Here is a 57,671-nt window from a genome sequence, read left to right on the forward strand (position 1 = left end):
CATGGATAGAATCACGACGCAATAAACTTGCACGCTTCTCAAGGTCGCCATCACGGCCACCACGCACAACAATTGCACGTAAACGTAAATCAGCGTGAGAGCCGCCGCGCTCGATAAGCAGGCGCGCTAATAAACGTCCAATACGACCAAAACCATATAATACAACATCACGCGGTTCTGGGCCTGTGCCTTTATTTAATAAGTCAGCAAGCTCGCCATTTAAATACTCTTCGATAGAGCGGCCTTCACCTGCATTTTTGTAAATGTATGCATAAGCTAACTTACCTAAATCGATACGACCAGGTGCAAGCTCCATTTTGCTGATAGCTTCAAGGAAAGGGAAGCTTTCACGAAGACGCAATTTTGTCTCTTCAAAACGTGCTACTGTTTTATGTGCTTTGATTACGTCAATTGTGCTTGTGTTAACAAGTGGACGGCCATAAACAGCAATTTCAACACCTAAGTTACGGTATAAGCGACCAATAATAGGTTGCATATTTTCAGCGTAGTCTTGGCGTTCTTGCCAGCTATTTTGATATTCTTGCTCGTGAGATAAGGTCATTTTTTCTGCCTAATAAACAATTTTTTGAACGGATAGCCCTATTGGGCACCGCCATTCTAATTTAATCTGCAATTATTCTCCACTCTTAGCCATACATTTCCTTTTGTTTTCGTAACGGGAACAATGAAAAGACAGAAAAATGTCTTATTTTTTCCCTTTATTGAAGAAAATATGCGTATACCTTATTTCTAATATCAGACTAAACTAGGTAAATAGTAGTAAAAGGGCAGCCCTTCTATCAAAGTTACTCGCGTTAAACGCATTGGGGCTGTTTCGAAAGGAGCAAAAGTGGTATGTTGTGCGCGATTAAATATTACGTAGGATAAACAATGGCTAATAAGTGGATGCTAGCCATCGTTAGCGCTTCTTTATTAACATTATTAAGTGGATGTGAAGAACCGTTGACATTGGCAAAGGTGTGTGAGGAAACCCCTGGTTTTTGCAATGATTTGAACAAAGATAGTCATTGTAAAGAGGAAAGAGCATCTGTGATCATCGGTCGTTATGTTGAGTACAAAGATCCAACAGACGAAAATAAATACCAACTTTTAAAGCAGTTCGAAAGTTATAATTCATGTGTTTCCCTTGCAGCACAAATTGAACATATCAAACTAAAAGAAAAGACGACGTCTCGCGTTGAAGGCCACCTTACTAGCCTTAAAGAAATGAACCGCATATATCAAGATACCAAACAAACCTCTCACCCAGGTTTGCTTTATTATCATTGGTCTCGAAACAATAGCCAGTATGCAATGAATAAATTGCTGCGCCAAGAAGATGAGCCTTATGTGCGCCAAAGCCAAGAGATCCAAATGTTTTTGGCAACTTACTATGCCAAATTCGATGATGACAAAACTATCGACTTTCTCTATCGCGTACTGGAACTAAATCAAGCTGGTGAAACACCCGATTTAGAGGTGTATAAAGCCCTTGTGAGTATTTTTTATAAACAGAAAAAATATAAACATGCATATACATTCGCGCGTATAGCACAGCTATCGGGATTTGAAGAGATTGATATTATTGACATCGAACATGAGCTGACATCACGGGGGAGAAGTATAGGTGTACTTAATCAGCTTGCATCAAAAACCCGCGAAGAAATAGAAACAGGTCAATTTCTATCTCCTCGAGGTTAACAAAAAGCTTTTACTAAACTTTTTTGTTTAGTTCAGCGGTCACTTGAGCTAGCCCAACTTGCGAAATGCGCGAAACAATTTCTTTTTGTTTTGCGCTAAGCAAAGAGATGCCTTCAGCTACTAAGTCATAAACCTTCCATTTACCGTCTTTGCCTTTACGAAACTTAAAATGTAAGTCGATATCTGGTCCTGAGTTTTCTTTAATTACAGCTTTGACTGTCGCATATTTGCTGTCTTGTGGTACAGGGGCTTTCTCGAAAACAACTTCTTGCCCCTTATACTGCATCAGTGCACTTGCATATGTCACTTCTAGGTAATGTGTCACTGCATTAATAAATTCTATGGCCTCTTGACGTTTAAGCCCTTTGATGTGTTTTCCAAGTAACTTTCTTGATACAAAACGCGTATCTATATGCGGCATTAATTGTGCCTTGACGATACCGCGCATTTCCTGTGATGTTGCCTTGCCTCCTGCATTGACCTTTTTAATGTCCGCAAAGAGCCCCTCTCCAACTTGATTTATCAATTGATAAGGCGTCTCATTGGCCATAGCCATCGTTGAGCAAACAAGTAATAATAAAAAGCTGATGACTTTTTTCAATTTATATTCCTCTAAAAATGTTCTCGCCCCACATGGCTCAAATGTGAAAGCATGTTTAATTATTCAACCACCGCCTACAGACTTGAATATACGAAGCCATATATTACGGTTTTATGATCGCAAAAGTTGTCAAAAATTGTATGGGATTTTACAGAATGATACATTCTCCCAAACAGAATGGACCGGACGACTCCTAAATCCTATTCAGATTCGCATGCGAAGCTTTCCGCAACCTTACCGTTTATGTATTTTTTGATTGATTCAACTAATTGGAGGTCTAAATGGACGCGCCTCTGACAACTACCTTTGCTTTTTCCCCTTAGCAAAGTAAAAAGGCGCGTGACTATATAGTGTGAAACCTTAATACTTCCTTAACGCAGTTTGCACTAGTCCGTTACTGGATATCCATCGCTTGATTTCGCCCAAAGATAGCGGCTCACTGATGTTATAACCTTGTATGTATTTACAACCTTGCTTCGCTAAGTAATGTGTTGTTTCATCATTTTCTACGCCTTCGGCAACCACTGAGCAACCCAATCGCTTGGCAAGAAATAATGTGGTCTCAATAATGGCTCTGTCTTTATCTTGAGATAAGCACTGCGTGACAAAAGATTTATCAATTTTGATTTGCGATATAGGCAGCTCTTTAAGAATAGAAAATGAAGAAAAACCAGTACCAAAATCGTCAATGCTCACTGCGAACCCCATTTCAATGAGCTGCTCTATCAAGGCTTTAGTCTGCTCTACATCTGTCATTACCATGCTTTCCGTGAGCTCAAAAATAATACGACTGGGGTCAACATTTTTACTGCTTATCTGGCTATTCAAAACATTAATTAAGTTTTTCCCCAGTAAATCTTGGCAAGATAAATTAATATGAACCGTGAGTTGTTGATTTAGCTTCAATAACATACCCAAGTCACTGAACACGGTATTGATCACATAAGCACTCAAATACTTGATCATATTATTCTTTTCAGCGATCGGGATGAATCGTTCGGGCATGATAAAATTACCGTCCTCTGATGGCCACCTAACTAAGGCTTCTACGCCATGTACTTTCGACGTTTGGGTATCCACAATGGGTTGGTAAAACACCATTAAGTCACCACGAGCTAATGCCCCCTTAAAGTCGTTTAGCATATGAAACTCAGATACAACACCTTGATGTAAGGCTTTATCAAATAACACTAAACTTTGCTTACTTCTTTTGGCCGCGTACATGGCAATATCTGCACGCTTGAGTAACTCTGGGGCTGAAATATCTTCGCGGGGTATGCTCAATATTGCTCCTGAACTATAAATGACGTCTACTGCCGTTTGTTCAACTACTAATCCGTTGTGCAATGCACTTAAAATCGCATTATTTTGAGCAAATAACGCAGCCTCATTTCTTGCCTCACTCACAACAGCAAACTCATCTCCCCCAATTCTAAACAGTTCACTGCCTGGTAAAAGACTATTTGAAATCGCTTCTGAAAAACCGATGAGTAATTGGTCGCCAAAAAAATGCCCCATTGCATCATTGATCTGCTTTAAATTGTATAGGTCGAATATCACCACTGCGAAGTCAATTTTTTGCTGTTTTCTTTGTTCAATACACGCAAAACATTGAGGGCGATTTTGAAGCTTAGTAAGATGGTCATGCTGCGCATTATATTTTTCTAAATCTAAAGAGGCCTGTAGGCGTACTAGACTGCTTTTACCTAAGTGAACAACCACGATGACAAACAAACCGCCTAATGCGAGTATCATAGATAGCGCCAAAACAACTTGTGAGCGATCGACATTCAAATAAACGTATGCTGCGAAACTTGCATAACCAAAAGTGAATATGCAAATCAAAGACAGAAGTAACCACCACCCTTTAGATTGTGCAATACCACATATCTCTACCGCGGGCCTGACTGATAACAACAAAAAGATCAGTCCCATCAGTATTAAGCAAAGACTTAAGGTTTCCAAAAAAGCAGCCTATCAACAAAACCTGTCGTTATTATAGTTCAGTATTCATACTCTGCGTGGCAAACTGCACTGATTTAACAGAGAATTTACTCAGCATGTTTAAGGCGCATATACAGCCTGTCTTTAAGTGTTAAGCATCGAACTCTTAACTCCTTTAATGCCACTTCATCTTGAATTACCTGACTTTTTTCACACATCTCAATTTGTTGCTCAAGTGCATAATAATCAGCTAAAAGTCTTGCAAACTCTGCATCTGTTACCTTTCGCTCAATGATTTTAGCTTTAAACTCGGGTAACTCTTTTATCAAGCTGCAACTTTTCATACACATGTTTAGCCCCCGCTCAGTTCAATCTATTAAAAGATGTCATGTTTTTCCCTTGACTAACTTGGGTCCCCGCATCACTTATTACCCGTTTACAGGCCAATTCATTTCATATCGCGTCATGCCGTATCTAAAATACTATGCGCATGCATAAACGGGGCTTTGATCTATCGCAACATAGTAACCGCTTAACATATTGAAAATTAAAGTTAACCGATATTTTTAGAACGCTTGAAGATGAGTAATCTCGTGGCCTTTGTTTTGGCGACTTAATTCAACTAGCCGCTTGCGCGCAATTGTTGTAAAATACGCGCGTTTCTAAGCAAATCTATACTGTTATTTTGAGGAAAACCTGTGAGCGAACAAAAACAGTCTCTGAGCTACAAAGACGCAGGCGTTGATATTGATGCGGGTAACGCATTAGTTGAGCGCATTAAAGGCGTAGTGAAAAAAACACGTCGTCCAGAAGTTATGGGCGGCATCGGTGGTTTCGGTGCACTATGCGAACTTCCAACTGGTTACAAAGAGCCTGTGTTAGTTGCTGGTACTGACGGTGTGGGCACAAAACTTCGTTTAGCCATTGACCTTAAAAAACACGACACGGTAGGTATCGACCTTGTCGCAATGTGTGTAAATGACCTAATCGTACAAGGCGCAGAGCCGCTTTTCTTCCTAGACTATTATGCGACTGGCAAGCTAGATGTTGATACAGCTGCTGATGTAGTAAGCGGTATCGGTAAAGGTTGTGAGCTTTCTGGCTGTGCCTTAATCGGCGGCGAAACGGCTGAAATGCCAGGCATGTACGAGGGCGATGATTATGACATGGCAGGCTTTTGTACCGGTGTTGTTGAAAAGTCAAAGATCATCGATGGTACTAAAGTAAAAGCAGGCGACCAACTTATCGCGCTTGCTTCAAGCGGACCTCATTCAAACGGCTACTCTTTAATTCGCAAAGTGTTAGAAGTGTCTGGTGCTGATACAAACGAAGAATATGCGGGTAAACCCCTAGGCGAACATTTACTTGAGCCTACTCGCATCTACGTTAAGCCAATCCTTGAATTATTGAAAGATGTTGATGTACACGCACTATCACACATCACTGGTGGTGGTTTCTGGGAAAACATCCCGCGTGTCCTTCCTGAGTCTGCAAAAGCAGTTGTCAAAGGCGATAGCTGGGAATGGCCTGCTATTTTCAATTGGCTTCAAGAGAATGGCAATATCAGCACACATGAAATGTACCGCACATTCAACTGTGGTGTAGGCATGATATTAGTTGTGCCGGCTGATAAGCTAGCACAAAGCTTGGAAATTTTGACAGCTCAAGGCGAAAACGCTTGGCATATTGGTGAAATCCAAGATGCTGTTGAAGGTGAAGAGCAGGTTGAAATCTTAGGCGGTGCCCAGTAATGGCACCCTCTCGGATCGTTGTTTTGATCTCCGGCAGTGGCTCTAATTTACAAGCAATTATTGACCATTGCCAATCAGGTGATATTAATGGCGAAATCGTCAATGTCATCAGTAATAAAGCGGACGCTTTTGGTCTTGTTCGAGCTGAGCAAGCAGGGATCAATACACATGTTTTAAGCCACAAAGACTTTGATAGTCGAGAGGCTTATGACGAGCAACTAGCAAAATTAATTGACTCTTGTAATCCAGATTTAGTTGTATTGGCTGGATTTATGCGTATTCTAACTCCTGACTTAGTGCAAAAATTTAAAGGGAAAATGTTGAACATTCACCCATCTTTGTTGCCTAAGTATCAAGGGCTGAACACCCACCAAAGAGCAATTGACGCAAATGATGCGTACCATGGCGCTAGTGTTCACTTCGTAACAGAAGAACTAGACGGTGGTCCTGTGATTGTCCAAGCAAAAGTTGCTATTTTGCCAGAGGACACAGCAGAGACACTAGCGAAGCGGGTACATGAACAAGAACATGTCATTTATCCTTTGGTGGTCAAGTGGTTCAGTGAACACAGACTAACAATGGAAGCAGACTATGCAGTTTTTGATAAACAACCCCTTCCAGCGCAAGGCGTCGATTACAGCTAAAATTAAAATCCACAGCGCTTTGCTTTTTGGCTTAAGCGCTGTTTTCTCTTCTTCCCTTCATGCTTCTACGCTCACCGAATACACAGCCGAGTACAATGTACTTAGAAAAGGGAAAATTCATGGCACCGCAACCAGAGAGTTTCTACAAGTTGCAGAGAATACTTACGCACTGAGCTATGAGACTGATGTGAAGTGGATGATCTTCACAGAAAAACGTACTGAGCAAAGCCTGTTTAAGTTTGAAGATGGGCAAACAAAACCGCTGCACTATAGCTTAAGCCGAGAAGGTACAAGACCAGACAAAAGCTTTAAGATTAAGTTTGATAGAGAAAACAAACAGTTATTTTCCAAAGCGCAAGAATATCCGTTAAAAGTTGATTGGGATGAATCCCGACAAGATGTACTTTCTTACCAAAACCAACTTCGAAATGAGCTAAAGCAAGGAAAAACACAGTTTAGTTATCCGATCATCGACAAAAATGGAAATATACGTATGTATAATTTTAAAGTCGTTGGGGAAGAAACCATCACCTTACCAATCGGTAATGTCAAAACAGTCAAAGTTAAACGTCTATACGATAATAATAAACGCCATGCACTTGCTTGGTTTGCGCCAGAATATGATTACATGCTGGTACAAATGCTTAAAGGAAAAGATGGTGTTGAGCAGTTTCAAATTCAAATGACGGCACAAACAGTTAAAAAGTAAATAAAAACAGGTGCATAAGCACCTGTTTTACATCTTTTCCCCGAGCTTAAATAGCACCGATTCACCCGGCTCCATCTTGGTCCACTGCTCATCATTGGTCAATGGACGAGTCGCTATCACAGAAACGATGTCATTAGGTGTCGTTTCTTTTTGAAAGTCCACCACCATATCGGCATCAATCAAAGTCGCTTTACCAAACGGCGCTCTGCGCGTTATCCAATGCAAATTATTACTGCAGTACGCCAATACAAATACGCCATCAGTCAGCAACATATTAAATACGCCTTTCTCTCTAAGCTGATCGGCTAATTTTGCCGCATAGCGAAATACCGTTGCCATATTGGATGGCTTTTTTGGGTACTTTTCTCGGATCTTATCTAAGATCCAACAAAAAGCGAGTTCGCTGTCTGTATTGCCTACTGGTTTATAATATTCAGGCTTTAAGTCTTTATAATTAGACAACTGACCATTGTGTGCATAAGAGATTTCCCTACCCCACAACTCACGTGTAAAAGGATGTGTATTCTCCAAACACGTCCGGCCCCGGTTCCCCTGCCTTATATGACTTATCACCGACACACTCTTAATGGGATACGCTTTAACTAGCTTGGCAATTTCGGACTGGCAACTCGGCTCAGGATCTTTAAACGTTCTACACCCTTTGCCTTCATAAAAGGTGATCCCCCACCCATCTTTATGAGGACCTGTATTCCCCCCGCGCTCTAATAGCCCGGAAAAACTAAAACAAATATCTGTCGGCACGTTCGCTGACATCCCCAATAGCTCACACATTTTCTGGCCTTATCTAACACTATTTATGAGCTAACTTCTAACAACATGTTTGGCTGTAAAACACACCCTAGCCGCTAAATCAACTATATGGTTGCTCTTAAATAAAAAATCAAACTGAGGTGATTATGGCTAATTTTTTACTTTGAAACAATCTGAAGTGACGCTTAATTAGCTACACGCAATATAGAAAAGATCCTAATAGATGCATAGGATTAGAAATTATCCAGTTACTGGGGAAACACCACCAGACTTTGTCAATGGATGAGCGACTCATACAACATAAAACAGAAATGTTAGGTATGTATAAACGATACATACCTAACAACATTTATTCGACAGAGTCATATTCTCAATATGCTGGACTATTTTACCCACCGCACTTGTTGAATTCTTCAGACGCTTTGTCATACACAGTACAAAAGTCTTCACTGCCATTACTAGCTTTAATTTGCTGTCCGTCAAATAATGCGGTTATCACTTTTGACTCGGTAATGGTTAAGCGTTTATTGCGGCACGACTTGACGGCCATTTCTCCACATTCTGCTGCTGTAGCGGCTTCTTTAAATTTAGAGCAGCGCTGCTTGCCCTTACACTTTTTATAACTGATTTTTTCTTTACCCGGACATGCGGTTCTGAGGTACTTGATTTCACATGTTCCGGCCTTTACTTCCACTGGCATGGCACTTAAAACCAGTGATACAGCCCCAATTGCTAAAAGTAGTTTCATTTTCATCTCCTAAGTTTTAAATTGGCTCATCATCAGCCTAAGTGTTTCGGCCATTTCTGCCAGTTGCTGACTTGCCTGCTTATTTTCTTGTGCGTGATTTGAACTGAGGTTAGTGATGTCATGCATATGCTGCACGTTCTCAAATTGGCTTGCCGCAGCTAGGCTCTGCTGCTCAGAAGCCGCCGCTATCTGCTGGCTCATGTCTTTGATGGTTTCAACACTGGTTACTATCGAGCCTAGCGTGCCCTGCACAGCCTCGATACCACTGACACACGTATGCGTTTCACGTTGAGAGTTAGACATGGTATCCACTGCGCCCTTCGCACCATCTTGCAAGCCAGCAATGGCTTTCTCAATTTCTTCTGTGGCATCCTGTGAGCGACTCGCCAATGTTCTTACTTCATCTGCTACAACAGCAAAACCACGCCCCTGCTCCCCGGCCCTTGCAGCTTCTATGGCCGCGTTTAACGCCAATAAGTTAGTTTGCTCTGCAATGCTTCGGATCACTGCAAGCACCGTATTGATATTTTCTAGCTCATTACTGAGCTGATTAATAGCATTAGCTGAGGTCTCAATAGATGACTCAAGCCCTTTAATATTTTGCACATTCGTTACTAGCAAGCTTTCCCCTGATGCAGCCTCCGAGCTCGCTTGCTGCACTTGATCCAAAGTGCGATGTATGCTGTCGGTAACTGAGCTCACCGTTTCTTTCATTTCAGATATGGAGCTGCTCATTGCACTCATTTGCTCGCTCTGTTGCGTTGCACTGCTGCAACTTTGCTCTGCTATGATATTGGTTTGTTCGGCAGTCGATGCCAGCAATTGCGTGTTGCTGGTGACATCTCTAAGGGTTGACGCAAGCGTGGTGATCAACTTTTGTACATTCGTAGCAAGTTGGCCAAACTCGTCTTGTTTAAAGCCAGTCAGTTGCACCGTTAAATCACCTTGTGCAGCTTGATTAATTGAATCAATAATTGAATGTAATGGCTTGCGTACACTGTTAATCACAAAGTATGCAATCGTCACAGACAATACAATCGTGACCACCGTGAGTGCAGTGGTGACCTGTTGGCTTTCTGAAATCGAATTTTCAGCCGCTTGTTGCGCCTCTTCCGTCGACCCAACAATACGCGTATTGAGCTCCTTGAGCTGTGTTTGTAGTTTGTTCGCCGTAATAGAAGCTTCTTCAATTAGCGTTTTTAGGCGCTTTTTCTCATTTAATGTCTCTATCCTTGATTTAAGCGCGTTATCTGAACCCACAATCGCTTCTTTGAACTTTGAAAAGTTACTCTCCATATCAGCCAGCGATTGACTATTGGCCACATCAGGTGATTGCTTCAATGTTACTAACTGACCTTCCATTTCCGCTATCGACTCTTTGGCGACACTGGTTACATTCATGATTTCAAAGGTGATGCTCGAGACTAGCCCTGCATTCACTTCGTCAACAAGCGTTTCAACATTTTCTATGAGCGCATTTACCGTATCTGATACGCTTTGGTCATCAGATATGCCATCCAGATCGTACGCCAGACTAAGTGTTTCGTCACCCATATCCGCGAACTCACTGGCTAATTCTGATGTTTTCTCTTTTAACTTAAGTGCACTGATTGCATTAGAAAATGCTTGGTCTGCTCGTTGAAAAAAGAGTGAGTTTAGCTTTCTTGAATTATCAAAGGGTGTACTTAATGAAAGTTCTGCTTTCGTCAGCTCAGTCAGCTTACTCAGGGCACTTTCATTTATTTTTCTTTGCGTATCGTACTCAGTACGAATTGCGTTTACTGCACCAAGCGACGTTGCTTGGTCGAGTTGTGTAAGGGACAATCTGGATAACAAAACAGACTGCAACATATTATTGCCAGAGATCAGCGTAGGTACGCTTTGTTTAGAAACCTTCTGAACAGATCCACCGATAGTTATGTTCCCTGTCAGCGCTACTATGTAAATAATGCAAGCTAAAACTACAACTGCCGTAAACCCACTCATTACACGAGCCGAAACGGTTAATTGCATATTGTAATGATCATTTTATGTCTACGTAATTAAACTTATAGTCAACAATCTGCATATTGGCGAGTTTGACACTAAAATTGAACGAATCTGAACAATGCCATAGTTTTCACCGCATCGAATTGCCGAAATCACACATTTATATGGTTCAGCACTTGCAGTTGTAGCCTTCAGCGGGTAACGTGGCGCCGATTTAAACTTTTTAAGGTATGAGATTTTGATTTCTACAGCGAATATCACACAACAATTTGGCTCTAAGCCGCTTTTTGAAAATATCTCCGTCAAATTTGGCGAAGGTAATCGCTACGGCCTGATCGGTGCAAATGGCTGTGGTAAATCAACCTTCATGAAAATTCTTAGCGGTGAGTTAGAACCTACTGGCGGTAATGTAAGCTACGATCCACAAGAGCGTGTAGCCAAGCTTAATCAGGACCAATTTGCTTATGAAGAATATACAGTCATCGACACTGTTATCATGGGCTATAAAGAACTTTGGGAAGTAAAGCAAGAACGTGACAGAATTTACTCTCTCCCTGAAATGAGTGAAGAAGAAGGCATGATTGTTGCCGATCTTGAAGTTAAATTCGCTGAAATGGACGGCTATATGGCAGAGTCTAAAGCTGGCGAACTTCTCCTAGCTGTAGGTATCCCGACTGAACAACACTTTGGTTTGATGAGCGAAGTCGCCCCTGGATGGAAGCTTCGAGTACTACTTGCACAAGTCCTATTTGCCGACCCGCATATCATGTTACTAGACGAACCAACCAACAACTTGGATATCGACACAATCCGCTGGCTTGAGCATACCTTAAATGAGCGTAACTGCACGATGATCATCATCTCGCACGACAGGCACTTCTTAAACAGTGTGTGTACACATATGGCTGATTTAGACTACGGTGAGCTGCGTCTTTACCCAGGCAACTATGACGAATATATGACCGCAGCCTCACAAGCGAGAGAGCGATTACTGGCAGATAATGCGAAGAAAAAAGCACAAATTGCTGAATTACAAACCTTCGTCGCACGATTCTCTGCAAATGCTTCAAAAGCCAAACAAGCAACATCTCGTGCCAAGCAAATTGATAAAATTCAGCTAGAGCAAGTAAAGGCGTCAAGCCGTCAAAACCCATTTATTCGTTTTGAACAATCTAAAGAACTATTTAGAAATGCACTTGAGATTGAAAACTTATCTCAAGGCTTTGAAGAAGATTTATTCAGTGGCTTTAGCGGCATTTTTGAAGTCGGCGAAAGAATTGCCATCATTGGTGAAAACGGCGTTGGTAAAACGACATTACTAAATACATTGGCAGGTCAACTACAGCCTCGCGATGGAGCCTTTAAGTGGTCTGAAAATAGCAATATCGGTTATTATGCTCAAGATCATGCTGAAGACTTCGAAAAAGACATGGATCTGATGGAGTGGATGGGTCAATGGCGACAAGAAGGTGATGATGAGCAAGTATTACGCAGCTTCTTAGGCCGTATGCTGTTCTCTCAAGATAGCATCAAGAAATCAGTTAAAGTCCTGTCAGGTGGTGAGCAAGGCCGAATGCTACTTGGTAAGCTGATGATGCATAAACCAAATATCCTATTAATGGATGAGCCAACTAACCACATGGACATGGAATCCATTGAATCATTGAACACCGCACTTGAACAGTACAAAGGTACTTTGTTCTTCGTTTCTCATGACCGTGTATTCGTTGACTCTTTGGCAACACGTATCCTAGAAATCAAAGACAACAAGGTAACAGACTTTAAAGGCACTTATACTGAGTTCTTAAAGTTCAGAGGTATCGAAGATTAACCTCTTTTGCGCGGCGATTTCGCCGCGCATATACTTGCTAGGGCAAATTAGCTAAATTATCCAAAATCGCTGCCTTTATGTCACAAAAAAGTATCTTCGCATGTCGCACTTAGACCACAATTTAGAAAATACACGATACTGGTCTTAAGCTCAGGAATATATAAGTTATTTGAGATATAGCCATAATTTGTGCCACTATGGGGAGACACGGTGCAACCATGTATCTGGTGTTTGAACAAGCCTAATGTATACTTCTATTCCTCAGACTCCCTAACCAAACTTTACTGGTCAATCAATTTATCGCGCTCATTTTGTGATTACCACTCATCATCATGGAGAATATGAGACATTCACTTTGATAAATCCGTCACTGTGGAGGCCACTAGTGTTGATGCTGCGGTTACCTGACGCAGAATAGGCCAAGTATTCACGCATATACCATCTTGTAGTTCATAGCCTGACGTTACGCTCGCTAATTCAGCTTCTCCCCCCACTAAAAATGCTTAGTTAAGCTCTAACCTATCTACGATTTTATCGCGCATTGCGTATGCGTTAGGTTGCGCCAATAATGACTTTAATTACGTATCACCTTATTCATAAATGTACCAAACTATACTCACAAAAAAAGGGCTCAAGGCCCTTTTCTCAATGATGCGTTTTACATCGCTTTTCTCTTTTCTACCCACTTAGCGATATCTTGCTCTACTAAAGCCAACGGACGTGCACCTTTGAGCAAAATTTCATCATGAAAAGCTGTCATATCAAATTTACTACCAAGCGCCTGTTGTGCATCTTTTCTCAACGCCTCAAACTTTAACATCCCAAGTTTGTACCCTAAAGCTTGACCCGGCCATGCAATGTAACGATCGATAGCGGGTACTACATCACTCATTGCTGAGCCTGTTGCTTCTGCAAAATATTCAATCGCTTGCTGACGTGACCACTTTTTATAGTGTAGACCGGTGTCGACTACAAGCCTTGCTGCGCGGTATGCTTCCGCTTGCAATCTTCCTAAATCACCAAACGGGTCTCCTTCATACATGCCCATCTCATAAGCCAGTAATTCAGAATAAAGCGCCCATCCTTCAATATAGCCATTAAATGACGCATTTTGTCTCATCAAACCGATGTCTGTTTGCAGCATGTTTAAAGCAATTTGGAAATGGTGACCCGGCACCGCCTCATGATACGTTAACGTCTTTAAGCCAAAACTAGGCACTGCCTTCATATCTTTAAGGTTAATGGCAAATACCCCAGGACGACTGCCATCTAACGACGGACCATAATAATATCCGCCCGGCGCGCCAGCCTCAACTTCAACTGGGATACGTTTCACTTCCACTTTTTGCGGTGGTAAAGTCGAAAAGTACTGAGGGGCTTTTTTATTGATGGTCTCAATTTCGCCTGCTAAGAAATCCAGTAGGGCTTGCCTACCCTCATCACTGTCTTCAAACAAAAATCTAGGTTCTTCATTAAGTTGCTTCATTCGCTCGCTAACCGAGCCTTTGGTATAGCCGTTATCTTTGAGGATCTCGTCCATTCTTTGCGTAATACGAGCCACCTCTGCAAGACCAATATCATGGATCTGCTGAGCAGTCATATCTGAATCAGCTAAATAAGTTATTGCATGCTGATAAAAGGCTTCACCATTGGGCTGAGACCAAATACCTACTTGTTCTGAAGCTTGATTTTCAAGCGATTTCATCGTCGCCGTGACGCGTTCAAAAGCAGGGTAGACTTGCTGCTCAAGTACTTGTGTGGCAGACAAAAGCAACGCTTGCGTTTGCGTATCAGATACATTTGGTGTATTTGCAAGTTTTTGTGCAAGTGACGTAACCAATACATGTTCAGCAGCTTTAGATTGAGTATATTTGGTTAAATAAGATAGTGTATTTGGAAACAATGGCTTAGGCAGGATCACACCGCGCTTGGCATCGCTCAACACTTTCTCATTGACTTGATTTACCATAGTAGCAAAGGCGGATAATCGTGCCACATACGCTTCAGCATCAGATGCATTATTCACTTCATGCTGGTTTTGTAATACGCCAGGTATATCCATCAAAGGACCTGAAATCTGATTCACAATATAAGGTAAATGCCCACCCCAGGTATCAATGTACCCTGCTGCAAAAACACTGTCTCCGGCGTAGTAACGGGCGATGACCTCATTGACCTGCACGTGTAAGCGGTCTTTGTCGCTCAGTGATGCTGATTGAAGCTGCTTGAGCTGCGCCGCCGCACGAGTCATGTCAATCTGCATGGCTTGCATGCCTGCAACAGAATAATCAGGAAGTCGATTTTCATATGCACCGTACTGATCACTATCTAACTTTAACGAGGTCGCCATCGCAGGCTGATGATTTATAAATGCTTTAGTATATTGATCAACAACTAGATCAACATCGGCCCTGTTTACAACTTCTTGGGTGATCTCTGCATTATTGTTTTGATAAGATGTTGTTTCTTTTGCACATCCCGAAATTGCTAAAAGCACACCTGCTGCTAGCATACTGACCTTTCTCATTTTTATTCCCCAAGGTGTGTTGTCATTTTATTTTTAAAATACTCAACGACGGTTCATCACAGTATTTTAAATCCTTTTGTAATCTACATAAGTTCAATTTGTATGTCACTTGTAGCTATAGTTGTTTAGTCAAAAAATCTCGTAATCTGTAAATATATATGCGCTTTAGCAGTCTGCTCTATCATAAAACACACAGATAATTTAACTTTAAGCTTACCCTGAACCTACCCATAGATAACCCTGTGTTCACACCTCATTTTTCAGTATATTTCAGTGTTTCTGAATATTTAAAAATAATGAATAATCACCTTGTAATGAAAAGCTTATTCAGCATAAAAACCACACTTGCCCAATATTTTAAATCAATGTTTTTTTTGATTTTATTTATTTAAATCACTCATTTGAGGCAGGTCAAACCGATGTCAACTGGCCTCCTTTCAGCCCCTGAATTTGACTCTTTTTTATGTACAATGCAGACATCCCAATATGAAAAACTTTAAGTAAGGACCTACCATGAAGTTTAAAATGTCAGCGCTGTCACTCAGTGTTTTAATGAGTTTTTGTGCTATTGCACAAACTAGCTCACATGAGCTTGAAAACGTTTCATTGCAGTCTCAGTCAAATCAATATGACTATTCAGATAATCAACCGTGGAGTCAGATGCCTCCTGCTAATTTAAGGCCTGTGCAAGTACCTTTATTTGTGTCGATTGGTTTTGATGACAATGGCTCTAAAGAAGGAATGGATTGGATAAGTAATTATACTCGCCATGTTCACAATGACATCGGTGCAAACAACCCAGCTACATTTGACGGTGAACCGGTTAGATTTACGTTCTTCCACACTCCATCATATATTGTGAAAGAGGCTGGAGATGAAGTAGGCATTAAACATGCGTGGCGTGATGCTTATGTAGATGGCCATGAGGTAGGTAACCATACTTTTAGTCATCGAGACGGCGGTCCTGACACAGGTAATTTCAGTGAGCAAGAGTGGACCAACGAACTCAGTATTACACAAACTTGGCTGAGTAAACCTTACGATCCAAGTGAAGTGACCAATGGCGCAAACAATGCTGCAGGCCCTGGCGTACCAGCCAGTGAAATTATCGGTTTTAGAACACCTTACTTGAACCATAATAACGCCTTGTTCTCTGCCTTAGTGAAAGGGAATTTTGTGTACGATACCAGTATTGAAGAAGGCTGGGATAGCCAATTCAATGGCACCAATAACGCATGGCCATACACATTAAACAATGGCACACCAACCAAACGTGTTGGTAAGCCAGACGTGGGGAATTACCCTGGACTTTGGCAGCTGCCATCTAACGTATTTGAAAAGCCTGAAGGCGGCAAAATGGTCGGCTTCGACACCAATATGTGGGTGAGCACAAATATGAGCAAAAATGCCGTACTTGAGATGCTTAAGCATAATTTACATCTAAGGCTTGAAGGAAACCGCTCACCATTACTGTACGGCGCACATGCCCATATCTATGCACCAGCTTACGATCAAGGTGGCCGTGCAACAACCTATTTGGAACGTCAGCAAGCAATTGAAGAGTTTATCCAATATGCACTGAGCATTAAAGTAAATGGCCAGCCTGTTGTTCGTATTGTACCATTTAAGGACATCATAGAGTGGATGCGTAACCCAACGCCATTAACTGACGGTAAAGTTGTCACTGTCAGAAGCATTGGTGCGAGCCCGACTTATATCCAAGGCAATATCTATCAAAGAGGCGATCAGGTATACCACGAGGGCAAATATTACGAGGCGAAATGGTATGCGGATTCTATGCCAGGCTCACAGAGCCCAGATTACGACCCATGGAAGCTAATTACTAGGGATCAAGCAACTAAAGTAAGCCACCTAGGCTCTGTAACACCGGTAGGCGACATTTATGGAGACACTTTAATTGCGCCAGATAAAGCACAAACCTTCTTCTTTAACGCAGCACCTGGTGCACAGGTTAAAAGTGTGACACTTAACGGCGTCAATTTAGGCGCAGTTGACCAGTATACATTTAGCAACTTAACAGCCAACCAAACATTAACAGTTGAGTTTAGCAAGCAGTAACCCCTCAAATATAATAGGCTGCACTATCGTGTAGCCTATCTTAATTAACATCTTTTATATGTACATATATGAATGAGCGCTATTGATTAAGTATATATTTTCGCACCGCTCGGTTGTGTTCCTTCAAAGACTTAGAAAAGTGATGTGCGCCATTGCCTTTAGATACAAAATAAAAATAATCCGTTTGCGCGGGCTGCACAGCAGCTAACAGTGCATCGTGTGACGGCATAGCGATAGGTGTAGGAGGAAACCGCTCAATTCGATAAGTATTATAAGGTGTATACTCTTTAAGATGTGAACGGGTAATATCTCCTTTAAAACGCTCTCCTAATCCATAAATAACTGTTGGATCAGTTTGCAGTCGCATTCCTTTATTTAAGCGGTTGTGAAACACAGAAGAAATAATATCTCGCTCAGCCGCTTCACCCGACTCCTTTTCAATTATCGACGCTAATATGAGCGCTTCATACTCATTTTTCAAAGGCAAATTATCACTGCGCTTGGCCCATGTGTCTGCAAGCACTCGCTTCATTTTTTGATGTGACCGTTCAATTAATGCTGACGCCCGAGTGCCACCTTCATAGTGATATGTATCGGGGTACAACCACCCTTCTGGATGATGGTTATCATACTGTTTAAAGTTTGTTCCATCCCCGTCTACAATATCAAATACTAAAAACGCGCTGTTTTTGAGGTTTTTCAGCACTGTGCTGTAAGTATCGCCTTCAATAATCGTAAACGTAAAATCTGCTTTATCGCCGTTGTGTAGCCTTTCAATCGCAGATAATACCGATAACCCCTGCAAGTTATACACACCCGCCTTCAAGGTAAACTTATTTGGATATAACTTGCTGTAAAGTTTATAGGGTAAACAGCTCTTGAGCACTTGCTGAGACTGCCATTTTGTACATAAGCTTGTGAATGTTTCGCCTTGTGATATTTCTACATAATCATCAGGTATATTAAGCATTTCACTGCGGATCGGTTCAAGAAGACGGTAGCCACTATAAACGGCGATTACAAAAATAAACGTAACGGCCCACAACAACATTCGGATCATAAAGAAATTTCTATCTTCGTTTTTAATTCAAGTGCAGTTTGCAGGTTAAAGGTTTTTTTGTCTATTGATTTTACAGGTACTAATCCCATCAAGCTATTGCACATGAAGACCGCATCTGCATTCATTAAATCTGTCATTGAAATCGCTTCAACGGCAATGTCATGATGATCTGACAACAGACTAAGATAGACCCCTCTAATGCCACACAATGCTAAGTTAGGTGTAATAAGTTGCCCGTTTTTTACTATGATAATATTGCTTGCAGAGCATTCAATCACATTATCCTGTAAATCCAGCACTACCACGTCGTCACCAGAGAGCCCCAAGGCATCCTCTTTGATCAGAACTTGCTCTAAACGATTGAGCGTCTTTAACCCAGCAAGCAAAGGCTGATGGCCTAATTTTACATTACTGACAGACAATGAAACACCTTGCGCCTGCCACTGAGCATAGTGGCTGGGAAACTCACTTTTAGAGACAATCACCGTCAGGTCAATGTGTTCAGGTAAAGCATAACCTCTGCCACCTTCCCCCCTTGTGATAAGAAGCTTAAGTACCCCTAGATGACAACCTTTAATCGCATTTTGACAGGCTTCTAACAAGGCTTGCTCATCAAGCTCAGGAAAGTGCAGCGCCTGCTGACATTGCTGTAACCTTTGGAGGTGATAAGGCCATAGTTGAAGTGCCTCATTTTCGACTTTGATGGTGGTAAAAAAACCATCACCATAGCTTAAACCCCGGTCTCGATGACTGATTTCCATATATTTCTCCAACAAAAAAGCCTGGCATTGCCAGGCTTTTTCAAATTTTAAATAGACTTAAATCTTTTTAAATAATAGTGAGCCGTTAGTGCCACCAAAGCCAAATGAATTACAAAGCGTATATTCTAACTTCGCATCACGTGCTGTATGAGGTACATAATCCAAATCACAGCCTTCATCTGGGTTATCAAGGTTGATCGTCGGTGATACCTTTTGATCAACCAGTGACAAGATACTGATAATTGACTCTACAGATCCAGCAGCGCCAAGTAAGTGACCCATCATTGATTTAGATGAGCTTACCATTACGTCTTTCGCTGCATTACCAAAAATAGACTTAACAGCAGATGTTTCCGCGATGTCACCAGCTGGTGTTGACGTACCGTGTGCGTTGATATAGCCGATCTGATCTGCATTCACACCAGCGTCATTCAGTGCATTTTCCATCGCAAGAGCTGCACCTGAACCATCTTCTGGTGGCGAAGTCATGTGGTAAGCATCACCACTCATACCAAAGCCAACTAGCTCTGCATAAATTTTCGCACCACGAGCCTTAGCATGCTCATACTCTTCAAGCACAATCACACCGGCACCATCAGCCAATACAAAACCATCTCGGTCTTTGTCCCAAGGACGAGATGCAGCCTGAGGATCATCATTACGAGTAGATAACGCACGCGCTGCACTAAAGCCACCCATACCAATTGGCGTAGATGCCTTTTCCGCACCACCGGCTACCATAGCATCCGCGTCGCCATAGGCAATCATACGCGCTGCATGACCAATGTTGTGAAGACCTGTTGTACACGCAGTTACGATTGAAATATTCGGACCTCTTAAACCATGCATGATAGACAAATGTCCTGAGATCATGTTGATGATGGTAGACGGTACGTAGAAAGGTGATAACTTGCGTGGACCACTGGCGATCAACTTATGGTGATTCTCTTCAATCAGAGTTAATCCACCAATCCCTGAACCGACTGCAACACCAACACGGGCGGCATTCTGCTCAGTGATTTCTAAACCTGAATCCTTTAATGCTTGGACACCAGCTGCAATGCCATATTGAATAAACAAGTCCATTTTTTTTGTGTCTTTTTTGGACATGTATTCTGTCGCATCAAAGTCATTGACTAAGCCAGCAAACTTAGTTCCAAAACTTGATGTATCAAAATGCGTGATGTTTGAAATGCCACTACGACCTTCTAATAGGCCTTGCCAGGTTGACTGAACATCATTACCTAGCGGCGTCAACATACCTAAGCCAGTTACTACGACTCGACGTTTAGCCACGGTTTCCTCCAAAAAGGGATTTGAAATTTTGCGGGGGTAGAATGAATGAGGGCAGCGAGTGCTGCCCTTCAGATCCGTTAATTACTCAGCGTGAGCAGTAACGTAGTCAATCGCTGCCTGAACAGTAGTGATTTTCTCAGCTTCTTCATCAGGGATCTCAGTGTCGAACTCTTCTTCTAGAGCCATTACTAGCTCAACAGTGTCAAGAGAGTCTGCACCTAGGTCGTCTACGAAAGAAGCTTCAGATTTTACTTCTTCCTCTTTAACACCTAGTTGCTCAACGATGATTTTTTTTACGCGTTCTTGGATGTCGCTCATTCTTCTTTCCTTTATTAAAACGCTTTTGCGTTAATTTCAGATTGCGGCGTAGTTTACGGCGCATCATGTATTGATTCAAGGATTGACTAAGACTTTTTTGTCTGGTCAAACCTGTTACTCATTTTTTTTACTCTTTATCGCCTATTTTCAGGGCAAATTCAAGCTTGTTTGCGGCAAGATCACAAAAATTTAAATTATTTTGTAATCTTTACACCATATACATCGCACCGTTTACGTGCAGTGTTTCACCCGAAATATAAGCAGCAGCATCTGAAGCTAGGTATGCAACTGCTGCTGCAATCTCTTCAGGCTGACCCAGACGACCTGCAGGTACATTTGCAAGTGTTGCTGCCTTTTGATCTTCAGTTAACTCATCTGTCATATCAGTTTTAATAAAACCAGGTGCAATCACGTTTACAGTGATACCACGTGATGCAACCTCGCGTGCCAGTGACTTAGAAAAACCAATCACACCCGCTTTAGCTGCAGCATAGTTAGCTTGACCAGCGTTACCCATAGTGCCGACTACTGAGCCGATATTAATAATGCGACCTGATTTTTTCTTCATCATTGGACGCAATACAGCTTTAGATAAACGATAAATTGCACTTAGGTTAGTGTCAATAATATCAGTCCACTCATCTTCCTTCATGCGCATAAGTAAGTTATCACGCGTAATACCCGCATTGTTAACTAGCACATCGATGTCGCCGAAATCAGCCTTAATTTGCTTTAAAACTGCATCAATAGATTCAACGTCAGTGACATTTAATTTATAACCTTTACCGTTTTCACCTAGGTATTCACTGATCTTTTCAGCACCAGATTCACTTGTTGCTGTTCCAAGTACTGTCGCACCTTGCGCTACAAGCGTTTGCGCTACTGATTTACCAATACCGCGGCTCGCACCGGTTACCAACACAATTTTATCTTTCAAATCAAAAATATTTGACATTGTTCTTCTCTAATTATTCTGCACTTTCAACTGATGCTAAATCGTTAGCAGCAGCACATTTAACTGATTTATCAATTCTCTTTGCTAGACCTGTCAGCACTTTACCTGGACCAAATTCATAGGCTTGAGTAATTTCCTGCGCAGCAAGTTTTTGTACAGTCTCGGTCCAGCGTACTGGACTGAATAGCTGCCTAACCAAAGCGTCTTTTATCTCAGCAGCATTTTGTGCCACCTCAACATCGACGTTGTTAATAACCTGATATTTAGGCTCTGAAAAAGTTAAGCTTTCTAAATCTGCCGCTAAACGCTCAGCTGCAGGCTTCATCAACTCGCAGTGAGATGGCACGCTAACAGACAGAGGCAAAGCACGTTTCGCACCAGCTTCTTTACATGCTTCACTTGCGCGTTCAACCGCTTCTTTGTGTCCAGCAATAACAACTTGGCCTGGTGAGTTATAGTTTACAGGTGAAACAACTTGCCCTTGTGCGGACTCATCACACACTTTAGCAATAACATCGTCATCTAAACCGATAATAGCTGCCATCGAGCCCGTACCTGCAGGTACAGCTTCTTGCATGTATAAGCCACGCTTTTCAACTAGCTTTACTGCCTCTGCAAGTTCGATAACACCAGCACATACCAACGCAGAATATTCACCTAAGCTATGGCCTGCTAATACTAGCTCAACATCAAGGTTTTTGGTTTGCCAATGACGGAAAATCGCAACGCTTGCTGTTAATAGCGCTGGCTGAGTTTTATGCGTTTTATTTAGCTCTTCCTCAGGACCATTCAATACTAAATTTTGAAGATCATATCCAAGCGCTTCTGATGCCTCTACAAACGTGTTTTTTACAACCTCAGAAGATTCTAGCAACTCTGATAGCATGCCAACGCTCTGAGAGCCTTGACCTGGGAAAAGTAAAGCAATTTTTTGTGACATATGATGCTCTTTTACTCGTCTTAAATTCGCCCGCCGTCAATGAGTGAAATAAAATATTGCGATTACACTGACTGCAGACGTATAACTAAAAATGATTATATAAAACAACTTGTTTAAATGGACGCGAAATGAGCTAAAAAAGCGGTGTTCTTGCTAGCTTATAGACGTTTCTTCCACATCTGACATTTTTTTAAAAGCTGTTTGTATCTTTTCGGGAATGCGTCGATTAACCTCTCTAACAGCTTCATCGATCGCTGCTAAAAATGCCTTATTCGAAGCATTTCCGTGACTTTTTACGACAATACCACGCAATCCTACCAGACTTGCACCGTTATACTGGTCGGGGTTCACCTTTTTATAGAGTTTTTTTATCACTGGACGTAATAAAAACGCAAGCACCTTGTAGAAAAAGTGCTTTTTCAAGGCTTTCGTGAATTTTAGCATGATTAACTTAGCAATTCCCTCGCAAGTTTTTAAAGCAATGTTACCAACAAATCCTTCACAAACAATCACATCTGACTTGCCAGAGAAAATATCACTTCCTTCACAGTATCCTTGATAATTAAGGTAGCTACACTCACTCATTAACTTAGCAGCCTGCTTGATACCTTCATGGCCTTTTATATCTTCCGCACCAATATTTAGCAGACTTACTTTTGGATTTTCTTTATCTAGAGATTCACCGGCAACGATTGAGCCCATGATAGCAAACTGAAATAGTGTCTCGGGGTCGCAAAGTACATTAGCCCCTAAGTCGAGTAAATATACGGGTTGCTTTTTCTCAGTTGGCATCGATGTAATTAAAGCTGGTCGCTTAATCCCTGGTAGCATCTTTAGAACATAATGCGCCATAGATAATAGTGCACCTGTGTTACCTGAACTAACACACGCTTGAGCCTGACCCGATTTAACAAGATCAAGTGATATACGCATAGACGATTTACGTTTGTTTCTAAGGGCATGAGCAGGTTCACAATTATTAGTTACGACCTCATCACAATGCTTAATAATCAATCTTGGGTGGTTTATCTTTTTTGCTTGACTGAGAGCTTGACGTAATACAGCTTCATTACCGCAGAGTAATAAAGTTAAATTTGGGTATTTTTCAACTGCTAGAATCGCAGCTGGAATAGATGAACGGGGGCCATAATCGCCCCCCATCATATCTAACGCAATGGTTAGATTAGTCAGCATAAAGTAATCTCTTAGTTAGAAATTACTTTAACGCCTTTGTAGTAACCATCTGCAGTTACGTGGTGACGACGATGAGTCTCACCTGAAACTTGGTCTACAGTTAAAGCTGGTCCGCTGATTGCATCATGTGAACGACGCATGCCACGACGTGAACGAGTCACTTTGCTTTTTTGTACCGCCATTAGCCTTCTCCTAAGAATCTTTCTTAAGTTGTTTTAAAATTTCAAATGGATTTGGTTTACTATCTTCTGCTTCGATTTCGCCAAAGCTCACAGGCTTGTTTGAAAACGAACATGAAGCTTCATCATGCATAGGAACTATAGGAATCGCCAAAATCAATTCATCTTCAATCAATTGTCGAAGATTAATTTCGCCTTCTTCATCTAATTCCACCACATCGTAGCTTTCAGGAAGATCATCCGACTCTGCACCTAATCCGACTGGCGAATACGCAAAGTCTTGAGCCAAATCCAACCCTAATTCATCATTACAACGTTGACACACCAAAGTTACGCGTGTTCGAGCTGAGCCTCGAATCACAACCAAACCTTGCTGATCAATATCGCAATGAATAGTTACCGCTATTTCACCTACCTGATCCTGCACAACTTGCTGCAGTCGAGAAAGTTCTTCAAGCGACACAATGCCGTCATAAGTAGCTCGACGTTGCGCTGCCCTGCCTGGATCAAGAGTGATGGGAATTTTCACCTTTTGCATAGGGGCTGCATCATATAGATTGTTAGTGGTTTAGTCAAAGTAAAAATAAACTTTCCTATTGTTTTTCGCTGACTAAGGCTTATCCTTGAGTCAATTACTCAATTCAGACATAAATAGCCTGATGAAAACACCTATTATATTAGCCTCAAGCTCACCTTTTAGGCAGCAAATTTTAAAAAAAATTGCTTTACCATTCGCTTCGTTCTCACCGGACATAGACGAGTCCTCTTTAGAGGGGGAATCGCCTCAATCTTTGGTGCACCGTTTAAGTGAAAAAAAAGCGCAAGAAGCAGCCAAACACTTTTCTGACGGTTTATCTATCGGCTCTGATCAAGTCGCTGTATTCAATAATGAAGTACTAGGGAAACCACACACAAAAGAAAATGCGATAAAACAACTTTCCTTATTTAGTGGGCAATGTGTCACTTTTTATACAGGCCTGAGCGTTTTCTGTATTAAAGAGAACATATCAATCACTAAGGTAGTCCCATTTAAGGTCTATTTTAGAGAGTTAACCGGAACACAAATCTCAAATTATTTAGATCTTGAACAGCCATACAATTGTGCTGGCAGTTTTAAAAGTGAAGGTCTGGGAATTTGCTTGTTTGATAAACTAGAAGGAGAAGACCCTAACACATTAATAGGTCTTCCTTTAATTGAACTAACAAAAATATTGGCTGAATTTGGTGTAGATGTCTTAAGCCAAGCAAGTTAGTAACTGTTCAAACTCATCAATAATATGAACTGGGCTATATTGTGCCAGTTCATTTCGATTTGCCACACCAAATGTCACCCCGATTGCAGCGACGCCAGCTTTTCTTGCCATGTCCATATCTATGGTTGTATCCCCTATCATTACGGCTTGCTCTGGCGCAATATCCAGTTCGCTCAATATCTGCTGGATCATATCTGGGCTTGGTTTAGACTCCGCTTCATCAGCCGTGCGCGTCACAGCAAAATAACCGTCAAGTCCAGACTCTAGTAACAGTCTATCTAGACCAGCTCTACTCTTACCCGTCGCAACCGCTAACTTAATATTACAACTCGACAAAAACTGCAGGACACCTTCAACGCCTTCAAATAACTCAGTAGGTGTTTGATCTACTTCACGATAAATGGTTTTGTATGCATCAGCTAACTCTGCACTTCGGTGCGCTTGTTCGGGAAACAAAGTCTCTAGCGCAGTCTGTAAAGACAATCCAATGATACTCTTAGTTTTTTCTAAGGTTTCTCTCGAAAACTCATATTTGTCAGCTACTTTATTAATTGTATTGACAATCTTTGGCACCGTGTCCATCACAGTGCCATCCCAATCAAAAATGACCAGTTTATAGTCCATTATCTTCTCTTAATGTTTTAATACACGAGGTTAGCGCATCGTCAAGCGGCGCTTCAACGTGCAACGTAGTCTCAGTTTTAGGATGCAAGAAACGAAGTTCTCTTGCATGAAGGAATAGACGACCCAACCCTTTACTGCGCATTTGCGCATCAAAAGCTTGGTCACCATATTTATCATCACATGCAATTGGGTGGCCTTTACACTGAGTATGAACACGGATCTGATGCGTGCGTCCAGTTACAGGCGAAGCTTGTACTAGTGTCGCACCATTAAATCTTTCTAGGACACGAAAACGAGTATGGGATGCTTTACCTTCTTCTTGATCAACACGAACCACGCGCTCGCCAGATTTAAGCGTGTTTTTTCTCAAAGGTTCAGTGACATTTTTATGTTTTGAAGACCATTCTCCAGCTACCAATGCCCAATAGTTCTTCTCCATGGTCTTTTCTCTTAACTGCTCATGTAATCCCTTTAGCACAGCTCTGCGCTTTGAAATTAATAAACAGCCTGAAGTATCTCTATCTAGACGATGAACAAGCTCTAATGACTTCTCTTGAGGCCTCAAAGCACGAATGGCTTCTATTAAACCGTAACTTAAGCCACTCCCACCATGCACAGCCATACCTGAAGGCTTATTTATAACTATCAGGTATTTATCCTCATATATTATGCAGTCTTCAAGCCCAGCTACACGGTCTAAGTTTTTTGGTACAAACTCTGTCTTTTCAGCCGTTTTAATAGGAGGAATCCTAACTACATCATCAATTTGTAGTTTATATACTGGCTTTACACGCTTTTTGTTTACGCGTACCTCGCCTTTTCTCAAAATTTTATAGACAGCACTTTTTGGCACACCTTTTAAGTGCGTAACTAAAAAGTTATCAATACGCTGACCTAACTGATCTTCGGTGATAGTTACAAAGGTAACTTGTAAACCATTCTTTTCTGACATTGCCTAATCACTGATTTGAGTAATAATTTAGTTGCTATCACACAGTTATTAGTGGGATAATCGACTCGCAAATTTTGCGAGCATTGCTTTTTATCGCAAATAAACTGTCGTGATGCACATCTTGGGTGGAGGATCATACAGATCAGAGCTAAGATTTCCAAAGCTTTTATCTCCGACCTAAGACAATTATTACGTGTAATTGGCATAAGGTGAAGCGCGTAACAGTTCATCTTTTAATCGCCAGACGCGACGTACAAGTAATATAAAAGCAAAACTATCGTGTCTTGTGTAAATTTGCGGGTGTGTTTAACCCGAGCGAGTTCTGTAGGCAAAATGAACGCTATTTTTTAACCCGCCTTTGAGATAAATCAGGCTGTAAGTGTTAAAACAGACTAAGTTCCCTTCTCCCCAGTCGTGAGACTGCATCAGTAACAGGAACATTTAAGCTGCCTGCAATGGTACACAAGAATAGTATGAGTAAAATTTACCCTTCGATGTAATGTAACTATCGAACGGTAAATATAGTAAATAGAGTATATAAGAATATGAAACGCATGCTAATCAATGCGACGCAGCAAGAAGAAATGCGCGTTGCACTGGTTGATGGCCAGCGTCTATACGATCTAGATATAGAGAGCCCTGGTCACGAACAAAAGAAAGCCAATATTTATAAAGGCAAAATTACCCGAATTGAACCCTCTCTTGAAGCTGCTTTTGTCGATTATGGCGCAGAGCGTCACGGCTTCCTTCCTCTCAAAGAAATCGCTAAAACTTACTTCCCTGAAGGCTACACATTTAATGGGCGTCCAAATATCAAAGACGTGATTAAAGAAGGTCAGGAAGTTATTGTTCAAGTTGATAAGGAAGAGCGAGGACAAAAAGGCGCAGCACTAACAACTTTCATTAGCGTTGCAGGTAGTTACCTTGTTTTAATGCCTAACAACCCTCGTGCAGGTGGTATTTCACGTCGTATTGAAGGTGACGAGCGCATCGAACTTAAAGAAGCATTAAGCCGTCTTAAACTACCTAAAGGCATGGGACTTATCGTTCGCACAGCGGGCGTTGGCAAGTCATTTGAAGAACTTGAATACGATTTGAAAGCACTACTTGTGCATTGGCAAGCTATTCAAGAAGCCGCGGATAGCCGAAAAGCACCTTTTTTGATCCATCAAGAAAGTAACGTTATTTTTAGAGCTATTCGTGATTATCTTCGCCGTGATATCGGTGAGATTCTTATCGATAAGCAAAAAGTATTTGACGAGGCCAGAGCGCACATAGAGCGCTTTAGACCTGATTTTATAAACCGTGTGAAACTGTACAAAAATGATGTACCTCTATTCACGCATTATCAAATTGAAAGCCAAATCGAGTCTGCATTCCAACGTGAAGTACGCTTGCCTTCTGGTGGTTCGATTGTCATAGACCCAACTGAAGCTTTGACTTCTATTGATATCAACTCGTCTAAGGCGACAAAAGGCGGCGATATCGAAGAAACTGCTCTAAATACAAATTTAGAAGCGGCTGATGAAATTGCGAGACAATTGAGACTTCGAGATCTTGGCGGTCTTATTGTCATTGATTTCATCGATATGACACCTCCACGCCATCAGCGTGAAGTTGAAAATCGCTTAAAAGAAGCGGTTAGAGCTGACAGAGCACGAGTTCAAATCGGTAAGATTTCAAGATTCGGTCTTCTAGAAATGTCTCGCCAACGCCTTCGCCCTTCTCTTGGTGAAGCAAGTCAGCATTCGTGCCCGCGCTGTAATGGGCAAGGCACAATTCGCTCAAACGAATCTATCGCTCTGTCGATTTTACGTTTGATTGAAGAAGAAGCCATTAAAGAAAATACAGCCCAAGTAAACGCACAAGTACCTGTTAAAGTTGGCTCTTTCTTACTAAACGAAAAACGCCGTGCAGTACAACGTATCGAGAAAAGGCATAATTGCCACGTTGTAATTATTCCAAACCAACATCTAGAAACACCTCACTACGAAGTGGTTCGTTTACGTAAAGATGATGTACCTGAATTAGCAAGCTATGAACAGGTTGCAGAGCCAGTAGCGGACATTGTTGAGGTCCAGATGGCTCAAGCTACACCTAAAGAAGAGCCGGTACTCAAAGGTGTTGTTATGCCAACAGCACCTGCTCCTGCATCACAGCCTAGTACACCAAAAGCGACTGTTGCGAAAAAAGATAAACCAGCAGCAGAGCAAAAAGTGGGCCTACTAACACGTGTTAGCAAATGGCTTAAAGGGTTATTTTCTTCTGAAGAAGAACAAGCTAAAGAAGAAGAGAAAAAGCAACAACCTAAGCGCCGTGGTAAACCAGATAATCGTCGACGTAATCAACGTAGGAAAGGTCGTGGTCGTGGAGATGCACAAAAAGATGCAACTACTACAAACGATAGCATTGGAAAAGGAGAAGAGAAAGATCGCTCTGAAAATCAAGAACGCTCAGAGAATCGTAACAAACGTCGCCGTCAAAACAATCGTAAACGTGTAGATTCAGATAAAGCGAAAACTACAACAAACGAAAATCAGAAACAGGAAACTCAGCAAGAGCAGAAAGAAAAGCCTGTTAAACAACGTCGCCAACGCCGTAACTTACGTAAAAAAGTACGAGTTGAGAATCAAGCTGATGCAACTCAAGAGCAAATCAAGGACGTGGCAGGGCCTGTTCTTACAGAGCCTGCGCAACAAGAGCAAACTGAAAAGCCTGTTTACGAACCTGCCGCGATTGAGGAAGTTAAGGCAGCTGTAATCGAGGAAGTTAAGGCGAATGTAGAGACATCCATAAATACAGCCCCTACTAAAACGTTAAACTCTGACTCAGAGGCATCAGTAAATGAAAATACTGAAGCACCTACTTTTGGCGCTGAACAAGTAGAGCAAAGTGAAGAAGTCGATGCAGAAAAACGTGAAGCAAAGACCCGCTCTAGACGCTCGCCTCGCCACCTAAGAGCGGCTGGTCAAAGACGCAAACGTGGAGAGTCAGCGAACCGTCAATCGGAACCTGCATTTGTTCCAGTTGCTGATCAAGCTGCGGCAGAGTTTGAAGCGCAAATGCGCTCAAATGAGTCTCAATCAACTGAGCAGGCAGCACCTGTTGCTGAACAAGCGCCTGTTATTGAACAAGCACCTGTTGCTGAACAAGCGCCTGTTGCTGAGCAAGCACCTGTTGCTGAGCAGGCACCTGTTGCTGAGCAGGCACCTGTTGCTGAGCAGGCACCTGTTGCTGAACAAGCGACTGTTGCTGAACAAGCGACTGTTGCTGAACAAGCGACTGTTGCTGAACAAGCGCCTGTTGCTGAGCAAGCACCTGTTGCGGAACCTACTCCTGCTGAGGAACCTGCTCCTGCTGAGGAACCTGCACCTGTTGCGGAACCTGCTCCTGTTGCGGAACCTGCACCTGTTGCGGAACCTGCTCCTGTTTCGGAACCTGCACCTGTTGCTGAACCTGCACCTGTTGCTGAACCTGCACCTGTTGCGGAACCTGCACCTGTTGCGGAACCTGCACCTGTTGCGGAACCTGCACCTGTTGCTGAACCAGCACCTGTTGCTGAACCAGCACCTGTTGCTGAACCAGCACCTGTTGCTGAACCAGCACCTGTTGCTGAACCAGCACCTGTTGCTAAGCCAGCACCTATTGCTAAAGCTCAGAGCCGTGTTCGTTATAGCTGTACATCTGCTTCACCAATGACTAAGGCAAGCTCTTCAGAAGCTTTATCAGACGTGGCAGTACCTCAGGCAATGCCAGATGAACTAAGAGCAGTAATTAAGTCAAGTGGACTAGGCGTTGGATCTAAATCGCCAACCGCACGTGCAAGTGCCCAAATGGCCTCACCACAAGCTGTAAAATAACGACTTGTAACCATTTCAAAGTTAAAAAACCAGTCATGATGACTGGTTTTTTTTTACTCTAAAGCACCCTATTTTAGCGAATTTAACTCAACTAACTCTGTGCTTATTTAATGTTAGCATTAGTCCATAGGTTCTATCGGCTCACCTTTTTAGGTCAGGTCAGGTCAGGTCAGGTCAGGTCAGGTCAGGTCAGGTCAGGTCAGGTCAGGTCAGGTCAGGTCAGGTCAGGTCAGGTCAGGTCAGGTCAGGTCAGGTCAGGTCAGGAGAAATTTGAAGCATTATTTATGAAGTAGCAAGCAAAAGCTTGCTACTTACAATCGATTTAAATATATAACTTTTCAGCAGCCAACACTTTTTTGAGGTAGTGCTTGGTCTCATCATAAGGCAATCCAGATTGTAGAGCCTCTAGCACTCGTTCTGGTGGCATAGAATTGATAATTTTAGCCGCTTCACGGATATTTCTAGAATCATTCGTATTAAAGACTCTAGCGACATTGCCTGCTCCAGTATTATATGCAGCAATCATACAATATTTGCGACTAAGAGGATCTTTGATTTGGCTTAAATACCTATCGTTGAGCAGATGAAGATAAGCCGTGCCTGCTTCAATATTATTGTTCACAACGTAGAGATACGGCGCGCTCATAGGTGCATCAATTTTAAACAAAAACCGATTAACATCGACCCCCGCACTGGTCGGTACAACTTGCATTAGGCCATATGCAGGTATATGCGACTTAGCTAGTGGGTTAAAGTGACTTTCTGTGTGCATGACAGCCAAGACTATACTTGAGTCTATCTTAAACCGCTCACTATGCTTGGCAATATCACCGGTGTAATTGGATGCCCTTTTTTTGGCTAGACTACCCTGCGGTAGTTTGATAGTGATCTTGGTCACTTTTTCGTCATTTTGACCTGCTATCTGTCTAACTGACTGTGCTAAGTTTTGGATACGCTTAACTTCAAGCTGCTCTAACTTTGCTTTATCTTGCGCGAGCTTTTCAGAAACGGCTTTGGCAGTCTCTTCATCTAGTGCCAGTTGCTCATCCGCCTTTTTTTCTAATAGCTGTTTTTGCTCTACCGTTTGCTGTTTAATTTTTGCTTTGGCATCAATGATTGCGTTGACCTTTAAATTTCGATCAATATCGTAATCTTGAATACTAGCCTGCTCTAACGATACTTGTTCGCCACTAAAGAATGTTTGCATTAACGCAGTTTCAGCTTTTCTAAAACGCTCAAACTCTTGCTGTACATCAGATTTTGATGGGGCACCTTCCCCTTCATGACGAATGCTTAAAACAATTTCATTTCGCTCAAAGTCAACTTCTAATCTTGAGCGGTTATCTTCAGAATAAGAGACATATTCACTTTGTGAAGCGACTTTAGCTTCACCCCACTCTTTGATGAGCTTATCTCTAAATTCGTCATATTCAGCCAAATGCTGTTCGACAAACTCTTCATACTCTCCCAAATGCTGCGCCTTGAACTGTTCGAACTCTGAACGCTCAGAACTTGATTCTGGAGTTGATTGCTTCTTGCTATCGTAACCCTGCATCTCTTGTGAGAGCTCACCAAAAAGTGTCGCAGTACTTGCAAAAGCAGTACTTACTACAAATTGAGAAGCGATTGTTAATGCGAGTACTTTTTTCACTTTAATATCCTTAAAAGCAAAAACGCGCCAAAAGGCGCGCCGTATTAATTCGTCAATCTAGCAATTTCTTTTTCTAAATCTTTTTCAGCTTTGTAAGCTTTAAATTCTTGATATAGGAATTTCTCATCTTGAGGGTTGATTTCTTTCTTTGTCTCTTTGATCACATCTTTAAACAATGAATGTGTAAGCTGTGGTGATAACACAACTAAAGAACAGTAGTAATCTTTCCCACCAATTTCTACTACATCCGCTTTATTCACACGAGAGCCATTTAGTGTTTGCTTCGTTAGTTGCTTTGACACAGAACTAAACGTAGAACCTACTGTCGTATCGTCATTAGCATCAGTGCGGTTTGCAAATGTCTTGTCTAAGCCTTCAATTCGAGTTTCGATTTGTTGAGCTAACGCTAAACGCGCATTTGCAACAGAGCTTTTTTGATCGATTGAAATATTACCTGAGAATTTAACACAGTCAGCAGCAGCAATGCCGTTTTCAATCGTTGGGTTCAATACCCAATCGGGAATATTTACTTTAGATTGAGAAGCAGACTGATCTTGCGTCGAGCTACAACCTGCCAAGATCCCTGTAACAAGCACAGTAGTAAGTAGCGATTTAAGTTTCATGGTATTTTCCTTCGTAAGATTGATTGCCTAAAGCGATGATTTAAATTTAACAAAAGGCTTGGCTAATTACAGTAATAAATTGTAAGAACGATTTTTTACAACTTTATTCTTTAAAAAAACTAAAAAAATCTTAAACTTGCTGACAATATAACTGAATAAATTGGTATAGTCACTGTCATGTTTTTTACAAGTCATGGATGTCAACGTGCAAAATAACACAATCACTAAACAGCACTTTGCTTTCTTTACAGTCATTTATCTGTTTTTTCTCAGTGGGTGTCAAAGTACCCCCGCTAATAAGAGTGCAATTCTATTAGCTCAGCAAGGCGAGTTTGAATCCGCAAAACAAACCATTCGTACAGACTATTCTGCAACGGGAAAGAGCAAGCTACTTTATTACTTAGAGTTAGGTATGCTTAATCATCTACAAGGTAACTACCAACTCAGTAACCAACAATTAACCGAAGCACAGCAAATTATAGAAGAACAATACACAATCAGTATTTCAGAAAGTGCGCTCGCTTTATTGAGTGGGCCTGCTTACACAACATATGCAGGTAAGATATATCATAGACCTCTTATTAACTTCTATAAAGCACTGAACTACAACGCACTGGCAAATCAGCCCAATGCTGAACGTCAAACCTTTTTAGATTCTGCCCTCGTCGAAATGAGACAACTGGATACCTACCTTTCAGGGTTGAAAGATGCCACTGGCGGATATAATAACGAAGAACAGCCTTCTGGTTTAGATCAATTAACTGAGCAAATAGATAATTTAACTAGGCCCCTATTTGCACCAAATGATCTGCTAAAAGATATAGAATATAAAGATGATGCTTTTGCACATTATGTCAGTGGTATCCTCTTTGAACGCAACCAAGAACTGGACTCCGCTAGAATACAGTATCAACGTGCAATCCAAGCTTTCGAGAATGGCTTTGCTAAACAGTACGATATAAACCCAACTGTTGTTACCCAAATCAAGAAAGACCTTATTCGAGTAATGGAAGCTGCTGGAGGCTATTCAAATGAAGTAGCGCAGTTAAAATCTGAACTTGAGATCACAGCCAGTAAAGCTGCTCAACCTGTACTAAATATTTTACAAGATGTTGGAATAGGACCGCAACGAAAGCAATTCAACTTACTCTTAAATGTAGATGAAGATGCAAAAGCTCTCGTTATGACACCAATTCTATGGGGTACACAACAAGAACAACAAGCGCAAATGCGCTGGTTTCAAATGCTCTATGCTGACACTAGTCTATTTGACCTCATACAAAACTATGCGACCGGTGATATAGGCGATGTCGTCATGGGAGGGCTCACCAAACGTATTCCACTAGGTCCAATGTGGGATGATGCCGTAGACATCGGATTGATAAGTGCACTTGAATACGGGAGCCGTATTTCGGTTACTTACCTTGAGCCTTTACAACAGCAAATAGAACGATCTGAAATATGGGTAGGCGAGAAAAAAGTCGCAAATCTAGATAAGATTTATTCTGTTAGCCTTCTCACATTGCAAGATGCGCTAAATAATGCCAACTCAGAAATACAAATTGCCTTGGCAAGGGAGATAGTCAAGTCATTAACAGCTCAAAAAGCTATCTCAGCTACTGGTCTAGATTCTTCATTTTCCGGATTTGCAAAACTTGCTACATCCGTTGTAAATGCAGTAACGGCTTCTGCCGATTTAAGGCAATGGCATTCTTTGCCAGCACAGATAAATTATGTACAGCTGCCTCTTTCTAAAGGAGAACATACTATTACACTAAAAACTTATTTAGCATCCGGTATCGTTCTCGAACAGAGTGAAACTATTCAAATTGTCGATAATGTGACGCTCTGGCATACGCGCACATTTTTACAAGAAACACGTATCGAAACACCAGATTCAACTTTTTTATAATGGAAAAATTGTTATGAAATGTAATAAGACCTTACTTAAACTTACTCCGCTTTTTGTTGCTTGTACTCTTGCGGTTTCTGGTTGCTCATCAACCAAAGTCCAAAGAGTAGATGCAAATCAAGAGGTTGCATTATCTGACAAATGGAATGCAAAGGACTCACAACTAGTTGCAGAAGCAATGATCAATGACATGCTGAGCTTTCCATGGGTAAACGATCACTTACAAAAAGAAGGCTCTAAACCTGCTATTATCATTCAGTCAGTGCGTAACAAATCTCATCAACACATTGCTGTAGATACATTTTTGAACGACTTAAAGCGTTCGATTTTACGCAGCGGACAAGCTGATTTCGTCGCTAACAAAGATGTGAGACGAGAAATCAGAGACGAACGTAAAGATCAAGAGCTTAATTCAAGTCTTGAGAGTCAGAATGAAATGGGGCAAGAGTACGGCGCAGACTATGCACTTTCTGGCACTATCAACTCTTTTGTTGATGAGCAAGGTGGTGATCGCGTGACTTTTTACCAAGTTGATTTACGTCTAATTGATATGACGACAAACCGTGAGGTATGGAATGGACAAAAGAAAATTCAAAAGCTGCAGGAACGTTCACGTTTTGGCTTCTAAACCACTTTTAGCGACACTGCTTAGTGTCGCTTTGCTTTCTGGTTGTCAGAGTAATTCAGCGAGCCAAACACAACAAAGTACCACACCACAGTGGATAACTGTGACACCAGCGTCTAGTTATATGGTGTACGGTGTTGGCAATGCGCAAAATACAGGTGACTTGCAACAAGCTAAACTAGCAGCACAAGAGTCTGCTCGTCTCGCGCTGGCGAAGCAACTGAATGTGACCATTTCTGCAAATACAACCATTAGCCAACAAGCTGACAACAAATCAATGACCTTTCACATTGATGAGTATATTCAATCAAAAGTCCCAAATATTCAGTTACAGGGCGTAAAAATTGAAGATGAATATATCAGTGCTGATAAACAAACTGTTTTTGCCTTAGCTGCATTCAATCGTACTGAAGCCGTCATGCAAACCGAGTTATCGATCAATGCACTTGATGACGAGATCAGTCAATTTTCATTATCTCAAGCTCAAAAAAGTAAAAGCTTAGCACTTAAAAGTGCAGTTGCACTCAAAGAGCTTGGTGTTAAGCGGAACAAACTAAATAATTATTTGCAAATGCTTCAAGCCGCGCACGTCAGTATGCCAAATACTGTACGAGCAAAGCTAGAAATGGCAGATGCACTATTAAATGACATTAGCTTTAGTATTAGTGCTGATAATAGCAAGCACCAAAAAGTCAGAGACATGCTTGCCAAAGCACTAACGAGTCAAGGTATCAAGATCGTAAATCAGGGTGCTGATTTCGATTTAAGCTTCCGTGTCGATTGGCAAGATATGAATAAATCAGGCACTTTTTATAGCCTGGCAGAAAGCTATCTTGTGGTGAAAGAACAAGGTGAAGAAAAAGCACACTTTAATGCTAGAGTAAAAGCAGCTTCAAGCTTTAAAGACACTGCAAAAAGCAATGCGATGGGAAAACTCGCTGATAAATTGGGCCAGCAGTTGGCACAGTTTGTTGTAACCGGCAAATCCTAACCTGCGCTTTTGTGAAACAAAATAAAAAGGCCATAGTGGCCTTTTTTATTTTTCTTGAGAATATTTTTCTAGTTGATCTTTTAAGTTAGGTGGGACACCTTTGATAGTAAGCGTATCACTAACTGGATCATAGATGACGCGCTCGCCTAAGTGCTTTCTCTCGAATCCGACACTTACGCCACCGCCCATACCCGAAAACTTCACCATTGCTGTAACAGTCTTTTTATCAAGTGGGAATGACTCTTCCAGTTCATAGCCCTGTTCTTTATAAAAATCCTCAAACTGAACATCTGAAGATTTCGAAAGCGTATCAGATAAGCCTTCGATATCAGCATCTTCACCACTATTAATACAGTCATTACAGTAATCAAATACTTCTTTTCTGATGACGTCTTTTTCTGATTTTTCAAACTGCTGCTCAGCCAAATAGTCTTCAACTGCATGCAACATTGTCTGTGACTGCTGCTTAGGATCAACCCCTTCAGCACATCCCAAAAAGTCTAAGAAAAAGTCAGCAACTTTTCGTCCAGCTCGGCCTTTGATAAAAGAAATATAGCGATTTTCCTCCGCTTGCGTATCCCATGCCGTTAAATCGATACGCGCAGCTAACTGCATTCGAGAAATATCCAAGTGCCTAGAACTTGCTAAATCCAGTTCAGAAGTAATCGAATAATGTTCTTTAATGCTAATTTGAGAAATCAGCATATAATCGCAACCGACATATTGATAATGACAAAAAATTAAATAACCCGTTTCATGAAACGCATATTTATTTAGCTCTTCTTTTAACACTTCAGTTGCCTGCTGTGTCAAATGCCAAAAACCCAGCTCATTATTACGATAACTCTGCATTGCAGAGGCCACTGTACTATTTTTGTCACCATCAAATGCGCAAAACCCCTTTCCAGGCTTACCATTATATGCATGGTGCAACTGCTCAATAAATACATTGACCCTATCATTAATGGCCATCTCATCTTCACGTAAATGAATTTGCGTTTCTTCGTCTTGCTTGTCTACATAATGTACAACAAGCTTTTTCACCTCAATGCTCATCTTTGTTTTTAACGCCTCTGGTGTTAGAATATGAAGAATTGTAACTCTATTAATTTGAACCAACCGATGCCAATTCAGTCTAAATATTCCAATGAACAAGTAGAACAAATTGTTGATAGTTTAATCACTGTGCTTCAAGAGCACAAAGCACCTGTCGACTTGAGTTTAATGTGTTTAGGAAATTCTATCACGCACATCTTAAAAGAGCATGTGCCAGAGAGTAAAAGAGAAGAAGTCGCAGAGAATTTTGCAAAGGCGCTTACTCAATCGGTAAAGTAACGGAATGAATTTAACACCACATAGTCCTTTTTCTTCAAAAGCGAGTCAACTGCTAAGTTGGGGACACTGGTTTACTTTTGCTAACATCGGGCTAGTGCTTATCATTGCACTAGCCTATTTAGCAGCAGATGCAGCACCAAGCAGCGTGGTTGGCTGGGTATACATGATTGTTACTTGGGTAAGTCACACTAGCTTCATTACTTTTTGTGCCTTCGTGTTAACCGTGTTTCCACTGAGCTTAATCTTTCCTTACCCTCGTCATATACGAGGCATGGCTGCGCTCATTGCAACATTTGGTATATCAGTTTTATGCCTAGACGCATTTGTATATTATCAACACGGCTACCATTTAAGCTTTCAATCTTTGTCGGAAATAATGTCCCTGTTAATCAGCATACTTGATAACATGTCCATGCTGACGATTATTTTAATCTTCTTAGGGTTTATAGCCATATTTGGGTTTGAACTTGTTGTAGGAAATCATGCATGGCGACATTTAGACAAACTCAAATCTTACAAATTTCCTAAATACGCAACTGCTTTTTTAGTTACTTGTTTTGCCACTAGCCACCTAATGCATGTGTGGGCTGATGCTAATAATTATTTTGATGTCACTAAGCAAGATAATGTATTACCACTTTCCTACCCCACTACAGCGAAAACATTATTAGCTAGGCACGAGCTACTAGATTTAACTGAATACGAGCAGGCAAGAACTGTACGATTAGAGAACGCCACATCTCATTTTCAGGTGCCAAGTAATTTACAATACTGTGAATTTGATGCACCGGCTGTAGATATTTTTGTCTTGGATTCTATATCAAATTCAGCTAGTCAATTATCAAATAAAGACTTATTTAGCTACCCTCATGTATTAGTGCCCACTAATCCAAAAGACCACTATTTTAATCTAATATATGGGCTGCCTGCCTATTATCGCAATACGATCACAGAACAAAAGCTATCCCCAATCTGGAACTCAAAAAACACATTATCAGTTACCAGTGACAATATGTTTGGTTACTTCAATGAACCAACACAAGACAGCAAAGTCAGATTTCACTTTACCTCAGAGCTGCCGGATTTTTCAGATTCTAGTACATACATCATTATCGAGCACCCCATGGGTAATGAAATTGTAACGCAAACAACAATGTACACTAACTTGCCCTATTTCTCAGATCATAAAGGGTTAATGCAAGGTACCGACATCATATACACTTTACTGGATAAACATTTTAATTGTGGCCAACTCGCCTCTCAAACCATGATAGGTAATGTTTCGGGGAGTAGCGAGCTAAACCAAGGCGTGAACTATTCACAAGGTGTTCTTATCACCTACAAAAAGGACCGTATTATCCTGGTTAATCATGATGGAAGACATAAACAAATTTCTGCAAAGGAAGGATTCCCTATTGAGCAAAAGATGGACATTCCCTTTCTCGTACAGAGTATAAAATTACTCAAAAGATTCACAACAAAAGCACCCAATCAATAATTGGGTGCTATAAGCCAATTTGTGCTCACATTTCAACGTAACCTTTTATTTTTTGTCTATAGTTAATTTATGCGCGACTACAGGGAAACGGCTGCTATGAAATTGATTTTACTTTTGTGCCTTTTATTTTGTACCAACAACGGCTTTTCGAAAACGACGGTTTCTTATTACAAATGCGTGACTGACAAAAGCACTATCTTTAGCCAACACCCCTGCTCTAATAGCGCACAGCAATACACACTTACTCACTCAGACCCAAAAGCTACCATACCCTCTGAACAACATTTTAAGACATTAAATGAGCTAGAGCGCAAACAAATTATTCTTAACCTTAAAAATGCTTTACGCGCAAAAAAGCAACATGCTGCAATACTTGGCCGTAAACGTGATGAAGCGGCCAGAAAGCAGCAGCGCCGTGTGACTCGTTTGATGGATGACCAAAAAAGAAAAGCTACTGTCAAAGATGTAAAAAAGCAGCTTAAGTCAATTAATAAAGATTACTTGCAGAGAGTTAAAGTGCTTAACAAAGAAATTGCTAAAATTGAAAAAAAACTCAAACGACTTCAATAAATAAAGACGTATGTTTCATCAACGCGATTAAATGCCAGTATACATAACAATACTGTGATATATGATTTTAAAGCTGCTCTTAATGTGATCTTACGTAAATAGACTAAAATAATTGCTGTTTAAAATGTGATATCGAAGATTAAGATACACCAAAATAATTTATAAATATAATGTGAATAATATTCTCTTTTTAATTTTTACAACCCAAAATTTTAAATTTAAATCTAATAATCATTAATTTCATAAAATTATTTTTTAGTCTTATCAATATTGATTTCATTTGTTTTTTTGTTATTGTTTTTTTGAGTTAATAAAAAGGAGAATTATAGTGAAGCTCAAACTAAATAAAAAGCCAGTTAAAAAACTCATTAATAATGATAAGAACTTAGCTAAAGGCCTGACGCCAGAGGTTGCAGGTGGCTGTCTTACAGGTTGTGTTGTGGCCTGTCGAACAGTAGATAAAGACCCTAAATAATCTATAGTATACTGTTTTGAGTTAGAAAAAAGGAGAATTATAGTGAAACTCAAGTTGAATAAAAAACCAGTCAAAAACCTCATTAATAATGATAAGAACTTAGCTAAAGGCCTGACGCCAGAGGTTGCAGGTGGCTGTCTTACAGGTTGTGTTGTGGCCTGTCGAACAGTAGATAAAGACCCTAAATAATCTATAGCATACTGTTTTGAGTTAGAAAAAAGGAGAATTATAGTGAAACTCAAATTAAATAAAAAACCAGTCAAAAACCTCATTAATAATGATAAGAACTTAGCTAAAGGCCTGACGCCAGAGGTTGCTGGTGGCTGTCTTACAGGTTGTATTGTGGCCTGTCGAACAGTAGATAAATACCCTAAATAACAAATAAAATCAACATCTTGAAAAGGCTCAAAGTTGTTAGCACTCTCTGGGCCTTTACACATCTACTATACTAACCAATACACATTGAACTAGAATCTCGACAATCATGACATAAAAGGCTAGTAATGAGACTATAGCCTTTACAATACAACTAGACTCAATGCATACGTGCTTTACTTTTCAATTGCTCAATAACCTGTGTAAAAAAATATTGTATATAATACATTTCAAGCTAGAGTATAACCATCACAATAAAATACACATTAAGCATTAAACCCTAAAAACTTAGATAGAAGAATTAAAAATAGAATAAATTTAGGTTTATTAATGCGGAAATAGGAACCTTTATGGGCCCTCAAGAGATTGCTTTTTTCATTATTACAGGGTTTAAGAAACACTACTCGCTGTTTCAGGAGATGACAGCAAGAATACCTAGTGCATTTTTATCACAACAATGGGCAACCATAGAGCAAATCAGTAAATTACGCATCAGTCATTATGATCAACGCGTTCAAGAAACCGTCGATATTTTAAAGCTTCATTTTCCTTCAAACCAGATCAATAACCATCTGTGGTGTCAAGTTAAGCAGGTTTATATTGATTTGCTCGTATTCCACCCACAAGCAGAACTTGCAGAAACATTTTACAATTCTGTTTTCTGTCACCTTTTTCACCATAGCTATTTTAAGAACGACTATATTTTTGTGAACAGCTCACAATCTACTGTTTCACAGCTGCCTGTAGAAGCTGAGTATCGAAGTTACTTCCCGGTTGTTGAGGGCTTGCAAAAAACAATTGAAAAGATTATTTCAGATACAGGTTTACTTAGTGAACTCTACGACTTTAAACAAGACATTCGGCTTTTACAAAAAGCTTTTTTTAAACAAGCTCCAAATACTCACCATCAGCACTTTAAAATGCGTTTTGACATACTTAAATCACCATTTTACCGAAACAAAAGTGCCTATATAGTTGGACGAGTCGTTTCTTGCTCTGGTGTACAACCTTTTATCATCGCACTTTTACACAACAATCAAAATAAGCTCAAGATCGATGCCCTAATCACAAATGCCTCTCAAATGAGCTTAATTTTTGGCTTTGCACGCGCTTACTTTTCAGTCGAAACACGTGCTCCATCGGCAATGGTCCGCTTTTTAAATCAATTGATGCCGAGCAAAACTGTTGCAGAGTTATATAATTCAATTGGGTTTCATAAGCACGGGAAAACTGAATTTTACCGTGCATTTTTGCTGCATCAAAAGAGCAACAATGAGCGCTTTACTATCGCTCCAGGTACACCCGGCATGGTCATGCTAGTATTTACTTTGCCGACCTTCCCATACGTATTTAAAGTCATAAAAGACACATTCGCACCGAGTAAACCGTTTGGGAAAGAGACGGTTTTAGCGAGATACCAGCTGGTCAAAAACCATGATAGAGTTGGACGGATGGCAGATACGTTAGAATATTCCAATGTGGTCATTCCTAAAAACCGTATTGAGCCAGATTTACTCACTGTAATTAAAGAAAAAATTGCACAAAATATCATAGAAGATGACAAGTTCATCACTATAAAACACTTGTATATTGAAAGGCGTATCACACCACTAAATCTCTTTATCCAAAACGCAACAGATGAACAAATAGATCATGTTATCCAAGACTACGGCAATGCCATCAAAGAGATGTTACAAGTCAATATCTTTCCCGGTGACATGCTCTTAAAAAACTTTGGTGTAAGTCGTCACAATCGCGTGATATTTTATGATTATGACGAAGTACAATATCTTACACAAATGTCTTTTAAAGCATTGCCAAAGATATCGCTTGACGATTTATATTCAGGACAAGCCACACCATCATTTGCGCCCAATGATGTATTTCCCGAGCAAATGTGTACATTTGTTCTAACAAACCCTAAACTCAAGGCAGTTTTTGAGCGCCATCATCCTGAACTTATGACTCCAATATATTGGCAAAAAGTTCAACAAGATATACGACAACATATCATCAAACATGTTTATCCATACCCTCAAAGCCAGCGGTTTGGACATCACAATAACAAGAAAGGAACATTGTGAACATTAGCAAAATTGACCTCAACTTACTGGTATACTTGGACACTCTACTTAGGGAGTGCAATGTAACACGTGCAGCTAACCAACTAAGTATCACACAACCTGCAATGAGTAATGGTCTAAAGAGACTGAGAAACTTATTCAATGATCCCATACTTGTGCGTACCAGTGAAGGTATGGTGCCCACCGAACGAGCACTTGAGCTGCAACCTGTCATTCGTGGGATTTTAATGACTTTAGAAGAAACGCTCGCCCCTAATAGAGAGTTTGAAGCAAGCCAAAGTAAACGCGTTTTTCGTATTATGGCAAGTGATTATGCTGCAAGCACACTTGCTCCAAAGCTACTTGCCAAGCTACATAATGAAGCACCAGATACCACGCTAGACATACTGACGCCCAGTGATGTCACTTTTCATGATGTTGAAAATGGTAAAGTGGATATGGCAATCAATCGATTCGAGAACCTGCCTCAGTCGTTTCACCACAAGCAAATTTGGAAAGATAGCTTTAGTTGCCTAATTAAATCCGATAATCCGATTAAAGAAGACTTCACGCTAGACGCCTATTTAAATGCACGTCATATTTGGGTTAGTAAAACTGGTTTCGGTGTCGGTGTCGGCATGAATCCAGAAGATGTCCAAAAGCTAGGTTGGGTAGATGAAGCGCTAGCAAACTTTGGTAAACACAGAAATATTGCCACCTTCACGCGTAATTATCATGTTGCAATCCATCTTGCCAAAGAGCAGAATTTAATTGCGACATTGCCCTCGAAGGCAGCCAATATATACCGAGATGATAACTCGTTAGCCATTTTGGAACCCCCGTTTCCTATTCCTCCCTTTGAACTGGATATGATTTGGAGCCCACTACTTCACCGTGATGCCAGCCATGTTTGGCTGAGACAAAAAATTGCAGAAGTGGCAGAGGAAATAAAATAATGACGATAAAAAACTATAACAAGCTCATCGAACACTACCACTCTATTGATAACTTTGAGCACCTGAATGCAATTTGTAGTTGGGATCAGGCAGCAATGATGCCATCAGGCGGGGCAGATAGTCGGGCTGAAGCCATGGCAGAGCTAGCTGTTCACCTTCACGCACTTCATACTGCACCGCAGCTCGCCGAGCTCTTCGAATCAGTTAAAAACGATGAGTTAAACGAGTCTCAACAAGCCAGTGTGAGAGAGATGCAAAGAACTTGGCAAATGCGCACCGTACTGCCGGCTGATCTGGTCAAAGCAAAGAGCTTAGCGGGTGCTAAATGTGAACATCAATGGCGAACACAGAGAGTAGAGAATAACTGGCAAGGCTTTATTAAAAACTTTGAGCCAGTCGTAAAGCTTAGTCAAGAAGAAGCGCAGATCAGAGCAAGCGCGAACAATCTGACGCCTTATGATGCAATGTTGGATATTTATGAACCAGGTATGAGTAGCGGAGAACTTGATCAACTGTTCAAAGACATAAGTAGCTGGTTACCACAGCTTATCCAAGAAGCCAAACAAATACCGCCACCAGCAACACATGCATCCTATCCAGTAAAGCAGCAAGAACTGCTAGCGCATGAACTCATGACAATACTCGGATTTAATTTTGACCACGGTAGATTAGACACCAGCGTTCACCCATTTTGTGGCGGAACAAGTCAAGATACAAGAATAACAACTCGGTATGATGAAGATGAATTCATCAACGCAATGATGGGTGTGATCCACGAAACAGGACACGCATGTTATGAGCAAAACCTGCCAACACCTCTGAATAAGTTACCTGCAGGTAAAGCCCGCTCCATGGCCATTCACGAGTCCCAGTCCTTGTTTTATGAAATGCAAATAGCGAGAAGCCCAGAGTTTATAGCCCTAATAAGTGAACATGCGGCACGCCACTTCCCCAACTATGCATCAATAAATACGACTCAAAAATTACAGCAGGACCTGCAGTGCGTTACCCCTAGTTTGATTCGTGTTGATGCTGATGAAGTCACCTACCCTGCACACATTATCTTACGCTATGAAATAGAAAGAGATCTCATTAACGGCAAGATCAATTGTCAGGACATTCCTGAACTTTGGGATAACAAAATGTCCACACTGTTGGGGCTTTCAACAAAAGACAATTACAAAAATGGTTGCATGCAAGACATACACTGGACAGATGGTAGTTTCGGATACTTCCCAAGTTACACACTAGGCGCTATGTATGCTGCACAATTTAAACATGCTATGAGCCAGTCTATCGATATTGCAACACAGATCAATAATCGAGACTTAACCCCTATTTATGATTGGCTAAATACGCATATTTGGCAAAAAGCGAGCTTGTTACCAACAAATGAGCTAGTGGTCAAAGCGACAGGATCTTCGCTTAATGCTCAAATCTTTAAGGAGCACTTACAGCAACGCTACACTTAGAACCCAAATTCGCTAATATGAGGCAAGTGACTACACATTTGCCTCATGCTTTACTTTATTGGTCATATTAATCTTATTTACCAAAAACTGTGCTGTCTCTTGCAGAGGCGCATCTTCAATCTGCTGCATTCTATGTTCGATAAAGCCTTGCAACCTACCACTTTTCAATGCTAATAGACACTTACTTATTGACTCATCAACGTACTCGTTTAAAGAGATTGAACCGCTCCAATGTAAAGAGTTTGCCCATTGCAAAACATGGCTCAGCTCACTCGGCTTTATTTCTCCACATACGCATTGTGACATTAATGCAATATCAAGTAGTGACTCTTTTTGTAGCTGTTCAACACATACTCCACTGTCGAGATGCGATAGCAATTGTTCAAACTTCATTTTTGACTCCTTCAATTGACGGCATGCCTTTGATGGCGATAGTACGAACATATAAAACTCCACCGATAATGTCACTTAAAAAATATACAAGTTGTGAACCATGCACTAGCCTTAGAATTGGGCAAACAAAATGGTCAGAAATGTTTAAAAAGCTCAGTTTTATCGTATTACTTAGTACTAGTCATTGCGGTTTTTCTAAGGCAAATAACGAAATCTCTGTTCCCGTCAATAGAGATATTTATCGCTATGCCCAAACTATTTTAAATACACAGGACTTAGATAGTATCTCTCCAGACATATTTGATCACCCACTCTGCCAACGAGATGTTGTCGACCTAATTATCATTCAAAAAGCACTGACAGTTGGCAATGCAAACGTGACTTTAAATTTTTTTATGATAGATCATGAAGAGCGAGAAGAAATCTTACTGCAATCTGGAATGTCGATGATTAGCGTGGATACCCTATGGCAGTCTCAAGCTCAAGCTTTGGGTGACAGCGTATTCATCTCTTCTCCTATTATTAGGAAAGGTGAGTACTTTGCAGGCATTTATACCGCTCAGAGCAGGGCAAAAGCGTTAGCATCAGAGATAAAGCAGGATTTTTCAAATATAACTGTAGTGAGTAATAAAGCGTGGTCAGTCGACTGGTCTACCATCAAACAACTCAATCCAAAGCGGCTATTTAATGAATCAGACTGGACAATGATGGCGCGCTTGGTGAGTAATGAATGGGTGGATATTATGCTTATACCATTCAACAATCAAACCCCATTTAGGTACACCGGAAAAGGCTATAAAGTCGAAGCAGTTCAAGGAATTAAAGTTGCGTTACAAGATAGCCGTCACTTCGTAATAAGCAAAAAGTATCAAAACAGTCAAGCAGTTTTCGATTCTCTACAATTGGGAATAAAACAACTCAGAGCCAGCAAGTTCATCGAAGAATCTTATCAAAAATGCGGGTTTCTAAACATTTTGGTTGATAACTGGCGAGAAATACCCTAGAAAAATCGTATTTTTAACTATTAATGGTCAGATTCATATTTACTCCATTTTGTTCCAATATCTTTCCCAAACTTAAAAAAAACACCAATAGGAAATAGGAATTAAAAATGAAAGAACTTAGGCTGCAAGTTAATAATGTATTCTACCTAATCGTAATACTTGCTTCATTAGCACTGCTAAGTGCATCAAAATTATTTATGGATATGCAACTATCTCACTTGGCTACTTTGCAGTTTTTTATCGCCATTTCAGCAATTTTTATGGCTCTTGTGCACTTAATGCTCACCTTGTCAGGGCAAAAGAAAGTAACTATTTGCAACCAAGGATTCTCTTACTTAAATCTTTTTGCTAAAAGAAAGTTTGTTCCATCTGAAGAAATCAAAAAGTTAACGACTCGTAATTTTTTAGGGCTTAAAGTGATTCAGGTCCACACGCATGAGAATACTATAACTTTATTGGCATTTAAAATTACTAAAGCACAAAAGAGGTCATTGGCGCAATTAGGCTACTTAGCTTAAAAGTTTGCCTTCTAGACACAAACTACTTAGCATGCTGCGAAAAGGTCAAAATAGAGTCAAACCATGTCAAAGCAATATCATATAGGCACAGCCGGAGCACCTTGGACAGAAGTAGAAAAGCAACTGTGGTATAAGTCTCAAACAATTAAACGTTCTTATAATGAACTCGTTGTTAAAGAGATAAAAGAACTCAGTACATCTTGCGATATAGAGCAGTATGGGTCATTAGACTATCTAGCTGGTAAATACCCTGTATTTGCATTAAAGAATAAAAGTGTTGATACATCACTGCCGACTATTCTTATTACCGGTGGAGTGCATGGATACGAGACAAGTGGCGTCATGGGAGCTTTAGCGTTTGTAAGGCACCACATGAGACAATTTACAGAGAGTTTTAACTTTGTAATTTTGCCTTGTATCAGTCCATGGGGCTTTGAAACGATTAATAGATGGAACCCAGATGCAGTAGACCCTAATCGGTCATTTTACGATAACAGCCCTGCATTGGAGTCTCACTTAGCAATGCACTATGTAAACAAGCTGTCAGCCAATATCATTGCACATATTGACCTTCATGAAACAACAGATACTGATAACAGTGAATTTCGACCTGCTTTAGCAGCACGAGATGGCAAAGTAAACCACAACTGGAATATACCAGATGGCTTTTATCTCGTAGGGCATACTCAAAAGCCTGAGCCCGCATTTCAAAAATGTATTATCGAACAGGTGCAAAAAGTCACTCACATCGCAGATGCCGATGAAAACTCACAATTGATCGGCGTCGATATTGAACAATTTGGCGTTATTAACTACGATGCAACTTCACTAGGTTTATGTATGGGCTTCTCACAAGCGCCGTATGTGACGACAACTGAAGTCTACCCTGACAGTAAGAACACTTCTGAACAAGAATGTACTGACGGTCAAGTAGCCGCTATACTCGGTGTAATTCAATATTTAAAAAGTTTTTAGCCTAATTCAATATAAGTAGCGGCTTTAAATTAAGCCGTTACTTCACCATGTTCATAAATAATTTCAAAAATCTCTTTAAATGAGTGCGCTTTCTGGAAGATATTGACTGGAATATGTAGTGCTCGCGCGATATCCGATGCTGAAATCATACCACGTAACACTTGATTGTTGTCCATGAGAAGCACATGCTGATGCCCTAGCTCTTTTAACGTTTCTAAAATATCACCAATGCGAGCATCTTTAACACAATCATAAAACATGGCGTGTAGTTCACTTTTTTTAGTCATCACATCTTCTACAGTAAGATCCGACCGAGAAACACTACGCTTTTGTGCCGTTGTCAGCACTTTCCTACCCGTCAAATCTTTCGAGTTAACGACGCCTACAAACGTGTCATCATGATCAATAACTAGCTTACACCGCACATGTCCATTAACCATCATAAATAGTGCATGATCAATATCGACATCTTTTAGTATCATTTGTGGCTGTCGCCTTGAGAAGTCCGTCACTACCTGGTCAGCAGGGCTAAATATCGATAATGGGTTCCCTTCATAATGCTCACAAAACTGATAAATCCCTTTCAGCTTAGTCGTGTTTAATAACCTAAACTCACTCATATACCACCTCTTGTGGACTCATCACTACTTTTATTTAAAAAGGATGGTTCATTGTTCAGGGGATCGCAAGGTTGATTAGGGGTACGATTTGAACCATAGAAAAGTGCTGTAATCGGCTGTAATAGATTAAATAAGTTATTCTTCGTACAATGTATTTTATAGGTTAGCAAACTAACACAAAAATCAAAACGGGCTTTATACACAGTCGAACTTGCAGATTTCCCTTTATTGGTGCCCACTTAGGTGGGCCCACTTTTATGACACAATTTCGTGGAATGAAATTTAAGTAGATACACATAACGATGTGAAAAATAGCATAATTAGTATTACGTTACTTTTGGTTTATCAATGATTGGGATACTTTTCAGTAGCGAATTACTCCTCATATCAGGTAGAATTTCTGCAAATACAACGTACTGCTAGCCCTTAGCAAAATATACGGAAATTTAGGAAACTCTATGGCTTACTTAATCGATGAACTCAAGCTCGAAAAAATATATTTAAAGAGTTATCACACTTTTGGACGTTTCAAATTTAATGTAGATACATTTTTAGATAAGCCCGGTATTTCAAGACATCATGCCATCATAGAATACACTAATGATAATTGGTTAATTCGTGATGTAAGTACAAATGGTATATGGATTAATGACCGAAAAATAGATAAAAACCTTCCTTACCAGCTTTCTGAAAACGATAAAATCGACTTTGCTGCACCGGGACAAAATTCATTTGTCGTGGGTAGTCTAAATGCGAATTGCCAATATTTTGTTTCGCAGAATAACCGCAAGAACGTCATTGAAGTTGAAAATCAAATGCTGCTTCCTAATGAAGAGGAGCCAACTCACATTGTTTATTATGACGCATTGCTTAATTATTGGTTTCTTGAAGATCTCACAACTTCAGACAGACAAGCCTTAATCGATGGTGGTATCACGAGCCTATTCGGTGAGCAATGGCTTTTCTATTGTGCGGGTATTTCGACCATGACAAAGCACCTAGAACAACAACCAGCTGTAAAACCACTGGCCTTAAGCTTTGCTGTTAGCCTAGATGAAGAAAAAACGGAGCTCTCTTTGCACGTTGAAGGCGAGGAATATAACTTAGGTAGTAGAAGCCATCACTATCTCTTGTTACTACTTGCCAGAACGCGCATTGAAGACAAACAAGCAGGTGTAGATACTGAATCTCAAGGCTGGGTGTACAGAGAAGACCTAGCCAAACAGCTTGGTGTACAAATGAATCATATGAACATCATGGTTCATCGCGCCCGTAAACAATTAAGTGAAACTGCGCCCGAACGTGCACCCGAAGCAGGTTATATTATTGAAACCAACAACGGTCAGCTGCGACTAAACTGTCAAGATGTCACCATATTAAAAGGTGCTCAGCTTGAAACTCGTATTAGTTTGTAGCATAAAATTTATATCAACCGTGGGCCTTTGCTATCAATTTCGATAAGGCCCCGCTCGCGCTATTATTCTCTCTTCCAACTTTTTCATTAACCCAAATTTGAATAATATTTCTACAAGAACAAAAAGTGGTCCAATTAGAAGCCCTATTAAATCATCTACAAACGCTGGCTTTTTACCTTCGTAATAGTGTCCTATAAATTGAATTACCCAACCTAACACAAATACCCCAACTCCACTCAAATAGAATATCCCAGTTGTAATATCCAAGCTTACAAACTGTGTATAGATAAACATCGCAAGTACATAACCCAAGCTTAATAATATCACCATAAGCACACCAAGCTTGAGTGATAAGTACAAATAATAAACCGATACCAGACCAATCAGTAAACCTGACATAGTGATCGACACAGCATTTAACTCAAATAAAGGAACATAAGTCATTAGGATGACAGAAAAGACTATCAAGGGAACACCGAACAAATGTGTGCGTATATTACGATTATCTCTGTGATAAAGTGCATACTGGGCAAGGTGGCTTTCTAAATTTTTCATCTCTGTACTCATCAAGAGTAAATACTTTAATTTTCACTCTAACGCCTTACAGGAAAAAAAGTCAATAAAACACCGCTTACAAAGTAAACAACGTTTAACTTGGATATATTTTCAATACATAAAAAAGGCCGCCTACGACTTTGGCGGCACATTCACTGGGCAATAAAAAGCAGTTTTATCATCTCTTGCTGCTTTCAAAATAAACATAGCCCAACATTCATAAGAAACAAATAAAAAACAAAAATTTAATTTTTTAGCAACCTTTCACGTAATCCTGAACTTCGACCAACTGTCTTTTCCATTGCTAACCTAAGTACCTGAGGCTGACATATTAACTCTAAATGGTCTTTAGCTCGTGTAATACCTGTATACACCAGCTGCCTATTAACTCCTTGCCTTGCTCTTTGTATCGGAGGCAAAATCATTGCTGTATAACCAAACTCTGAGCCTTGTGATTTATGAATTGTCATCACATACACCAGATCATAACTTGGTAAACGCGCAGGGTTAATTGACCTTAAACTCCCTTGTTCATCAATGAATGTAGCGAATAACTGGCCACTCTCATCTGGTAATACTATCCCAATATCACCATTAAAGAGTTTTAGTTGGTAGTCGTTTTGCGTGATCATCAGCGGCATACCTGCGTAATATCTACTGTATGGCCTAATCAAATTTTTCTGAGCAAGTTTGTGCTCTATACGTTTATTTAGCTCATTCACGCCATACGGCCCTTCACGCACAGCGGCAAGTAACTGGTAACCTGAAAATAGCTTGTGTACTTGTTGTACACTTTCTCCAGCTTGGATAGCGGTTAAATAATTGCTGTAAGCAGAAGCCGCACGCTCTATCATATTTAAATATGATTCATTTGATAGCCCATAGAGGCTTAGTTCAGGAAACCCTTGATGTATCACCCAATCCAAATGATTTGGGTCATTATTGTTAACCGCTGAGGCTAACTGACCTATACCGCTGTCACTTTTAAATCGATGACTTTGTTGCAAAAATGCCATCATATCTTGCAACTGAAATTTACTTGCAGCCCCTGATAGCTTTTTAACACCACCAAAGCACACGTCATTGATCAATTGAGCCCGCTGCGAAGAATACTTTGGATGTTGCCCCAATTTTAAATCAGCACATAAATCATTCAGAATGCACCCAGTATCAACGGACGCGAGCTGATCTTTATCTCCCAATAAATATAACCGTGCGCCTTCAGGCAACGCGGCGACCAACTTGCTCATAAGTGATAAGTCTACCATCGAGGCTTCATCGACGATTAGTAAATCTACGTGAAGAGGATTTTTATCATGATGTTTATATTTATTACTATTGGGAATAACGCCTAATAATCTGTGTATCGTTTGCGCGTCCTCAGGGATTAACTCTGCAAGTTCAGGCGCTAGCGCCAATCGTCCTTTGGCACCAATGATTGACTCGCTTAGTCTCGCAGCGGCTTTGCCTGTTGGTGCCACCAGCTTGATGTTAAGCGGTGCTTTTACATAAAGGGACTGTAAAATTGCGAGCAACTTTGTAACTGTTGTTGTTTTGCCTGTCCCAGGCCCGCCCGTTATGACACAAAATGCGCTGGAAGCTGCTATAGCACATGCCACTTTCTGCCAATCAATCAAGCTTTCATCTTGCTCTGGAAAGTAGACATCTAAAAGCACTTGTAACTGACCAACATCCAAGTTGATTTCTCGCTGAGACATACTTATAAAACGCTCGGCCAAAAATGCTTCATAATTTGCTAAACGCGCCAGATAAAGTTGATTATTAAACAGTACAATGGGCTTATCATGCCCAACTGCTTGGTGGCAAGAAAGCGCTTGCAATGCCTTATCTTTATCCACAAATGGCGTCAGCTCAATGGGATGAGCTAATTGCTCGATATTTAGTTCAAACGGATTAAACCAGTCAATAGTATCCAACAACAAACAGCTATGTTGGTTTTGCTCAGCTTTAAGCACTAACAATATAAGATAAAATGCATCACAAAATTGAGAGTCACAGAGCAGTTTTGCCAAGGCAATATCAACACTTCGTACTTTGCGTTGATCAATCAATGCCTCAATAAATAAGGCGTCATCAAAGCTATCTTGCGTGAAATCTAAAGAAAATTGCGACATTATGATGCCTCCGACTCAAAAAGCGCATCTAGGGTAAGTAACTCTTGCTCCGTGAGTGCTTTGAAGAATACACCGCCGCCCTGCGGCATCGCCCGTAAAAATAAGTAATACACACCACCCAAGTGCGTCTCAATCGTGTAGTCAGCGAGTCGATATTTCAATAGACGATGTAAAGCGACACTATAGATAAGATACTGTAAATGATATTGATGGGATGACATCGCAGACATTAAGTTGTCATCACTATAATCACTCAACTCATCACCTAAGTAATTGGATTTATAATCTAACACGTAATATTTACCTTGCCAGCGAAAAATAAGATCAATAAACCCTTTTAACATGCCCTGGACTTGGTCAAATTGTAAAAAGCTTGGCTGGCCCGTTATATCCGTTAATACTTTATTTAGTTGGCTTGCTTTAAGCGCACTTAATGGCAGATGAAACTCCATTTCTACCAAGCAATGTTCAGGTGCCAAACGACTTAACGACAAGTCGCCAACCTCATTAAGTGGACACGCTAAGCTTTGTACCACCCACTCAGTCACACAATCTTGCCACAGCTCATCAATTTGATATTTATCTAAACAGGCTTCAACCACCTCACCCACTGGTAACTTATCATTAGCCACTGGCGTATGAGGTGAAGTAAAGTCAATCTGTTCATAAATTTCGTGTAGGCAACTTCCTGCTTTTGCGCCTTTTACAAAGCTATAAGGTGTTTGAGTTAGGGTTTGTGCCATGCGAGGCAGATCTAATTCATGGTGCTCATCTAAGGCCCCTGAAGGTCTATCATCATGATGCGCATGATAACTTAATTGGCTGAAGCTGGTTGTCCGCCAATCTGTTTCTATGGCGGCGTTTTGATCTTTTACCGCTAACGAAACAGGAACTTGAGCTTGCGGTTCACCAAAGTAGGCAGTTGGAGGCGTTTCAAAGATCTCCATGGACATACCAGAATGCTGCTGGCATAGCTGCTCGAGTGCTTGATGCCATTGCTGCGCTTCTTTAAACTCAGTATCACCAAACAACGCAAAGCCCAGTGCTGTTTGACCAATACCCAGTTTTTTACTTCGGCCCAATGCAATGTTAAATAAGCCCAACTCGCAATAGTGTACAGCACGTGTCAGCGCCACATATAATAATCTGATGTCTTCTGCTAAACGCTCTTTTGAGGCAGCTTGTACGCCATGATCATCTGCATCAAGGTCAATGATTAAATGTTTATCTTGATGATAGATAATTTCACTCGGATCACGATAACCCAGTGCAAATGGCATATATACAATTGGGTACTCCAACCCTTTTGAAGCATGCATAGTGACAATTTTAACCAAGTTAGCATCACTTTCTAAACGTAACTGCGCACCATCTAACGTTGCTTCGCTGCATTGAATGCTCAACCACCTCAACACACGTTGTGTACCCTCTAACTCAATTTGTTTGTGTTGCAATAATTCAGCGAGATGACGATAGTCGGTCAACCAGCGCTCTACTTCATAGCCATTTTCCCGCCAAACACTGGCAAGCTGGTTGTGCACCATCAGCTTCTCTAACATCGCCATCGCACCACTTTGATACCAAACTCGCTTCAGTTCAGCAAAAAAGTCTAAATAGCTCTGCCATTGCTGCTCATTTTGAGAGAGGCTGAAGACTTGCTCATAATTTAACGCGAATAAAGGGCTGACTAACACACCACGCAGCGCCGCTTCATCATAAGCGCCGTGAAGCACATGCAGCAATTGATTTAACGCACTGGCAACGGGTTGTCCATAGACGCTATCTCTGGCTAAATAAACAGCACTCACACCACACGCGTGTAGTGCGTGCTTCATCACTGAGGCTTCGTTTCTATCTCGGACCAAAACACAAATATCAGCCGCTTTTACCGCTACCCCGCCTATATTGACTTGTCCCAGCTGGGCTTGAGAGAGCAAGGTTGCAATTTTAGCTGAAAAAGCTTGCGCCAGTGCCTGATGCGCCTGTGCTTTACTCGTAACGCCATCTCCACTGTCAAATACACAAAAGTTTAAAACATGCTCTGTATCACCCCTAAACGACTGCTGCTCAGATTTACCCTGTGCATCAACTGCGTAAAATGGAATATCCTCGTTAAAGATAAAGCTGCGTTCGTGCTGGGTAAAAATCGCGTTAACACTATCCACCACTGATTTCGCCGAACGGTAGTTTTTAGCCAGAGTAAAATGTCTGGTTTCATCGACAGCCTGTTTGGCTGCGATGTAGGTGAAAATATCCGCGCCGCGAAACCCATAAATAGCCTGTTTTGGATCGCCGATCATAGTCAAAGCACTGTTAGCTTCACCCGCGTATACACTGCTAAAAATACCGTATTGAATGGGGTCGGTATCCTGAAACTCATCAATTAATGCAACAGGAAATTGCTGCACGATTTTATTTGCTAAAACCTCGCCAGCATCTCCTTGTAACGCTTCATATAAATTACTCAATAAATCGTCTGGAGAAATCGTACTCTGTATTTGCTTATGTTGTATTAAAAGCGCTTTTACTTGCTTCAAAGCGTCTTGAAGCAGTGCGATTGGTAGTAAGTTTTTAACTTGATGGTGTAATTGCGCCATCTCATCAAATTGCGAAATCATGTGATGGGTTATCAGCTCGGCATTTTTTTTGTAATTTTTAGCATCCCCAAGTTGCGCGCTTCCCCACAGATTAAAGGAGTGCTTGCTTGTACCGAACTCAAAATACCAAGCGTCGGAGGCAACATAATCACCTAGAGCATTAATATTAGCAGCACGCCCAGGCGTCTTATTTTTTGCCAAAGCTGACTCGTTTAGGCAAGTGATAAACTCACTTTCTCGGAGTGCCTTTTTAAACTCGGCAGCCCTTGCCTGATATTGCGCTCTTGCAGCTAACACATCGTCTAATTTCACCTCAGGTGTCAATTTTGCACCCGACTTGCTCAGCAGTGGTATCAGCTTTTTCATCAAGCTTTGAGGATGTGCAAAATGCTCCAATACCAATGCGGTTTGATCTTTATCCAATGTGTATAAGAATTTGCGCCAGTGATCCTCTACCGCCATTTTTAAAAGCTCAGTTTCATCGAGAATAAACTCAAGATTAAAGCTTAACTTTGACTCAAAGGCGTGCTGTTTGAGCATTCGCTGACAAAATCCATGAATAGTGAAAATAGCGGCTTCATCCATGGACTTTGCAGCCGCATCTAGTAATTTAAACGCCGCTTTCTTATCCTTAACTTGCGCCAATAACGTTGGAATAAGCGGATCTTTGCACTTTGCACCGAGTAAAACATCTCGAGCATCTATGATCCTTGCCCTCACGCGGTCTTTTATTTCTTGCGTGGCAGCCTCGGTGAATGTCACTACCAAAATCTGCTCAACACTTAAACATGTCGATTCTTGATGCTCTACCAAACCCAATAAGTATCGAAGATAAAGTGCCGTAATAGTATATGTTTTACCCGTCCCAGCACTCGCCTCAATCAAGTTATGGCCATACAGTGGCATGGTGATTGGATTAAGCATCTCCATGAGACCGCTCCTTTTCTAACGCTATGATTGGTCCAAGTAATGACTTGCTGAGCAACATAAACTCTTCCATGCAGGACTCTAAATTTTTGAAATTGAGTGCCACATAGGGATCTTCAGACTCGCCAATGCCAATATACTGGCCACCAGCAAACTTCAAATTCGCTTTACCAATGTCATCCGTGCTCGCAAATGCATAACTTGAGGCTGGGAAAAATGCCACAGGCTGTGAGATCAATTGCTGATAGAAATCGACCCAGCCTTGCAATAACTGCATTGCATCTGATTTCTCAAGCGCATCAAACGTTACCTGCTCATCCAGCCCAATAACAGATGTGCTGGTCGCTGATACAGTAATGTTGGCTAGTAGGTGATAAATGAACGCGCGAATTTTATCTTTGGCTTTAATGCTCGCGGGACGGTAAAAGATCTGCTCATTCGCATAGATTTTATCAAGCCAACCAACTATCTTCATACCATTTAGCTCTATTCTGACCTCACGCGGTGGCTGTGCGTCAATAAGCTTTGGTTTCAATACGCCCACCATCGGCAGAACCCGCTGCTCTAATAGCTCTAACTGTATCTCTCCGACATACGCCTGCGGCAAATGACCCCTTTGTAACATTTGCGCTGTACTGAGTGTGGTATCATTTACGCGGGTATCCAGTATTTCTAGTAAATATTGATAACGTGTCAGAGGGTCTAAAGAAAATGGCTCAGTATCATCCTGATACTCAAGTGCAGGATTAATTTTTACCCCTAAACAGTTTTGATAAAAGTAACTTTGCGGCGCTGTGCACGCGCGTAAAAACTGCGTCAACTCTAGCTCGCTTGGCAATTCAATTGATAAAGGCGCAGGCTGAACCAATGGTTGTTCTGATGCGTTAAATAACCAATTAGGGTTATAACTTTGCAAAGGGCCTTGCTGATAGTGTTGCGCGTTAAATGGTTGTAATGGGGCCTGATTTTTAAGCTGAGTACTAACCTGCGTATCGCAGTCTGCAAAACAAAAACTGCGATCAATATATTCAAACAACTCGCTCACTAACACGGATGGCACTTGTACTTCGTTATTAAAGCAAGAGCGGCCAATGTAACTGACATAAAAGTGACTTCTTGCACTAAGTAACGCCTCTAAAAATAGATATCTATCATCTAATTTTCGAGATCGGTCACCTTTTCTTCTCGATGATGCAGGAACTAAATCAAAGCCAATCGGCTGGACCTGCCGAGGGTAATCCGCATCATTCATGCCAAGCAAACACACCACTTTAAAAGGCACCGCACGCATGGGCATCA

52 protein-coding genes (2 of these 52 running past the window's edge) are annotated in these 57,671 nt (G+C 40.9%); 24 read left to right on the top strand and 28 right to left on the bottom strand.

All coding sequences use genetic code 11. The features are described from left to right. On the bottom strand, nucleotides 1-562 hold the 5' portion of the coding sequence (locus QNM16_RS22295; protein WP_039607852.1) for a glyceraldehyde-3-phosphate dehydrogenase. It extends 881 nt beyond the left edge of the window; only the first 562 of its 1,443 coding nucleotides appear in the window; its start codon is at nucleotides 560-562; its stop codon lies beyond the left edge, outside the window. A 329-nt stretch (nucleotides 563-891) separates the two neighbouring features. On the opposite strand from QNM16_RS22295, the gene QNM16_RS22300 reads away from it, so the two are divergent. Further along, the gene (locus QNM16_RS22300) at nucleotides 892-1,701 is read left to right on the top strand and encodes a DUF2989 domain-containing protein (protein WP_284022478.1); all 810 of its coding nucleotides are present in this window, start codon (nucleotides 892-894) and stop codon (nucleotides 1,699-1,701) included. A 13-nt stretch (nucleotides 1,702-1,714) separates the two neighbouring features. Here the strand turns inward: QNM16_RS22300 and QNM16_RS22305 are convergent, their stop codons facing one another. The 3 genes from QNM16_RS22305 to QNM16_RS22315 all read right to left on the bottom strand — a co-directional run bounded on the left by QNM16_RS22305 (nucleotide 1,715) and on the right by QNM16_RS22315 (nucleotide 4,590). Further along, nucleotides 1,715-2,257, bottom strand: a complete 543-nt coding sequence (locus QNM16_RS22305; RefSeq protein WP_417710538.1) for an MlaC/ttg2D family ABC transporter substrate-binding protein — start codon at nucleotides 2,255-2,257, stop codon at nucleotides 1,715-1,717. Nucleotides 2,258-2,662: 405 nt separating this feature from the next. Beyond that, nucleotides 2,663-4,222 (bottom strand): putative bifunctional diguanylate cyclase/phosphodiesterase, encoded by a 1,560-nt coding sequence (locus tag QNM16_RS22310; protein ID WP_284022480.1) that lies wholly within the window; start codon nucleotides 4,220-4,222, stop codon nucleotides 2,663-2,665. A 131-nt stretch (nucleotides 4,223-4,353) separates the two neighbouring features. Beyond that, the gene (locus QNM16_RS22315) at nucleotides 4,354-4,590 is read right to left on the bottom strand and encodes a YdcH family protein (RefSeq protein WP_284022481.1); all 237 of its coding nucleotides are present in this window, start codon (nucleotides 4,588-4,590) and stop codon (nucleotides 4,354-4,356) included. A 354-nt stretch (nucleotides 4,591-4,944) separates the two neighbouring features. On the opposite strand from QNM16_RS22315, the gene purM reads away from it, so the two are divergent. The 3 genes from purM to QNM16_RS22330 are packed head-to-tail and all read left to right on the top strand — an operon-like array spanning nucleotide 4,945 to nucleotide 7,350. Then, entirely contained in the window at nucleotides 4,945-5,997 is a 1,053-nt protein-coding gene (gene purM / locus QNM16_RS22320) for a phosphoribosylformylglycinamidine cyclo-ligase (protein ID WP_063362209.1), read from the top strand. After that, nucleotides 5,997-6,641 carry a phosphoribosylglycinamide formyltransferase gene (gene purN / locus QNM16_RS22325; RefSeq protein ID WP_284022482.1) on the top strand — a complete coding sequence of 215 codons (645 nt, stop codon included), beginning with the start codon at nucleotides 5,997-5,999 and terminating at the stop codon, nucleotides 6,639-6,641. The genes purM and purN overlap by 1 nt, the downstream gene beginning before the upstream one ends. After that, entirely contained in the window at nucleotides 6,589-7,350 is a 762-nt protein-coding gene (locus QNM16_RS22330) for a DUF3108 domain-containing protein (RefSeq protein ID WP_284022483.1), read from the top strand. Before purN ends, QNM16_RS22330 begins: the two co-directional genes overlap by 53 nt. A 27-nt stretch (nucleotides 7,351-7,377) precedes the next feature. Here QNM16_RS22330 and QNM16_RS22335 read toward each other — a convergent pair whose 3' ends face one another. The 3 genes from QNM16_RS22335 to QNM16_RS22345 form a co-directional block, all read right to left on the bottom strand. Next, nucleotides 7,378-8,142 carry a class II glutamine amidotransferase gene (locus tag QNM16_RS22335; protein WP_063367726.1) on the bottom strand — a complete coding sequence of 255 codons (765 nt, stop codon included), beginning with the start codon at nucleotides 8,140-8,142 and terminating at the stop codon, nucleotides 7,378-7,380. A 367-nt stretch (nucleotides 8,143-8,509) separates the two neighbouring features. Continuing rightward, nucleotides 8,510-8,869, bottom strand: coding sequence for a hypothetical protein (locus QNM16_RS22340; RefSeq protein WP_039607845.1), 360 nt, complete (start codon nucleotides 8,867-8,869; stop codon nucleotides 8,510-8,512). A gap of 9 nt (nucleotides 8,870-8,878) precedes the next feature. Continuing rightward, complete coding sequence (locus QNM16_RS22345) at nucleotides 8,879-10,882, bottom strand: methyl-accepting chemotaxis protein (RefSeq protein WP_284022484.1); 2,004 nt, start codon at nucleotides 10,880-10,882, stop codon at nucleotides 8,879-8,881. Between the two features lie 214 nt (nucleotides 10,883-11,096). On the opposite strand from QNM16_RS22345, the gene QNM16_RS22350 reads away from it, so the two are divergent. Beyond that, nucleotides 11,097-12,689, top strand: coding sequence for an ABC-F family ATPase (locus tag QNM16_RS22350; protein WP_284022485.1), 1,593 nt, complete (start codon nucleotides 11,097-11,099; stop codon nucleotides 12,687-12,689). 658 nt (nucleotides 12,690-13,347) lie between these two features. On the opposite strand, the gene QNM16_RS22355 is transcribed toward QNM16_RS22350, so the two are convergent. Beyond that, nucleotides 13,348-15,216, bottom strand: coding sequence for a DUF885 domain-containing protein (locus tag QNM16_RS22355; RefSeq protein ID WP_284022486.1), 1,869 nt, complete (start codon nucleotides 15,214-15,216; stop codon nucleotides 13,348-13,350). A gap of 513 nt (nucleotides 15,217-15,729) precedes the next feature. Between QNM16_RS22355 and QNM16_RS22360 the strand changes: the two genes are divergently transcribed. Beyond that, a complete protein-coding gene (locus QNM16_RS22360) occupies nucleotides 15,730-17,295 on the top strand; it encodes a polysaccharide deacetylase family protein (RefSeq protein WP_284022487.1) in 1,566 nt (521 codons plus the stop codon). A gap of 79 nt (nucleotides 17,296-17,374) precedes the next feature. Here the strand turns inward: QNM16_RS22360 and mltG are convergent, their stop codons facing one another. From mltG to yceD, 9 genes are all read right to left on the bottom strand, one after another. After that, nucleotides 17,375-18,352 (bottom strand): endolytic transglycosylase MltG, encoded by a 978-nt coding sequence (gene mltG / locus QNM16_RS22365; RefSeq protein ID WP_465251039.1) that lies wholly within the window; start codon nucleotides 18,350-18,352, stop codon nucleotides 17,375-17,377. Continuing rightward, entirely contained in the window at nucleotides 18,352-19,116 is a 765-nt protein-coding gene (pabC, locus tag QNM16_RS22370; protein WP_284022489.1) for an aminodeoxychorismate lyase, read from the bottom strand. Before pabC ends, mltG begins: the two co-directional genes overlap by 1 nt. Nucleotides 19,117-19,173: 57 nt before the next feature. Beyond that, entirely contained in the window at nucleotides 19,174-20,412 is a 1,239-nt protein-coding gene (gene fabF, locus QNM16_RS22375) for a beta-ketoacyl-ACP synthase II (protein ID WP_063362220.1), read from the bottom strand. An 81-nt stretch (nucleotides 20,413-20,493) separates the two neighbouring features. Then, complete coding sequence (acpP, locus tag QNM16_RS22380) at nucleotides 20,494-20,730, bottom strand: acyl carrier protein (RefSeq protein ID WP_010374019.1); 237 nt, start codon at nucleotides 20,728-20,730, stop codon at nucleotides 20,494-20,496. A gap of 208 nt (nucleotides 20,731-20,938) precedes the next feature. Beyond that, entirely contained in the window at nucleotides 20,939-21,685 is a 747-nt protein-coding gene (gene fabG / locus QNM16_RS22385; protein ID WP_284022490.1) for a 3-oxoacyl-ACP reductase FabG, read from the bottom strand. Nucleotides 21,686-21,698: 13 nt separating this feature from the next. Continuing rightward, a complete protein-coding gene (fabD, locus tag QNM16_RS22390) occupies nucleotides 21,699-22,625 on the bottom strand; it encodes an ACP S-malonyltransferase (RefSeq protein WP_284022491.1) in 927 nt (308 codons plus the stop codon). 153 nt (nucleotides 22,626-22,778) lie between these two features. Then, complete coding sequence (gene plsX / locus QNM16_RS22395; RefSeq protein WP_284022492.1) at nucleotides 22,779-23,819, bottom strand: phosphate acyltransferase PlsX; 1,041 nt, start codon at nucleotides 23,817-23,819, stop codon at nucleotides 22,779-22,781. 11 nt (nucleotides 23,820-23,830) lie between these two features. After that, nucleotides 23,831-24,001 carry a 50S ribosomal protein L32 gene (gene rpmF / locus QNM16_RS22400; RefSeq protein WP_063362224.1) on the bottom strand — a complete coding sequence of 57 codons (171 nt, stop codon included), beginning with the start codon at nucleotides 23,999-24,001 and terminating at the stop codon, nucleotides 23,831-23,833. Nucleotides 24,002-24,011: 10 nt separating this feature from the next. Further along, a complete protein-coding gene (gene yceD / locus QNM16_RS22405) occupies nucleotides 24,012-24,536 on the bottom strand; it encodes a 23S rRNA accumulation protein YceD (RefSeq protein WP_284022493.1) in 525 nt (174 codons plus the stop codon). Between the two features lie 121 nt (nucleotides 24,537-24,657). On the opposite strand from yceD, the gene QNM16_RS22410 reads away from it, so the two are divergent. Continuing rightward, nucleotides 24,658-25,251 carry a Maf family protein gene (locus QNM16_RS22410; RefSeq protein ID WP_284022575.1) on the top strand — a complete coding sequence of 198 codons (594 nt, stop codon included), beginning with the start codon at nucleotides 24,658-24,660 and terminating at the stop codon, nucleotides 25,249-25,251. Here the strand turns inward: QNM16_RS22410 and QNM16_RS22415 are convergent. Both QNM16_RS22415 and rluC read right to left on the bottom strand, forming a co-directional pair. Then, nucleotides 25,234-25,875, bottom strand: coding sequence for an HAD family hydrolase (locus tag QNM16_RS22415; RefSeq protein WP_284022494.1), 642 nt, complete (start codon nucleotides 25,873-25,875; stop codon nucleotides 25,234-25,236). The two genes, QNM16_RS22410 and QNM16_RS22415, sit on opposite strands and share 18 nt — an antisense overlap. Further along, entirely contained in the window at nucleotides 25,865-26,827 is a 963-nt protein-coding gene (rluC, locus tag QNM16_RS22420) for a 23S rRNA pseudouridine(955/2504/2580) synthase RluC (protein WP_063362227.1), read from the bottom strand. The genes QNM16_RS22415 and rluC overlap by 11 nt, the downstream gene beginning before the upstream one ends. A 545-nt stretch (nucleotides 26,828-27,372) precedes the next feature. On the opposite strand from rluC, the gene rne reads away from it, so the two are divergent. Beyond that, nucleotides 27,373-30,687 (top strand): ribonuclease E, encoded by a 3,315-nt coding sequence (rne, locus tag QNM16_RS22425; RefSeq protein WP_284022495.1) that lies wholly within the window; start codon nucleotides 27,373-27,375, stop codon nucleotides 30,685-30,687. A gap of 322 nt (nucleotides 30,688-31,009) precedes the next feature. Here rne and QNM16_RS22430 read toward each other — a convergent pair whose 3' ends face one another. Continuing rightward, entirely contained in the window at nucleotides 31,010-32,338 is a 1,329-nt protein-coding gene (locus QNM16_RS22430) for a murein transglycosylase domain-containing protein (RefSeq protein ID WP_284022496.1), read from the bottom strand. Nucleotides 32,339-32,382: 44 nt separating this feature from the next. After that, nucleotides 32,383-32,961: an LPP20 family lipoprotein gene (locus tag QNM16_RS22435; protein WP_063363913.1), complete on the bottom strand. Its 579-nt coding sequence runs from the start codon at nucleotides 32,959-32,961 to the stop codon at nucleotides 32,383-32,385. A 205-nt stretch (nucleotides 32,962-33,166) separates the two neighbouring features. Between QNM16_RS22435 and QNM16_RS22440 the strand changes: the two genes are divergently transcribed. Genes QNM16_RS22440 through QNM16_RS22450 form a run of 3 tightly spaced genes read left to right on the top strand, consistent with a single transcriptional unit; the run spans nucleotide 33,167 to nucleotide 36,489 of the window. Then, entirely contained in the window at nucleotides 33,167-34,873 is a 1,707-nt protein-coding gene (locus QNM16_RS22440) for a COG3014 family protein (RefSeq protein ID WP_284022497.1), read from the top strand. Between the two features lie 13 nt (nucleotides 34,874-34,886). Beyond that, nucleotides 34,887-35,501 carry a penicillin-binding protein activator LpoB gene (locus QNM16_RS22445; RefSeq protein WP_284022498.1) on the top strand — a complete coding sequence of 205 codons (615 nt, stop codon included), beginning with the start codon at nucleotides 34,887-34,889 and terminating at the stop codon, nucleotides 35,499-35,501. Beyond that, nucleotides 35,491-36,489 (top strand): LPP20 family lipoprotein, encoded by a 999-nt coding sequence (locus QNM16_RS22450; RefSeq protein WP_284022499.1) that lies wholly within the window; start codon nucleotides 35,491-35,493, stop codon nucleotides 36,487-36,489. Before QNM16_RS22445 ends, QNM16_RS22450 begins: the two co-directional genes overlap by 11 nt. Nucleotides 36,490-36,534: 45 nt before the next feature. Here the strand turns inward: QNM16_RS22450 and yejK are convergent, their stop codons facing one another. After that, nucleotides 36,535-37,545 carry a nucleoid-associated protein YejK gene (gene yejK, locus QNM16_RS22455; protein WP_284022500.1) on the bottom strand — a complete coding sequence of 337 codons (1,011 nt, stop codon included), beginning with the start codon at nucleotides 37,543-37,545 and terminating at the stop codon, nucleotides 36,535-36,537. Nucleotides 37,546-37,611: 66 nt separating this feature from the next. Between yejK and QNM16_RS22460 the strand changes: the two genes are divergently transcribed. From QNM16_RS22460 to QNM16_RS22500, 9 genes are all read left to right on the top strand, one after another. After that, nucleotides 37,612-37,824 carry a YejL family protein gene (locus QNM16_RS22460; RefSeq protein WP_063363908.1) on the top strand — a complete coding sequence of 71 codons (213 nt, stop codon included), beginning with the start codon at nucleotides 37,612-37,614 and terminating at the stop codon, nucleotides 37,822-37,824. 4 nt (nucleotides 37,825-37,828) lie between these two features. After that, nucleotides 37,829-39,322, top strand: a complete 1,494-nt coding sequence (locus tag QNM16_RS22465) for a DUF3413 domain-containing protein (protein ID WP_284022501.1) — start codon at nucleotides 37,829-37,831, stop codon at nucleotides 39,320-39,322. A 96-nt stretch (nucleotides 39,323-39,418) separates the two neighbouring features. After that, on the top strand, nucleotides 39,419-39,892 hold the full coding sequence (locus tag QNM16_RS22470; protein ID WP_284022502.1) for a DUF4124 domain-containing protein: 474 nt from the start codon (nucleotides 39,419-39,421) through the stop codon (nucleotides 39,890-39,892). 328 nt (nucleotides 39,893-40,220) lie between these two features. Then, nucleotides 40,221-40,367: a hypothetical protein gene (locus tag QNM16_RS22475; RefSeq protein ID WP_284022503.1), complete on the top strand. Its 147-nt coding sequence runs from the start codon at nucleotides 40,221-40,223 to the stop codon at nucleotides 40,365-40,367. A gap of 42 nt (nucleotides 40,368-40,409) precedes the next feature. Next, nucleotides 40,410-40,556: a hypothetical protein gene (locus QNM16_RS22480; RefSeq protein WP_284022504.1), complete on the top strand. Its 147-nt coding sequence runs from the start codon at nucleotides 40,410-40,412 to the stop codon at nucleotides 40,554-40,556. 42 nt (nucleotides 40,557-40,598) lie between these two features. Then, nucleotides 40,599-40,745 carry a hypothetical protein gene (locus tag QNM16_RS22485; protein WP_284022505.1) on the top strand — a complete coding sequence of 49 codons (147 nt, stop codon included), beginning with the start codon at nucleotides 40,599-40,601 and terminating at the stop codon, nucleotides 40,743-40,745. Nucleotides 40,746-41,092: 347 nt separating this feature from the next. Further along, nucleotides 41,093-42,826: a bifunctional isocitrate dehydrogenase kinase/phosphatase gene (gene aceK / locus QNM16_RS22490; RefSeq protein WP_284022506.1), complete on the top strand. Its 1,734-nt coding sequence runs from the start codon at nucleotides 41,093-41,095 to the stop codon at nucleotides 42,824-42,826. Then, on the top strand, nucleotides 42,823-43,761 hold the full coding sequence (locus tag QNM16_RS22495) for a LysR family transcriptional regulator (RefSeq protein ID WP_284022507.1): 939 nt from the start codon (nucleotides 42,823-42,825) through the stop codon (nucleotides 43,759-43,761). Before aceK ends, QNM16_RS22495 begins: the two co-directional genes overlap by 4 nt. Beyond that, a complete protein-coding gene (locus QNM16_RS22500; protein WP_284022508.1) occupies nucleotides 43,761-45,233 on the top strand; it encodes a carboxypeptidase M32 in 1,473 nt (490 codons plus the stop codon). The genes QNM16_RS22495 and QNM16_RS22500 overlap by 1 nt, the downstream gene beginning before the upstream one ends. 30 nt (nucleotides 45,234-45,263) lie before the next feature. Here the strand turns inward: QNM16_RS22500 and QNM16_RS22505 are convergent, their stop codons facing one another. Beyond that, nucleotides 45,264-45,626: a hypothetical protein gene (locus tag QNM16_RS22505; RefSeq protein WP_284022509.1), complete on the bottom strand. Its 363-nt coding sequence runs from the start codon at nucleotides 45,624-45,626 to the stop codon at nucleotides 45,264-45,266. A gap of 140 nt (nucleotides 45,627-45,766) precedes the next feature. Here QNM16_RS22505 and QNM16_RS22510 point away from each other — a divergent pair, with 140 nt between their 5' ends. The 3 genes from QNM16_RS22510 to QNM16_RS22520 all read left to right on the top strand — a co-directional run bounded on the left by QNM16_RS22510 (nucleotide 45,767) and on the right by QNM16_RS22520 (nucleotide 48,123). Further along, nucleotides 45,767-46,630, top strand: a complete 864-nt coding sequence (locus tag QNM16_RS22510) for a hypothetical protein (protein ID WP_284022510.1) — start codon at nucleotides 45,767-45,769, stop codon at nucleotides 46,628-46,630. 107 nt (nucleotides 46,631-46,737) lie between these two features. Next, a complete protein-coding gene (locus QNM16_RS22515) occupies nucleotides 46,738-47,148 on the top strand; it encodes a hypothetical protein (protein WP_284022511.1) in 411 nt (136 codons plus the stop codon). A gap of 63 nt (nucleotides 47,149-47,211) precedes the next feature. Further along, nucleotides 47,212-48,123: a M14 family metallopeptidase gene (locus tag QNM16_RS22520; protein ID WP_284022512.1), complete on the top strand. Its 912-nt coding sequence runs from the start codon at nucleotides 47,212-47,214 to the stop codon at nucleotides 48,121-48,123. A gap of 29 nt (nucleotides 48,124-48,152) precedes the next feature. Here QNM16_RS22520 and QNM16_RS22525 read toward each other — a convergent pair whose 3' ends face one another. Continuing rightward, nucleotides 48,153-48,743 (bottom strand): CBS domain-containing protein, encoded by a 591-nt coding sequence (locus QNM16_RS22525; protein WP_284022513.1) that lies wholly within the window; start codon nucleotides 48,741-48,743, stop codon nucleotides 48,153-48,155. A gap of 458 nt (nucleotides 48,744-49,201) precedes the next feature. Here QNM16_RS22525 and QNM16_RS22530 point away from each other — a divergent pair, with 458 nt between their 5' ends. Then, nucleotides 49,202-50,158, top strand: a complete 957-nt coding sequence (locus tag QNM16_RS22530; RefSeq protein WP_284022514.1) for an FHA domain-containing protein — start codon at nucleotides 49,202-49,204, stop codon at nucleotides 50,156-50,158. Between the two features lie 33 nt (nucleotides 50,159-50,191). Here QNM16_RS22530 and QNM16_RS22535 read toward each other — a convergent pair whose 3' ends face one another. The 4 genes from QNM16_RS22535 to recC all read right to left on the bottom strand — a co-directional run. Next, nucleotides 50,192-50,713, bottom strand: a complete 522-nt coding sequence (locus tag QNM16_RS22535; RefSeq protein WP_284022515.1) for an Mpo1 family 2-hydroxy fatty acid dioxygenase — start codon at nucleotides 50,711-50,713, stop codon at nucleotides 50,192-50,194. A gap of 245 nt (nucleotides 50,714-50,958) precedes the next feature. Further along, on the bottom strand, nucleotides 50,959-52,848 hold the full coding sequence (recD, locus tag QNM16_RS22540) for an exodeoxyribonuclease V subunit alpha (protein ID WP_284022516.1): 1,890 nt from the start codon (nucleotides 52,846-52,848) through the stop codon (nucleotides 50,959-50,961). After that, nucleotides 52,848-56,375 carry an exodeoxyribonuclease V subunit beta gene (gene recB / locus QNM16_RS22545; protein ID WP_284022517.1) on the bottom strand — a complete coding sequence of 1,176 codons (3,528 nt, stop codon included), beginning with the start codon at nucleotides 56,373-56,375 and terminating at the stop codon, nucleotides 52,848-52,850. Before recB ends, recD begins: the two co-directional genes overlap by 1 nt. Continuing rightward, on the bottom strand, nucleotides 56,362-57,671 hold the final stretch of the coding sequence (gene recC / locus QNM16_RS22550; RefSeq protein ID WP_284022518.1) for an exodeoxyribonuclease V subunit gamma. The gene runs 1,981 nt beyond the window's last position; only the last 1,310 of its 3,291 coding nucleotides appear in the window; the start codon falls outside the window, past its right edge; the stop codon is at nucleotides 56,362-56,364. Before recC ends, recB begins: the two co-directional genes overlap by 14 nt.

The organism is Pseudoalteromonas umbrosa, from assembly GCF_030125375.1.
Lineage (GTDB): Bacteria > Pseudomonadota > Gammaproteobacteria > Enterobacterales > Alteromonadaceae > Pseudoalteromonas > Pseudoalteromonas umbrosa.

Coding starts and splice junctions, on each gene's coding strand:
- QNM16_RS22415 (WP_284022494.1), bottom strand. CDS start 25,875: ATGGACTATAAACTGGTCATTTTTGATTGGGATGGCACTGTGATGGAC.
- QNM16_RS22470 (WP_284022502.1), top strand. CDS start 39,419: ATGAAATTGATTTTACTTTTGTGCCTTTTATTTTGTACCAACAACGGC.
- fabD (WP_284022491.1), bottom strand. CDS start 22,625: ATGTCACAAAAAATTGCTTTACTTTTCCCAGGTCAAGGCTCTCAGAGC.
- QNM16_RS22460 (WP_063363908.1), top strand. CDS start 37,612: ATGCCAATTCAGTCTAAATATTCCAATGAACAAGTAGAACAAATTGTT.
- QNM16_RS22335 (WP_063367726.1), bottom strand. CDS start 8,142: ATGTGTGAGCTATTGGGGATGTCAGCGAACGTGCCGACAGATATTTGT.
- QNM16_RS22520 (WP_284022512.1), top strand. CDS start 47,212: ATGTCAAAGCAATATCATATAGGCACAGCCGGAGCACCTTGGACAGAA.
- QNM16_RS22465 (WP_284022501.1), top strand. CDS start 37,829: ATGAATTTAACACCACATAGTCCTTTTTCTTCAAAAGCGAGTCAACTG.
- purN (WP_284022482.1), top strand. CDS start 5,997: ATGGCACCCTCTCGGATCGTTGTTTTGATCTCCGGCAGTGGCTCTAAT.
- QNM16_RS22360 (WP_284022487.1), top strand. CDS start 15,730: ATGAAGTTTAAAATGTCAGCGCTGTCACTCAGTGTTTTAATGAGTTTT.
- QNM16_RS22525 (WP_284022513.1), bottom strand. CDS start 48,743: ATGAGTGAGTTTAGGTTATTAAACACGACTAAGCTGAAAGGGATTTAT.
- recD (WP_284022516.1), bottom strand. CDS start 52,848: ATGTCGCAATTTTCTTTAGATTTCACGCAAGATAGCTTTGATGACGCC.
- QNM16_RS22355 (WP_284022486.1), bottom strand. CDS start 15,216: ATGAGAAAGGTCAGTATGCTAGCAGCAGGTGTGCTTTTAGCAATTTCG.
- rpmF (WP_063362224.1), bottom strand. CDS start 24,001: ATGGCGGTACAAAAAAGCAAAGTGACTCGTTCACGTCGTGGCATGCGT.
- QNM16_RS22530 (WP_284022514.1), top strand. CDS start 49,202: ATGGCTTACTTAATCGATGAACTCAAGCTCGAAAAAATATATTTAAAG.
- QNM16_RS22315 (WP_284022481.1), bottom strand. CDS start 4,590: ATGAAAAGTTGCAGCTTGATAAAAGAGTTACCCGAGTTTAAAGCTAAA.
- QNM16_RS22435 (WP_063363913.1), bottom strand. CDS start 32,961: ATGAAACTTAAATCGCTACTTACTACTGTGCTTGTTACAGGGATCTTG.
- aceK (WP_284022506.1), top strand. CDS start 41,093: ATGGGCCCTCAAGAGATTGCTTTTTTCATTATTACAGGGTTTAAGAAA.
- yejK (WP_284022500.1), bottom strand. CDS start 37,545: ATGAGCATTGAGGTGAAAAAGCTTGTTGTACATTATGTAGACAAGCAA.
- QNM16_RS22515 (WP_284022511.1), top strand. CDS start 46,738: ATGAAAGAACTTAGGCTGCAAGTTAATAATGTATTCTACCTAATCGTA.
- QNM16_RS22510 (WP_284022510.1), top strand. CDS start 45,767: ATGTTTAAAAAGCTCAGTTTTATCGTATTACTTAGTACTAGTCATTGC.
- rne (WP_284022495.1), top strand. CDS start 27,373: ATGAAACGCATGCTAATCAATGCGACGCAGCAAGAAGAAATGCGCGTT.
- yceD (WP_284022493.1), bottom strand. CDS start 24,536: ATGCAAAAGGTGAAAATTCCCATCACTCTTGATCCAGGCAGGGCAGCG.
- fabG (WP_284022490.1), bottom strand. CDS start 21,685: ATGTCAAATATTTTTGATTTGAAAGATAAAATTGTGTTGGTAACCGGT.
- recB (WP_284022517.1), bottom strand. CDS start 56,375: ATGGAGATGCTTAATCCAATCACCATGCCACTGTATGGCCATAACTTG.
- QNM16_RS22410 (WP_284022575.1), top strand. CDS start 24,658: ATGAAAACACCTATTATATTAGCCTCAAGCTCACCTTTTAGGCAGCAA.
- QNM16_RS22345 (WP_284022484.1), bottom strand. CDS start 10,882: ATGCAATTAACCGTTTCGGCTCGTGTAATGAGTGGGTTTACGGCAGTT.
- QNM16_RS22300 (WP_284022478.1), top strand. CDS start 892: ATGGCTAATAAGTGGATGCTAGCCATCGTTAGCGCTTCTTTATTAACA.
- QNM16_RS22445 (WP_284022498.1), top strand. CDS start 34,887: ATGAAATGTAATAAGACCTTACTTAAACTTACTCCGCTTTTTGTTGCT.
- plsX (WP_284022492.1), bottom strand. CDS start 23,819: ATGCTGACTAATCTAACCATTGCGTTAGATATGATGGGGGGCGATTAT.
- QNM16_RS22535 (WP_284022515.1), bottom strand. CDS start 50,713: ATGAAAAATTTAGAAAGCCACCTTGCCCAGTATGCACTTTATCACAGA.
- QNM16_RS22500 (WP_284022508.1), top strand. CDS start 43,761: ATGACGATAAAAAACTATAACAAGCTCATCGAACACTACCACTCTATT.
- QNM16_RS22330 (WP_284022483.1), top strand. CDS start 6,589: ATGCAGTTTTTGATAAACAACCCCTTCCAGCGCAAGGCGTCGATTACA.
- acpP (WP_010374019.1), bottom strand. CDS start 20,730: ATGAGCGACATCCAAGAACGCGTAAAAAAAATCATCGTTGAGCAACTA.
- rluC (WP_063362227.1), bottom strand. CDS start 26,827: ATGTCAGAAAAGAATGGTTTACAAGTTACCTTTGTAACTATCACCGAA.
- pabC (WP_284022489.1), bottom strand. CDS start 19,116: ATGGAAATCAGTCATCGAGACCGGGGTTTAAGCTATGGTGATGGTTTT.
- QNM16_RS22305 (WP_417710538.1), bottom strand. CDS start 2,257: ATGGCTATGGCCAATGAGACGCCTTATCAATTGATAAATCAAGTTGGA.
- QNM16_RS22505 (WP_284022509.1), bottom strand. CDS start 45,626: ATGAAGTTTGAACAATTGCTATCGCATCTCGACAGTGGAGTATGTGTT.
- QNM16_RS22340 (WP_039607845.1), bottom strand. CDS start 8,869: ATGAAACTACTTTTAGCAATTGGGGCTGTATCACTGGTTTTAAGTGCC.